General features: G+C 73.0%; 52 protein-coding genes, 3 pseudogenes and 1 riboswitch. Of the genes and pseudogenes, 19 read left to right on the forward strand and 36 right to left on the reverse strand.

Going from position 1 to position 56,039, the window contains the following annotated elements; all coding sequences use genetic code 11:
• From ACLU3S_RS11710 to ACLU3S_RS11725, 4 genes and pseudogenes are all read right to left on the reverse strand, one after another.
• Positions 1–1,109: pseudogene (locus ACLU3S_RS11710) on the reverse strand (hypothetical protein); the annotation flags it as partial.
• Between the two features lie 75 nt (positions 1,110–1,184).
• Positions 1,185–2,063, reverse strand: coding sequence for a hypothetical protein (locus tag ACLU3S_RS11715; RefSeq protein ID WP_413951716.1), 879 nt, complete (start codon positions 2,061–2,063; stop codon positions 1,185–1,187).
• 31 nt (positions 2,064–2,094) lie between these two features.
• Positions 2,095–3,624, reverse strand: a complete 1,530-nt coding sequence (locus tag ACLU3S_RS11720; RefSeq protein ID WP_413951717.1) for a hypothetical protein — start codon at positions 3,622–3,624, stop codon at positions 2,095–2,097.
• Positions 3,625–4,018: 394 nt separating this feature from the next.
• On the reverse strand, positions 4,019–4,720 hold the full coding sequence (locus ACLU3S_RS11725; RefSeq protein WP_413951718.1) for a GntR family transcriptional regulator: 702 nt from the start codon (positions 4,718–4,720) through the stop codon (positions 4,019–4,021).
• A gap of 161 nt (positions 4,721–4,881) precedes the next feature.
• On the opposite strand from ACLU3S_RS11725, the gene ACLU3S_RS11730 reads away from it, so the two are divergent.
• Genes ACLU3S_RS11730 through ACLU3S_RS11750 form a run of 5 tightly spaced genes read left to right on the forward strand, consistent with a single transcriptional unit; the run spans position 4,882 to position 9,387 of the window.
• On the forward strand, positions 4,882–6,201 hold the full coding sequence (locus tag ACLU3S_RS11730) for an MFS transporter (RefSeq protein WP_413951719.1): 1,320 nt from the start codon (positions 4,882–4,884) through the stop codon (positions 6,199–6,201).
• 5 nt (positions 6,202–6,206) lie between these two features.
• Positions 6,207–7,037, forward strand: coding sequence for a putative hydro-lyase (locus tag ACLU3S_RS11735; protein ID WP_413951762.1), 831 nt, complete (start codon positions 6,207–6,209; stop codon positions 7,035–7,037).
• A 52-nt stretch (positions 7,038–7,089) separates the two neighbouring features.
• Positions 7,090–7,848, forward strand: coding sequence for a LamB/YcsF family protein (locus ACLU3S_RS11740; RefSeq protein WP_413951720.1), 759 nt, complete (start codon positions 7,090–7,092; stop codon positions 7,846–7,848).
• Positions 7,845–8,462 (forward strand): 5-oxoprolinase subunit B family protein, encoded by a 618-nt coding sequence (locus ACLU3S_RS11745; RefSeq protein ID WP_413951721.1) that lies wholly within the window; start codon positions 7,845–7,847, stop codon positions 8,460–8,462. Before ACLU3S_RS11740 ends, ACLU3S_RS11745 begins: the two co-directional genes overlap by 4 nt.
• A 55-nt stretch (positions 8,463–8,517) precedes the next feature.
• Complete coding sequence (locus tag ACLU3S_RS11750; RefSeq protein ID WP_413951722.1) at positions 8,518–9,387, forward strand: biotin-dependent carboxyltransferase family protein; 870 nt, start codon at positions 8,518–8,520, stop codon at positions 9,385–9,387.
• Positions 9,388–9,516: 129 nt separating this feature from the next.
• Here the strand turns inward: ACLU3S_RS11750 and ACLU3S_RS11755 are convergent, their stop codons facing one another.
• Both ACLU3S_RS11755 and ACLU3S_RS11760 read right to left on the reverse strand, forming a co-directional pair.
• Complete coding sequence (locus tag ACLU3S_RS11755; RefSeq protein ID WP_413951723.1) at positions 9,517–10,935, reverse strand: HEAT repeat domain-containing protein; 1,419 nt, start codon at positions 10,933–10,935, stop codon at positions 9,517–9,519.
• Between the two features lie 299 nt (positions 10,936–11,234).
• Positions 11,235–11,627, reverse strand: coding sequence for an ankyrin repeat domain-containing protein (locus tag ACLU3S_RS11760; RefSeq protein ID WP_413951724.1), 393 nt, complete (start codon positions 11,625–11,627; stop codon positions 11,235–11,237).
• 266 nt (positions 11,628–11,893) lie between these two features.
• Between ACLU3S_RS11760 and ACLU3S_RS11765 the strand changes: the two genes are divergently transcribed.
• Positions 11,894–12,088, forward strand: a complete 195-nt coding sequence (locus ACLU3S_RS11765; RefSeq protein WP_413951725.1) for a hypothetical protein — start codon at positions 11,894–11,896, stop codon at positions 12,086–12,088.
• Between the two features lie 46 nt (positions 12,089–12,134).
• Positions 12,135–13,751 carry a hypothetical protein gene (locus tag ACLU3S_RS11770; RefSeq protein ID WP_413951726.1) on the forward strand — a complete coding sequence of 539 codons (1,617 nt, stop codon included), beginning with the start codon at positions 12,135–12,137 and terminating at the stop codon, positions 13,749–13,751.
• A 13-nt stretch (positions 13,752–13,764) separates the two neighbouring features.
• Here the strand turns inward: ACLU3S_RS11770 and ACLU3S_RS11775 are convergent, their stop codons facing one another.
• Positions 13,765–15,276: a PLP-dependent aminotransferase family protein gene (locus ACLU3S_RS11775; RefSeq protein ID WP_413951727.1), complete on the reverse strand. Its 1,512-nt coding sequence runs from the start codon at positions 15,274–15,276 to the stop codon at positions 13,765–13,767.
• Positions 15,277–15,378: 102 nt separating this feature from the next.
• On the opposite strand from ACLU3S_RS11775, the gene ACLU3S_RS11780 reads away from it, so the two are divergent.
• The 4 genes from ACLU3S_RS11780 (at position 15,379) to ACLU3S_RS11795 (ending at position 18,859) form a co-directional block, all read left to right on the forward strand.
• Positions 15,379–16,032, forward strand: coding sequence for a YczE/YyaS/YitT family protein (locus tag ACLU3S_RS11780; RefSeq protein ID WP_413951728.1), 654 nt, complete (start codon positions 15,379–15,381; stop codon positions 16,030–16,032).
• Positions 16,033–16,034: 2 nt separating this feature from the next.
• Positions 16,035–16,805, forward strand: a complete 771-nt coding sequence (locus ACLU3S_RS11785; RefSeq protein ID WP_413951763.1) for a glycerophosphodiester phosphodiesterase — start codon at positions 16,035–16,037, stop codon at positions 16,803–16,805.
• 54 nt (positions 16,806–16,859) lie between these two features.
• Positions 16,860–18,206 (forward strand): MFS transporter, encoded by a 1,347-nt coding sequence (locus ACLU3S_RS11790; RefSeq protein ID WP_413951764.1) that lies wholly within the window; start codon positions 16,860–16,862, stop codon positions 18,204–18,206.
• Between the two features lie 278 nt (positions 18,207–18,484).
• On the forward strand, positions 18,485–18,859 hold the full coding sequence (locus tag ACLU3S_RS11795; protein WP_003977404.1) for an RNA polymerase-binding protein RbpA: 375 nt from the start codon (positions 18,485–18,487) through the stop codon (positions 18,857–18,859).
• Between the two features lie 76 nt (positions 18,860–18,935).
• Here the strand turns inward: ACLU3S_RS11795 and fxsA are convergent, their stop codons facing one another.
• From fxsA to ACLU3S_RS11815, 4 genes are all read right to left on the reverse strand, one after another.
• Positions 18,936–19,487, reverse strand: a complete 552-nt coding sequence (fxsA, locus tag ACLU3S_RS11800) for an FxsA family membrane protein (RefSeq protein WP_413951729.1) — start codon at positions 19,485–19,487, stop codon at positions 18,936–18,938.
• Positions 19,488–19,655: 168 nt separating this feature from the next.
• Positions 19,656–20,453: a polyprenol monophosphomannose synthase gene (locus ACLU3S_RS11805; RefSeq protein WP_413951730.1), complete on the reverse strand. Its 798-nt coding sequence runs from the start codon at positions 20,451–20,453 to the stop codon at positions 19,656–19,658.
• 609 nt (positions 20,454–21,062) lie between these two features.
• Positions 21,063–22,670, reverse strand: a complete 1,608-nt coding sequence (locus ACLU3S_RS11810; protein ID WP_413951731.1) for an amidohydrolase — start codon at positions 22,668–22,670, stop codon at positions 21,063–21,065.
• Between the two features lie 56 nt (positions 22,671–22,726).
• Positions 22,727–23,167, reverse strand: coding sequence for an Lrp/AsnC family transcriptional regulator (locus tag ACLU3S_RS11815; protein ID WP_413951732.1), 441 nt, complete (start codon positions 23,165–23,167; stop codon positions 22,727–22,729).
• Positions 23,168–23,412: 245 nt separating this feature from the next.
• On the opposite strand from ACLU3S_RS11815, the gene ACLU3S_RS11820 reads away from it, so the two are divergent.
• Positions 23,413–23,847, forward strand: coding sequence for a hypothetical protein (locus ACLU3S_RS11820; protein WP_413951733.1), 435 nt, complete (start codon positions 23,413–23,415; stop codon positions 23,845–23,847).
• A gap of 679 nt (positions 23,848–24,526) precedes the next feature.
• On the opposite strand, the gene ACLU3S_RS11825 is transcribed toward ACLU3S_RS11820, so the two are convergent.
• From ACLU3S_RS11825 to ACLU3S_RS11850, 6 genes are all read right to left on the reverse strand, one after another.
• Complete coding sequence (locus ACLU3S_RS11825) at positions 24,527–25,699, reverse strand: acyl-CoA dehydrogenase (RefSeq protein ID WP_413951734.1); 1,173 nt, start codon at positions 25,697–25,699, stop codon at positions 24,527–24,529.
• Positions 25,700–26,152: 453 nt separating this feature from the next.
• Positions 26,153–26,806, reverse strand: a complete 654-nt coding sequence (locus ACLU3S_RS11830; RefSeq protein ID WP_413951735.1) for a TetR/AcrR family transcriptional regulator — start codon at positions 26,804–26,806, stop codon at positions 26,153–26,155.
• 98 nt (positions 26,807–26,904) lie between these two features.
• Positions 26,905–27,045 (reverse strand): SCO1431 family membrane protein, encoded by a 141-nt coding sequence (locus ACLU3S_RS11835; protein ID WP_413951736.1) that lies wholly within the window; start codon positions 27,043–27,045, stop codon positions 26,905–26,907.
• A 101-nt stretch (positions 27,046–27,146) separates the two neighbouring features.
• A complete protein-coding gene (locus ACLU3S_RS11840; RefSeq protein ID WP_413951737.1) occupies positions 27,147–28,511 on the reverse strand; it encodes a peptidase C39 family protein in 1,365 nt (454 codons plus the stop codon).
• A 277-nt stretch (positions 28,512–28,788) separates the two neighbouring features.
• Entirely contained in the window at positions 28,789–30,330 is a 1,542-nt protein-coding gene (locus tag ACLU3S_RS11845; protein WP_413951738.1) for an amino acid permease, read from the reverse strand.
• Between the two features lie 49 nt (positions 30,331–30,379).
• Positions 30,380–31,336 carry a hypothetical protein gene (locus tag ACLU3S_RS11850; RefSeq protein WP_413951739.1) on the reverse strand — a complete coding sequence of 319 codons (957 nt, stop codon included), beginning with the start codon at positions 31,334–31,336 and terminating at the stop codon, positions 30,380–30,382.
• A 261-nt stretch (positions 31,337–31,597) separates the two neighbouring features.
• Here ACLU3S_RS11850 and ACLU3S_RS11855 point away from each other — a divergent pair, with 261 nt between their 5' ends.
• On the forward strand, positions 31,598–32,215 hold the full coding sequence (locus ACLU3S_RS11855) for a uridine kinase (protein WP_413951765.1): 618 nt from the start codon (positions 31,598–31,600) through the stop codon (positions 32,213–32,215).
• A 434-nt stretch (positions 32,216–32,649) separates the two neighbouring features.
• Complete coding sequence (locus ACLU3S_RS11860; protein WP_413951740.1) at positions 32,650–34,512, forward strand: AAA family ATPase; 1,863 nt, start codon at positions 32,650–32,652, stop codon at positions 34,510–34,512.
• Between the two features lie 135 nt (positions 34,513–34,647).
• Here the strand turns inward: ACLU3S_RS11860 and ACLU3S_RS11865 are convergent, their stop codons facing one another.
• From ACLU3S_RS11865 to ACLU3S_RS11905, 9 genes are all read right to left on the reverse strand, one after another.
• Positions 34,648–35,736, reverse strand: a complete 1,089-nt coding sequence (locus ACLU3S_RS11865; protein ID WP_413951741.1) for a hemolysin family protein — start codon at positions 35,734–35,736, stop codon at positions 34,648–34,650.
• A complete protein-coding gene (locus tag ACLU3S_RS11870; RefSeq protein ID WP_413951742.1) occupies positions 35,733–37,067 on the reverse strand; it encodes a hemolysin family protein in 1,335 nt (444 codons plus the stop codon). Before ACLU3S_RS11870 ends, ACLU3S_RS11865 begins: the two co-directional genes overlap by 4 nt.
• 203 nt (positions 37,068–37,270) lie before the next feature.
• Positions 37,271–37,735 carry a PH domain-containing protein gene (locus ACLU3S_RS11875; RefSeq protein WP_413951743.1) on the reverse strand — a complete coding sequence of 155 codons (465 nt, stop codon included), beginning with the start codon at positions 37,733–37,735 and terminating at the stop codon, positions 37,271–37,273.
• A gap of 15 nt (positions 37,736–37,750) precedes the next feature.
• Positions 37,751–38,599, reverse strand: a complete 849-nt coding sequence (hisG, locus tag ACLU3S_RS11880; RefSeq protein ID WP_413951744.1) for an ATP phosphoribosyltransferase — start codon at positions 38,597–38,599, stop codon at positions 37,751–37,753.
• A gap of 51 nt (positions 38,600–38,650) precedes the next feature.
• Entirely contained in the window at positions 38,651–38,923 is a 273-nt protein-coding gene (locus ACLU3S_RS11885; protein WP_061930286.1) for a phosphoribosyl-ATP diphosphatase, read from the reverse strand.
• A gap of 34 nt (positions 38,924–38,957) precedes the next feature.
• Positions 38,958–39,443 (reverse strand): 6,7-dimethyl-8-ribityllumazine synthase, encoded by a 486-nt coding sequence (ribH, locus tag ACLU3S_RS11890; protein WP_413951745.1) that lies wholly within the window; start codon positions 39,441–39,443, stop codon positions 38,958–38,960.
• 21 nt (positions 39,444–39,464) lie between these two features.
• Complete coding sequence (locus ACLU3S_RS11895; RefSeq protein WP_413951746.1) at positions 39,465–40,778, reverse strand: bifunctional 3,4-dihydroxy-2-butanone-4-phosphate synthase/GTP cyclohydrolase II; 1,314 nt, start codon at positions 40,776–40,778, stop codon at positions 39,465–39,467.
• Positions 40,775–41,416: a nicotinamide mononucleotide transporter family protein gene (locus ACLU3S_RS11900; RefSeq protein ID WP_413951747.1), complete on the reverse strand. Its 642-nt coding sequence runs from the start codon at positions 41,414–41,416 to the stop codon at positions 40,775–40,777. The genes ACLU3S_RS11895 and ACLU3S_RS11900 overlap by 4 nt, the downstream gene beginning before the upstream one ends.
• Entirely contained in the window at positions 41,413–42,018 is a 606-nt protein-coding gene (locus ACLU3S_RS11905; protein WP_413951748.1) for a riboflavin synthase, read from the reverse strand. Before ACLU3S_RS11905 ends, ACLU3S_RS11900 begins: the two co-directional genes overlap by 4 nt.
• Positions 42,019–42,177: 159 nt before the next feature.
• Positions 42,178–42,308: riboswitch (FMN riboswitch) on the reverse strand.
• Between the two features lie 352 nt (positions 42,309–42,660).
• Here ACLU3S_RS11905 and ACLU3S_RS11910 point away from each other — a divergent pair.
• Positions 42,661–43,416: an SDR family oxidoreductase gene (locus ACLU3S_RS11910; RefSeq protein WP_413951749.1), complete on the forward strand. Its 756-nt coding sequence runs from the start codon at positions 42,661–42,663 to the stop codon at positions 43,414–43,416.
• On the opposite strand, the gene ACLU3S_RS11915 is transcribed toward ACLU3S_RS11910, so the two are convergent.
• Positions 43,413–45,080, reverse strand: coding sequence for an ROK family protein (locus ACLU3S_RS11915; protein ID WP_413951750.1), 1,668 nt, complete (start codon positions 45,078–45,080; stop codon positions 43,413–43,415). The two genes, ACLU3S_RS11910 and ACLU3S_RS11915, sit on opposite strands and share 4 nt — an antisense overlap.
• Before the next feature lie 134 nt (positions 45,081–45,214).
• Here ACLU3S_RS11915 and ACLU3S_RS11920 point away from each other — a divergent pair, with 134 nt between their 5' ends.
• A complete protein-coding gene (locus ACLU3S_RS11920; RefSeq protein WP_413951751.1) occupies positions 45,215–46,429 on the forward strand; it encodes an MFS transporter in 1,215 nt (404 codons plus the stop codon).
• Here the strand turns inward: ACLU3S_RS11920 and ACLU3S_RS11925 are convergent.
• Both ACLU3S_RS11925 and ACLU3S_RS11930 read right to left on the reverse strand, forming a co-directional pair.
• Positions 46,389–46,847, reverse strand: coding sequence for an acyl-CoA thioesterase (locus ACLU3S_RS11925; protein WP_413951752.1), 459 nt, complete (start codon positions 46,845–46,847; stop codon positions 46,389–46,391). The two genes, ACLU3S_RS11920 and ACLU3S_RS11925, sit on opposite strands and share 41 nt — an antisense overlap.
• A 98-nt stretch (positions 46,848–46,945) precedes the next feature.
• Positions 46,946–47,119: pseudogene (locus tag ACLU3S_RS11930) on the reverse strand (alginate lyase); the annotation flags it as partial.
• 121 nt (positions 47,120–47,240) lie between these two features.
• Between ACLU3S_RS11930 and ACLU3S_RS11935 the strand changes: the two are divergent.
• The 3 genes from ACLU3S_RS11935 to ACLU3S_RS11945 all read left to right on the forward strand — a co-directional run bounded on the left by ACLU3S_RS11935 (position 47,241) and on the right by ACLU3S_RS11945 (position 50,513).
• Positions 47,241–48,632, forward strand: a complete 1,392-nt coding sequence (locus ACLU3S_RS11935; RefSeq protein WP_413951753.1) for a uracil-xanthine permease family protein — start codon at positions 47,241–47,243, stop codon at positions 48,630–48,632.
• A gap of 171 nt (positions 48,633–48,803) precedes the next feature.
• Positions 48,804–49,490 carry a DUF5995 family protein gene (locus ACLU3S_RS11940; RefSeq protein WP_413951754.1) on the forward strand — a complete coding sequence of 229 codons (687 nt, stop codon included), beginning with the start codon at positions 48,804–48,806 and terminating at the stop codon, positions 49,488–49,490.
• A gap of 93 nt (positions 49,491–49,583) precedes the next feature.
• Entirely contained in the window at positions 49,584–50,513 is a 930-nt protein-coding gene (locus tag ACLU3S_RS11945) for an LLM class F420-dependent oxidoreductase (RefSeq protein ID WP_413951755.1), read from the forward strand.
• A 45-nt stretch (positions 50,514–50,558) separates the two neighbouring features.
• On the opposite strand, the gene ACLU3S_RS11950 is transcribed toward ACLU3S_RS11945, so the two are convergent.
• From ACLU3S_RS11950 to ACLU3S_RS11980, 7 genes and pseudogenes are all read right to left on the reverse strand, one after another.
• Entirely contained in the window at positions 50,559–51,215 is a 657-nt protein-coding gene (locus tag ACLU3S_RS11950) for a hypothetical protein (RefSeq protein WP_413951756.1), read from the reverse strand.
• 178 nt (positions 51,216–51,393) lie between these two features.
• On the reverse strand, positions 51,394–53,091 hold the full coding sequence (locus ACLU3S_RS11955; RefSeq protein ID WP_413951757.1) for a flavin monoamine oxidase family protein: 1,698 nt from the start codon (positions 53,089–53,091) through the stop codon (positions 51,394–51,396).
• Positions 53,092–53,140: 49 nt separating this feature from the next.
• Positions 53,141–53,929: a carbon-nitrogen hydrolase family protein gene (locus ACLU3S_RS11960; RefSeq protein WP_413951758.1), complete on the reverse strand. Its 789-nt coding sequence runs from the start codon at positions 53,927–53,929 to the stop codon at positions 53,141–53,143.
• Between the two features lie 217 nt (positions 53,930–54,146).
• On the reverse strand, positions 54,147–54,779 hold the full coding sequence (locus ACLU3S_RS11965) for a DUF4232 domain-containing protein (RefSeq protein WP_413951759.1): 633 nt from the start codon (positions 54,777–54,779) through the stop codon (positions 54,147–54,149).
• Positions 54,780–54,881: 102 nt separating this feature from the next.
• Complete coding sequence (locus tag ACLU3S_RS11970; RefSeq protein ID WP_413951760.1) at positions 54,882–55,262, reverse strand: DUF742 domain-containing protein; 381 nt, start codon at positions 55,260–55,262, stop codon at positions 54,882–54,884.
• Between the two features lie 7 nt (positions 55,263–55,269).
• Complete coding sequence (locus ACLU3S_RS11975) at positions 55,270–55,707, reverse strand: roadblock/LC7 domain-containing protein (protein WP_413951761.1); 438 nt, start codon at positions 55,705–55,707, stop codon at positions 55,270–55,272.
• Positions 55,697–56,039: pseudogene (locus ACLU3S_RS11980) on the reverse strand (histidine kinase); the annotation flags it as partial. The pseudogene ACLU3S_RS11980 and the gene ACLU3S_RS11975, both read right to left, overlap by 11 nt.

Raw genomic sequence — 56,039 nt, forward strand, 5'->3', positions numbered from 1 at the left:
GCGGCGATCAGCGCGCTGCGCTCGCGGGCGCCCTCGGAGTGGGTGACGGCGTACGCGGCGGCCGTGACCCGCTGGGCGAGGTCGGCGGCCCGGACCCGCTCCTGCACGGCCCGCGCGGACAGCCGCCGGGCCAGGGCGCGGGTACGGCGCTCGGCGCCCACGTGGATGTCCCGCGCGCGTGAGCGGGCGTCGGCGGCCTCGACGATCCGGCCGAGCAGGTCGACCGAGCCGGCGGTGAAGTCCCGTTCGGCGATCAGTTCGGCCCGTCGGCCGAGCTTGTTGCCGAAGCCGCCGACGAGGTCGGCGAGGCCGTCGGTGTCGCGGGTGTCGGTGACCGCGCGCAGCAGCAGGTCGGTGAAGTCGGAGTCCTTCTTGACCGCGAAGAGACCGGCCGCCTCGCCCTCGTCGGCGTTCATCTCCCGCTGGTAGCGGAAGAGTTCGGGGTCGAGGCCGAGGTCGCCGAGGTGCTCGGTCCAGCGCTCGTGGATCTCCTCCCAGTGCACCTCCAGGTGCGGGTAGGCCTTGCCGGCCTCCGTGAGGGCGTCGCGGAAGCCCTTCATGGTGCGGCGTCGGCCCTGGGCGCCCGAGGTGCCCTCGGCGGGCGGCCGTACGGCGGTGGACTCGGCCACGGGCAGGTTGTCGAGGCTGAGACCGGGCCCGGGGCGGAAGGAGTACCAGGCCTCGGCGAACTTGCGCGGGTCGTTGGACACCTGCCGTCCGCGCCACTCGCTGACCTTGCCGACGACGACGCACTCGCCGGTCTGCACGTGCTGCCACTCCAGGGCCACGTGACCGCAGTCGTCGGCGAGCAGGAACTTGCGCAGCACGCCGGAGCTGGCGCCGCCGAGCGTGTTGCGGTGGCCCGGCAGCATCACCGAGAAGATCAGTTTGAGCAGCACGGACTTGCCGCCGCCGTTCTCCAGGAACAGCACGCCCGCGGGCGCGGGACGGCGCGGCGGGCCGGCGGGCTCCTCCTCGAAGAACTCCGCCTGCGTGGGCGCCGGGTCGGGCACGGGCTCGCCCACGCCCCGCAGGTCGAGCACGGTGTCGGCGTAGCGCGCGCCGGCGGGACCGATGGAGTAGAGGCGGACCCGGGACAGCTCGTACATGGCGGACTCTCGTCGTAAGGCTTCGTATCAGTGCGGAAAGGTACGGAAAGGCAGGGAAAGGTGCGGGGGTTGGGGTCAGGAGTGGAACGGCAGCCCCGCGTCGGCCACCAGTTCCAGGTCGTCGGTGTCCTCGGCGGGCAGCAGGCTGGCCGTGCCGTCGGTCACCGGGACGACGCCCAGTTCCAGCAGTTCGGCCATGGCGGCGCTGCCCGCCATGTCGCGGACCTGGAGCTGGTAGCGGGCCGTGGTGCGGTAGGTGCCGCCGCTGTCGTCGCCGGTGCGCTGCAGGAAGCCCGAGTCGGTGAGGAAGGCCAGGGCCTTCGCCACTATCCCGGTGGTGGAGGAGGCGGGCCGGCGCGCGTCCTTGGTGGCGCCGGTGGCGCTGCGTCTGGCCCAGATCCGCCAGGCGGCCTCCAGGCCCGGCGCGTCGGTCGCCGGGTCGGTGTTCTCCCCCTGCTCCTCGGCGCGCTCCTCCAGACGGCGGCAGGCCTGCCGTACGAAGGCGTCGACGCCGTTGACCGTGACACGGCCGATGTAGGTGTCGTCGGCCAGGTCCTCGGGGCGGGGGAAGGCCAGTGCGGCGACGGCGAGATGGGCGAGTCCGTGCAGGAAGCGGTCGCCGGAGTCGGCGGTGGTGCGACGCGCGTAGTCGCCCATGCGCACGGCGAACACCGAGTCCTCGGCGGCGGTCACGGCCATCCCCGCGCGCGTGGACACCTCCAGCACCACGAGCCCCAGACCGGCGGCGACGGCGTCGGTGAGCCGGGCGAACGCCGGGTCGTCGCGGTGGCGGCGCAGCAGCTCGGTGTACTCCTGGTCGCGTGCGGGCTGCAGCTTGGGCTGCAGGCCGAAGGCGACGAGCCGCGCCGCGTCGGCGGCGTCGGCTGGGGTGACGGCGGCGGATGCCGACGGGGCCGGGGCCTCCGTGTCACTCCACTCGACGTGCTCGCTCACGGTCGGGACTCCTTGTCGCGCTCTCGGTGACTCATGCCGCTTCCGTCCGGTCCGCCGCCATCCCGGCGGCGTCCAGCAGGGCGGTTCCCACGATCAGGTCGGCCCCGCCGAACTCGGGGTCGTCCAGCTCCGTGCCGTCGTCCACGGCGAAGAGCAGCTTCTCCTCGCCCTGCCGGTAGGCGGTGCCGACGGGCGGGCTGGCCGCGTGGACCGCCAACAGGGCGACCAGGTAGGCCAGATCCGGGTCGCCGGTGCGCCGGGCCTCGGCGAGCAGCCCGGACAGTCTGCGCGGGGCGTCGGCGGGCAGGTCGAGCAGCTCCATGGCGGCGGCCAGCTGCTCCTCGCTGAACCGGCTGTCGTCCGGGGTGGCGATCAGGTCGGGCTCGGGCATCTCGGCGCCCAGGTGCTCGCGCTCGACGGGGGGCGTCAGCAGTATGTCGACGAGGTCGGTCACCCGCACGGACACCGGCGTGCGCAGCCCGGTCCCGTTGGCGAAGAACGCGTCCGTGACCCGGGTCGCGTGCTCGGCGGGCAGGGTCAGCACCGGTGCGACCAGGTGGCCGTAGAGGTCCAAGCCCGAGGTCGTCGCCGGGGTGGCGAAGGCCTGCCGGTCCTGTTCCGCGCGGAACAGCGGGCCCGCCTCGAGCAGGCGGGACTGGAGCTGGGTGTGCCGGCGGATGCAGTCCTTGACGATGTCGACCAGCTCGGCGGCGCGGCGCTTGTGCCCGGGCTCCTCGGTCTCGTCGCGGGCCTTGCGGATGTTGGTCAGGATGGCGTTCTCGTGGCGGTAGCGGTCGGCCACGTGGTCCAGGGCCTCGGCGATCATGTCGGGCACGGCGTTGAGCCAGTCGACCGCGCGGACGTTGCGCCGGGTGGCCTCCAAGGCGCGGCGCAGCGTCTCCGAGTACTGCACCGTGCGGTACCGGGCCTGCTCGGCGGCGAGCTGGGCGTCGGCGAGCCGGCCACGGTTGATCAGCACCTCCAGCTTGACCTCGGCGGCGATCTGGGCGCTGGTGACGTCGGTGTCGAGGGCGCCGACCAGGACGTTGACCGCCTCGTCCGTCGTGCGCAGGTACACCGTGCCGCCGGGGCCGGGGACCTCCTCGATCAGCTTGAAGTCGTAGTCACGACGCACATAGGTGCCGTCCGGGCCGAACGTGCCGTACACCGCGCGGAAGCCGCGGTCCACGCTGCCGACGTTGATCAGGTTCTCCAGGACCCAGCGGGCCACCCGCTCGTGCTCGGCCGGGGGCCGGTGGGGGGCCTGGGCGGCGATGCGCGGGATCAGCCGGGCGACGATCTGCTCGTGGTCGGCGCCGGTGTCGAAGTCCATGTTCAGCGTGACGAGGTCGATGGCGGCCAGCGCCACCTCCGCCATGCCGTACACCGAGTACTCGCCGGCCAGGTTGGCCTTGCGCGCGTCCAGGTCGTGCAGCGGCGCGGTGCAGGCGAGCGCGCGCAGCCGACGCGCCAGCCCCTCGTCGGCGGCCGGGCCCTGTGCCGGGCGCGGCCCCGCGCTGAGCTGGGGCGGAACGCGGTCCGTCGATGCAGGCGAAGTCACGGTGCACAGACTAGGTCCTCGGTCTGACATCGACCCAAACGAGAGGGCTCCGCCGGTTTGGCCGGGGCGGGCGTGCGTCGTTTGTCCGGGTGCGGGTCCGGTGCGGCTCGTCGCGCGGTTCCCCGCGCCCCTCGGGATCACTGCCCCTCGGATCGCTGCCCCCTGGCCGCCCCTTCAGATCGCTGGTCCGTCGGGACGCGGCTCCGACGGGGCACTCTTTCGACGGGTCGCTCTTCCGTCGAGACGCCGCTCCGACGGGTCGCTCTTCCGTCGGGTCGGTGCTCCGTCGGGTCACTCGTCTCGGGAGGCGCCTTTCATCCCAGTCGCTCGTCTCAGGAAGCGCCCTTCATCCCACGCTCGTCTCAGGAGGCGCCCGTCATCCCGGTCACCCGTCTCAGGAGGCGCCTTCTTCGCCCACCCGTCGTCGGTACACGTCCACGACGCGCTTCAGGGAGTCCGCCAGGTAGGTCTCCAGGAGCTGCTCCGCCTCAGGCTGGTCCCCCGCCTGCAGCGCCCGCAGGATCTGGCGGTTGCGCGCGAGATACGGCTCGTGCAGCCGGCGCGGGTCGTCGACCACGTGGAAGGCGAGCCGCAGTTCGGCGAAGACGGAGCGCATCAACTCGTCGGTGCGCTCGCTGCCCGCGAGGGCGACCAGCTCCTGGTGGAAGTGGATGTTGGCCGTACCCATCGCTTTCCAGTCATTCTCGACGGCCGCCGTCTCCCCCTCGGCGACCGCTGCGGCCAGCCCCTGCAGCGCGTACGGCGGCTCGCCCAGCCCCCGCACGACGGCGCACTCCACGAGGGACCGGGTGCGGTAGATGTCCTCGACGTCCTCGACGGTCAGCACCCGGACGAAGACGCCCCGGTTCAGCTCGTGGACGAGCAGGCGCTCGTGCGTGAGCAGCCGGAACGCCTCCCGCAGAGTGTTGCGGGAGACGCCGAGCGCCCCGCCGATGCTGTCCTCGGACAGCCGGGTGCCGGGCGGGAAGTACCCGTCGGCAATGCGGCTTCTGAGGATGTCCGAAACGCGCTCCGCCGTGCTCGTGCGCCCCAGGAGGGCGCGGTCGTCGGCCAGTCCCGCCAACTGCTCTGCCATGCCCGGAATTCAATCGCAGACACCAGGACGAGACAACAGGGGTATTGAAGGATCGTTGAACGATCCTCTACGGTGCTTCGCACGGCGCTCGGCCCGTGGCACGACTCCCGCACGGCACTGCTCACGTCCCCGCACCCTCCGTCCCCCTCTGCGAGGTGCCCATGAGCACGACCCCTCCACCGTCGGCCCTCAACTCCGACTCCCTTCCGGGCAAGGGTGAACACGCCGCCGAGGGCGGCGCGTTCGGCTGGCTGCACGCCCTCGGCCCGCGCGGCCGGCGCGCGTTCGCCGGCGCTTTCGGCGGATATGCCCTGGACTCCTACGACTACTTCACGCTGCCGCTGACGATGGTGGCGCTCTCGGCGTACTTCGGCCTGAACAGCGGCCAGACGGGCCTGTTCACCACCGTCACGCTGGTGGTGTCGGCGATCGGCGGCGCGGCGGCCGGCGTGGTCGCGGACCGGCTGGGCCGGGTCCGGGCCCTGATGATCACGGTGATCACCTACGCGGTGTTCACCGTGGCGTGCGGCTTCGCGCCCAACTACGAGGCGCTGCTGGCCTTCCGGGCGCTCCAGGGCCTCGGTTTCGGCGGCGAGTGGGCGGTCGGGGCGATCCTCGTCGCCGAGTACGCGTCCGCGCGGCACCGGGGCCGTACGCTCGGCGCCGTCCAGAGTTCCTGGGCGGTCGGCTGGGCGCTGGCCGCGGCCGTCTACACGCTGGTGTTCTCCTTCGCCGACGAGGACCTGGCCTGGCGGGTGATGTTCTGGACCGGCGCGCTACCCGCGCTGCTCGTGGTGTGGCTGCGCCGCCGGGTGCACGACGCCCCCACGGCCACGGCGGCCCGCGAACGGGACCCCCGTCGCGGTTCGTTCCTGGCCATCTTCCGGCCGGGCCGGGACGGCGTCCCGGGCCTGCTGCGCACGACGGTCTTCGCGAGCCTGCTGTCCACGGGCGTGCAGGGCGGCTACTACACGCTGGCGACCTGGGTGCCGACGTACCTGAAGTCCGAGCGCGGCCTGTCGGTCGTCGGCACCGGCGGCTACCTGACGTTCCTGATCTCCGGAGCCTTCCTCGGCTACCTGACCGGCGGTCACCTCACCGACCGGCTCGGCCGCCGCGCCAACATCTGGCTGTTCGCGCTGCTGTCGGCGGTGTGCGTGCTGGCCTACGCGAACATCCCGCACGGCGCCAACACCCTGCTGCTCGTGCTCGGATTCCCGCTCGGCTTCTGCATGTCGGCCATCTTCAGCGGCTTCGGCTCCTACCTGAGCGAGCTGTACCCGACCGCGGTGCGCGGCACCGGGCAGGGCTTCACGTACAACACGGGCCGCGCGGTCGGCGCCGTGTTCCCGACCCTGGTGGGCTTCCTGGCCGACAGCTGGGGCGTGGGCGGCGCGCTGGTCTTCGGCGCGATCGGCTACGGGCTCGCGGCGCTGGCGCTGCTCGGACTGCCCGAGACGCGCGGAGAGGAGCTGGCGTGAGGGCGGTGCAGCGCACCGCGGACCGGCCCGTCACCACGGCCGACGAGCACGCGCACGCGTGGAGCCCGAAAACCGCGCGGACCCGGTTCCGCGACGGCCTCGCCGGACCCACGGCCGGGGTCGCGGCGGGCCACACACAGGCCAACCTGATCGCGGTGCCCGCCGACTGGGCCTACGACATGCTGCTGTTCTGCCAGCGCAACCCGAGGCCGTGCCCGGTGCTCGACGTCACGGACGCCGGCTCCACGACGACCGTCCTCGCCGAAGGTGCCGATCTGCGCACCGACCTGCCGCGCTACCGGGTGTGGCAGGACGGCGAGCTGGTCGAGGAACCCACGGACGTGCGCGCGCACTGGCGCGCGGACCTGGTGACGTTCCTGCTCGGGTGCAGCTTCACCTTCGAGTGGGCGCTGGCCCGCGCGGGCGTGCCGATCCGGCACGTGGAGCAGGGCCGCAACGTGCCGATGTACGTCACCGCCCGCCAGTGCCGCCCCTCGGGCCGACTGCGCGGCCCGATGGTGGTGTCCATGCGCCCGGTGCCACCGGAGCACCTGCGCACCGCGATCCGCGAGAGCAGCCTGCTGCCGGCCGTGCACGGCGGCCCCGTGCACTGCGGCGATCCGGCGGGGCTCGGCATCGCGGACCTCGGCCGCCCCGACTTCGGCGACCCGGTGGCCGCGCAGGACGGCGACATACCGGTGTTCTGGGCCTGCGGCGTGACCCCGCAGGCCGCGGTGATGGCCTCGCGGCCGCCGTTCGCCATCACCCACGCGCCCGGCCAGATGTTCCTGACCGACGCGCGCGACGAGCAGTACCGGCTGGTCGGCGTCGACTGACGCCGACCGGCCACCGCACCCGACACGCGAACCGGCGGACACGGAAGGGACCATGACCGCGATCGATCTGAACGCCGACCTGGGCGAGGGCTTCGGCCGCTGGCGGCTCACCGAGGACGAGCAGTTGCTGTCCGTCGTCACCAGCGCCAACGTGGCCTGCGGGTTCCACGCCGGGGACGCGGCCACCATGCGCCGGGTCTGCGAGCTGGCGGCCGCGCGCGGCGTGACGATCGGCGCACAGGTCTCCTACCGGGACCTCGCCGGGTTCGGGCGGCGCGCGATGGACGTGCCGCCCGCCGAACTGGCGGCCGAGGTGGCCTACCAGATCGGGGCGTTGGAGGTCTTCGCCCGGGCCGCGGGCGCACGCGTGGCGTACGTCAAGCCGCACGGCGCGCTGTACAACCGGGTCGTCCACGACGAGGAGCAGGCGCGCGCGGTGATCGACGGCGTGCTGCTCGCCGACGCCGCGCTGCCGGTGCTGGGCCTGCCCGGCTCGCGGCTGCTGGAACTGGCCGGGAAGGCGGGCCTGCCGGCCGTCTCGGAGGCGTTCGCGGACCGCGCGTACACCGACGAGGGCACGCTGGTGCCGCGCGGACGGGACGGCGCCGTGGTGACCGACCCGGAGGCCGTCGTCGAGCGCTCGGTCGCGCTGGCGCGTTCCGGCGACGTCACGGCGGAGTCGGGCGCGCGCATCCGGGTGCGCGCCCGCTCGCTGTGTCTGCACGGTGACACGCCCGGCGCGGTGGAGCTGGCCCGGCGCGTGCGCGAGCGGCTGGTGGCGGCGGGCGTGCGGGTGGAGGCCTTCGCGTGAGGACGTTGCCCGTCGGGGACGAGGCCCTGCTCGTCGAGCTGGCCTCGGTCGAGGAGGCGCAGGCGCTGCACGCCGAGCTGCTGCGGCGCCGCGCGGAGGGCTGGCTCGCCGTCCGCGAGATCGTGCCGGCGGCGCGCACGGTCCTGCTCGACGGGCTGCCCGACCCGGCCCGCGTCGCAGCCGAGCTGACCTCTGCCGCGATACCGCCGCCTCCCCCGCGCGCGCGTGCCCTCGTCGAGCTCCCGGTGCGCTACGACGGCCCCGACCTGGCCGCGGTCGCCGCGCACTGGAAGGTGCCCGAGCACGAGGTGGCCCGCATTCACGCGAGCACCGAATTCACGGTGGCCTTCTGCGGGTTCGCGCCCGGCTTCGGCTATCTCACCGGGCTCCCGCCCCGCTACGACGTACCGCGCCGGGCCACTCCGCGCACCGCGGTACCGGCCGGTGCCGTGGCGCTCGCGGGGTCGTACACGGGCGTGTACCCGCGATCCTCGCCGGGCGGCTGGCAGCTCATCGGCTCGACCGACGCGGTGCTGTGGGACCACGCGCGCGTACCGGCCGCGCTGCTCTCGCCGGGCGCCCGGGTGCGGTTCGTGCCGGTGGGGGACGCATGACCGACCACCCCCGCGCGCGCACCGCCAGCGGGGCCGCCGTGCCAGTGGAGGACGCATGACCGACCGCGCGCTCGTCGTCGTGCGCTCGGGCGCGCTGACCACCGTGCAGGACCGCGGGCGACCCGGGTACGCCCACCTCGGCGTGCCACGCTCCGGTGCGCTGGACGCGCCCGCGGCGGCGCTCGTCAACCGGCTGGTCGGCAATGCGCCGGACGCCGCCGTCCTGGAGACGACGCTCAACGGCTGCGCGGTGCGCCCCCGTTCCACGGTGACCGTCGCGGTCGGCGGAGCGCCCTGCCCGCTGCTGGTCGGCGGCCGGCCGGCCGCGTGGGGCGCGCCCGTCGTGGTGCGGGCGGGTGAACTGCTGGAGGTGGGTGCCGCGGTGGCCGGTGTGCGCAGCTACGTGGCCGTCTCCGGCGGCATCGCCGTGGAGCCGGTGCTCGGCAGCCGCGCCACGGACCTGCTGTCCGGCCTCGGCCCGCCGCCGCTCGCCGACGGAACGGTGCTCCCCCTCGGCGGCCCGGCCGGACCGCCCGCGCGCGTCGACGTCGCCCCGCAGGCCCGTCCGCCGGACGAACTCGTGCTCCGGGTCACCCTGGGCCCGCGCGACGACTGGTTCACGGCGCGCGCGGTCCGCGACCTGACCACGCGCACGTACCGGGTGTCCTCGGCGAGCAACCGCATCGGGCTGCGCACCGAGGGGCCGGCCCTGGAGCGGGCCCGTGCCGGTGAACTGCCGAGCGAGGGCATGGTGCTCGGCGCGGTCCAGGTACCGCCGGACGGCCGCCCGGTGGTCTTCCTCGCGGACCATCCCACCACCGGCGGCTATCCGGTGATCGCGGTGGTGCGCGCCGCCGACCTCCCGGCGGCCGCGCAGGCGGTGCCGGGCACCCCGGTCCGGTTCGTGGCGGTACGCCGCCGCTGACCGGGCTCAGCACCGCACCCCCTGCGGCCGCTCCGCCTCGATCCGGGCCGCGAGCACGTGCGGCGGCTTCGTCGCCCGGTGTTCATGCGGCGGGGCGTCGGCCCCTCCGCGCTGTGCGCGGGCGCGGGGTCAGCCGGCCGAGAGGTCCGGTCCGAAGCGGCTGCGCACCGCGGTCTGTACCTCGTCCTCCTCGGCCGGATCGACGGCCAGGCGGCGCAGTCGCTCCACGACCCGGGCGTCGCCGGTCTCGGCGTGCCGGGCGGCGAGTTCGCGGGTGGTCTCCTCGCAGTCCCACAGGCATTCGACGGCGAAGCCGGTGGCGAAGGAGGGGTCGGTGGCGGCCAGGGCGCGGGCGGCGCGGCCGCGGAGATGCGAGGAGGCCGTCTCGCGGTAGATGTGGCGCAGCACGGGGGCCGCGCAGGAGATGCCGAGGCGACCGGCGCCGTCGACCAGGGTCAACAGGGTGGGCGCGTCGGGGCCGTCGCCGCGCACGGCCTCGCGGAGGGCGGCGAGGACGAGGGCGCTGTCCTGTGCGCCGCCGCGGCAGGCGAGCATGCGTCCGGCGGCGGCGCCGAGCGCGTCGGGGCGCTGGGCCCAGCCGCGCGCGCGGTCCACGGCGGCGACGCTGCGCATCCGTTCGAAGGCGTCGACGGCGGCCTCCACGACGACGGCCGTGCCGTCGGCCACCGCGGCCTCGATCAGGTCGGGGGCGTCGGGATCATTGCTGTCGGCGAGGTAGCGCAGTGCGGTGCACCGGGCTCCGTCGCCGCCGCTCCTGGCGGCCTGCAGGATCTCGGGCCGGTCCTCCGGGCCGGCCACGGCGACCAGGCAGCGGGCGGCCGGGACGTGGAGGGCGGCGCCGCGCTCCATGCCCTGCTGAGCCCATTCGAAGACGGCACGCACGCTCCAGCCCGGTCGGGGCCCGGTCGGCCGCAGCTGACGCTGCCAGCGGTCGAAGCAGCCGGCCTCCTGCGCGGCACGCACGCGGGTGGCGATCGATTCGCGCGGATCCTCGGCCCACAGCCGCCAGGGCCGCGGCTCGAAGGCGTCGCGCACGGCTGCGGCCAGTTCGGCCTCGCCCTCGGGGTCGGCGGGGAAGCGGGCCAGGACGGGTGCGGCGAGGGCGCGCAGGCCCGCGTCGTCGTCCCTCAGGGCCAGCTCGTCGAGCGCCCAGGCCCAGTTGGAGCCGTGGGCGGCGTACCGGCGCAGCAGTTCGAGCGCGTCCCGCCGGCCGTAGGAGGCGAGGTGCCCGAGCACGGCCAGGGCCAGGCCGGTGCGGGACTCGTCGGTGTCGAGCACGTCCTCGGGGTCGAACAGGTGCGCCTCGACCGCGTCCAGCTCGCCGTTCAGGTCGAGGTAGAGCCGGGCGTAGTACAGGGAGCGGTTCTCCAGCTGCCAGTCGTGGCGGGGATCGCGCAGCACACAGTGGTTCAAGGCCGCGAGCGCCTCCGCGCGGGGGGCGGTGAGCGCGTGCAGTGTGCCGTCGCCGCGGCCGCGCTGGAGCAGGCCGAGCAGCGTACCGCTGGGCGCTATGACCGGATCGAACATGGGAAACAGCCTCACATCAAGCGTCGACGCAACCGGGGAACACGCACTACCTGGCCGCGTGACACAACGTCGGAGCGCCCGCCGTCTCTTGCTTGCTGTAGACCATCTCTCTCTGCCTCTCGTCGGTGGCCCATGCGGACCGATCACGGTCCGCGCGGTGCGGCAACACCTGCCCAGCCATCGCGTCCGTGAATCACGACGTCATGATGACCCGCGGTGTGTGCTGCCGCGACCGTATTTCCGGCGGCCCCGTACCGCCTCCCCCGTTTTCCGTGTCGTATCGGGTCCGGACGTTCGGGTCAGTGGACGCCGAACAGTTCCAGGACCTCCGCCTTGCCGAACATCCGGGCCGCGTCGACGGCCGACGGCGTCCCCGCGCAGGGGTCGGCCCCGCCCTCCAGGAGGGCCTCGATCACGTCCGTCTCGCCCTTGAAGACCGCCCCCGCGAGCGGGGTCTGACCTCGGTCGTTGACCTCGTTCGCCGCCGCGCCACGGGCGAGCAGCGCGCGCACCGCGTCCGCGTGGCCGTGGTAGGCGGCGAGCATCACCAGGGAGTCGCCGCGGTCGTTGGTGAGGTTGGCCGGAACGCCCGCGTCCACGTACGCCATGAGCGCCTCGGTCTGCCCCTGCCGCGCCAGATCGAAGATCTTGGTGGCCAGCTCCACGACCTCGGGGTCGGGGGCTTCACTCATCGGCCGGACCGCCTCTCATGACAACCGTTCAGGTGAATCGCAAGGGTACTGGCTCGCGCCTCACATGACCCGCTGTGCCCGAGGCAAAGATCACTGCGGGCTCCGCCGGACGCACGTCCCCTGCCCGACCGGCCCAGGATCCGCTGGACCAATCGAGCGAAAAGTAACGAAATTCACCCGGTTGCACCTTTTATCGTATGGATACATCCTGTGATGCTGGAAGTACTCATGGTGACTGTCCCCTCTTCAACGCCAGGAGGCCCCCAATGATCCTCTCGATGTCAGGCGTCGTCCTGCTCGGCACCGTCGTGTTCCTCTTCTTCCGCAAGGACGGGCTCAAGGGCTCGCACGCGTGCGTCTCGGCCCTGTTCGGCTTCTACCTCTCGAACACGGCCATCGCCCCGAGCATCAAGGCCGGCGGAGAGAGCCTGGCAAGCCTCCTCGGCGGCATCAAGTTCTGACGCCGACCGCTCACGTCCCACCCGTACGCACCCACAGGAGACAGCAGTGGCCCGGCGCCCTCTCCCCCGCATTCTGAGCAAGGAAAACGCCCAGATCGCCCGGGCGCAGATCGCCCGGAGCCGGGAGCTGGCCCGGACGGCGGCCGACAGCGCCACCGACGTCCTCCACCCGCTGATCACCGTCTCGCGCGGGCTGCGCCTGCTCGCCTCGGCCGGGCGGCGCAAGTGGGCCGACACCCCCAAGGACAAGCGCGGGCCGCTGCTGTTCCTGGTGGCCTCCGTGGTCCTGGTCGTGGCGCTGGTGCCGTACGGGCCGCTGCTCGCCGTCATCACCCTGATGGCGGCGGCGGCCTGGCAGGGCCGCGACCGCACCCCGTCGGCCCCCGAGGGGCCCGACGCGTCCCAGGCCGAGCGGCTCCAGGCTCTCTACGAGGCCCTGGTGCCCTATTTCTCCGCTCCCGCGGACCCCGCACCGCTGTACGCGCACGGCGGGGAGTGGGACAAGGCGTTCCCCGGGCACGAGTTCGACGACACCGGACGCCTGCGCCACCTCCTCGTCCGCTATCCCCCCTACTTCCCGGACGGCGAGCCCGACGCGCGTGTGCGGATCGAGCAGCTGCTGACCGCGAAGGCCGGGCGCAGCCGCGAGTACCACTTCGCCTGGGACGAGGCGGGCAACCAGCTCACCGTGACCGTCCTGCCCCCGCTGCCCACCGACATCGGCGCCCAGCGTTTCGTCACCGCACCCGGCGAGACCGTCCTCGGCTTCACCGACCCGAGCGAGGTGCAGCGCACCCTCCCCCTCGACTACGGCGAGGAACGGCGCGACGTGCCGCCGGTCGTCTGGCGCACCGGCATCCGCTCCACCGAGCCGCACCTGCTCGCCATGGGACACCCGGGCAGCGGCACCTCGACCCTGCTGCGCTCCATCGCGCTGCAGGCCCTCCAGTACGGGGACGTCCTGATCGTCGACGGCGGCGGCACCGGCGAGTACGCGTGCCTGACCGGCCGGGACGGCGTCCTGGCCGTGGAGTGCGCCCTCCCCGGCGCGCTGGCGAGCCTGGAGTGGGTGGCGCAGGAGACCGAGCGGCGGCTCATCGCGATCAACCTGGCCCGACAGGCGGGCGACCCGCCCCCCGAGGACACCAGGCGCCCGCTGTGGATCCTCCTGGACCGCCCGGGCGTCTTCGCGCACCTCGCGGCGGCCGACGGCCGCAAGGACCCGCAGACCCTGCTCCAGGTGCCGCTGCGGCACGGACGCGCGGCCAACGTGACCGTGGTCGTGGCAGAGCAGTTCGACAGCGCGGAGGCGCTGAGCGACGCGGTACGGCAGCACACGCGCGCGCGTGTCGTGCTCGGGCCCGCGACACCCCAGCAGGTCGCTGCCGTCCTGGGGGGCGCGCCGCACACGCCGCCGGCCCATGTGCCGCCGGGTCGGGGGTACGCCCGCCTGGGGACCGGCCCGGTGCACCGCCTTCAGGTGCCGCGCACGCCCGACCCGTACGACGACGCGACCGGCGACGCCGACCGCCAGGCGGTGCTGGCGCTGCTGCCGCCCCGCTCCGCGCAGGGGACCGGCGAGCCGGCGGAGCGCGCGGAGCCGATGGATCTCACCAAGCCGGTGGCCGAGACGGCACCGGTGGGCGCGGCGGAGAGCTCCTGAGGCGCGGTACCTGCTACGCCACGAACGTGCGGGGAGCCTCCGCCGTGGCACCGGTGCCTCCCGTCTCGACCAGCCGTGCCGCTGCCGCGAGGCGTGCGGCGGCCTCGTCGGCCACCGCTCCGCCGACGGTGAAGGGGAGGCGCACATATCCCTCGAAGGCGCCGTCGACGCCGAAGCGGGGGCCGGAGGGGACACGGACGCCGACGCGTTCACCGGCCTCCGCGAGGCGGGACCCGGACAGGCCGCCGGCGCGGACCCAGAGGGTCAGGCCCCCCTGCGGGACCTCGAACTCCCAGGCCGGCAGCTCGCGGCGGATCGCCGCCACGAGGGCGTCCCGGTTCTCCCGGGCCTGGGCGCGGCGCAGCTCCACCGCCTGCTCCCAACCACCGGTGCTGAACAGCCAGTTGACGGCCAGTTGCTCCAGGACCGGGGTGCCGAGGTCGGCGTAGGCCCGGGCGGCGACGAGGCTGCGGATGACGTCGGGGGCGGCGCGCACCCAGCCGATGCGCATGCCGGCCCAGAAGGCCTTGCTGGCCGATCCTACCGTGATCACCGTGGAGCCGGCGGGGTCGAAGGCGCACACCGGGCGCGGCATCGCCCCGTCCCCGAGCTCCTCCTCCAGCCACAGCTCGGACATCGTCTCGTCGGCGACGAGCACCGTGCCGGCCGAGCGGGCCGCGTCCACCAGGCGGCGCCGCTGGTCCGCGTCCGCCAGCGCGCCGGTGGGATTGTGGAAGTCGGCGACCACGTAGGCGAGGCGCGGCGCGGCCTCCCGCAGAACCTGTCGCCAGCGGTCCAGGTCCCAGCCGGACAGCCCCTCGGCCATGGCGACCGGCACGAGCCGGGCCCCGGCCTCCCGCATGAGCTGAAGGATGTTGGCGTAGGAGGGTGACTCCACGGCGATGCGCTCGCCTCGGCCCGCGAAGAGGTGGCAGATCGCGTCGATGGCGCCCATCGCGCCGGTGGTCACCATGATCTGCTCGGGCATGGTGGGGATGCCGCGCGCGGTGTAGCGCTCGGCGATCATCGCGCGCAGGGCGGGCAGCCCGGCGGGATAGTCGCCGTGCGTGTGGGCGTAGGGCGGCAGTTCCTCCAGGGCGCCCTGCACGGCCCGGGTGAGCCACGGCTCGGGCGCGGGGAGCGATGCGCAGCCCAGGTCGATCACCGAACCCAGGGCCTCCGGGGGCAGGGGTTCCAGGCCACGCGCGGGCAGCGGGTTGCCCGCCGGTACGGCGGTCCAGCTGCCCGCCCCGCGCCGGGACTCCAGGAAACCCTCGCTGCGCAGCGCCTCGTACGCCGCCGCCACCGTGGTCCGGCTGACGGAGAGGGCGAGGGCCAGCTCGCGTTCGGCGGGCAGGCGTGCGGCGACCGGTACCCGCCCCTCCAGCACCAGCAGCCGGATGCCGTCGGCCAGCGCCCGGTAGGCGGGCGGACGGCGGGTGCCGGGGCCGGCCGGCCGCTCCTGCTGCGAGGTGAGGAGCCGGGCCAGCTGAGCCGCTCCCATCGCCGAGGTCCACTGCGCCATGACAATCAGTCCACCTTCCCTGGATTGGCCATGGATGGCGTTACATCCCAAGCCACAGAGTGTCACGCATCAGGCCACCGCCACCACTCAGGGGGGTATGTCGTGTCCACTCGTGGCCGTCTCGCACGGCGACTGGTCCAGCTGTACACCGGGCTCGCGCTCTACGGCGCGAGTTCCGCGCTGCTCGTGGCGTCCGGCCTCGGCCTGGAGCCCTGGAACGTGCTGCACCAGGGGCTCGCGAAGCTGACGGGGCTCACCATCGGCGTGGTGTCGATCGTCGTGGGTGCGGCGGTGCTGCTGCTGTGGATTCCGCTGCGCCAGCGCCCCGGGCTCGGCACGGTCTCCAACGTCTTCGTCGTCGGCCTCGCCATGGACGGCACGCTCGCCCTGGTCCCGGACACGCACGCCCTCACCGTGCGCGTTCCGCTCCTGCTCGCCGGGATCGTGCTCAACGGCGCGGCGACCGGCCTGTACATCTCGGCGAGCTTCGGGCCGGGTCCGCGCGACGGGCTGATGACCGGGCTGCACCGGCGCACCGGCCGCTCGATCCGGCTGATGCGCACGGTGGTGGAGGTGACGGTGGTGGTCACCGGGTTCGCGCTGGGCGGCACCATCGGGGTGGGCACCGTGCTGTACGCCGTGTCCATCGGCCCCCTGGCCCAAGTGTTCCTGAGGCGGTTCGCCATCCCCGCGGCAGCGCCTGGCAGCGCGGTCGCTTCCGCCGCGACACCGGCGGGGGCGATACTGCGTCCGTGACCCTGACCAGACCATCCACACGCCACCCGTACCTGGACCACTGCGGTCCGATCGCCTTCGCCCACCGGGGCGGGGCCGCCGACGGGGTGGAGAACACCGTGGCGCAGTTCCGCCGCGCGGTCGGGACGGGCTACCGCTACATCGAGACCGACGTGCACGCCACGGCGGACGGCCGGCTCGTCGCCTTCCACGACGCGACCCTCGACCGGGTCACCGACGGGGCCGGCCGGATCGCCGACCTGCCGTGGGAGGAGGTGCGGCAGGCGCGGGTGGGGGGCCGTGAACCGGTGCCGCTGTTCGAGGAGCTGCTGGAGACCTTCCCCGAGGTCCGCTGGAACATCGACGTCAAGGCGGAGCCCGCGCTGCGGCCCCTGCTGGAGCTGATCGAGAGCACGAACGCCTGGGACCGGGTCTGTCTGGGCTCCTTCTCGGAGGCGCGGGTGCTGCGCGCCCAGCGGCTGGCCGGACCCAGGCTGGCCACCTCGTTCGGCACGCGCGGGGTGCTCAGCCTGCGGCTGCGCTCCTGGGGGCTGCCGGCCGCGGTGCGCCGCTCCGCCGTCGCCGCGCAGGTGCCCGAGGCCCAGTCGGGCGTCCCGGTGGTCGACCACCGCTTCGTCCGCGCCGCCCACGCGCGCGGGCTCCAGGTGCACGTGTGGACGGTCAACGAACCCCAGCGGATGCACCGGCTGCTGGACCTCGGCGTGGATGGCATCATGACCGATCACATCGACACGTTGCGCAAGGTCATGGAGGAGCGCGGCGTCTGGGTCTGACGCCGGGCGCCGCGACCGGAGCCTTCGCAGTTGAACGGGGAAGCGAGGGCACGGGTGGGCATGGACACCCTGCGCACGCAGGCGGCGGAGGACACCGCGGGCCTGCGGCGCGAGCAGCGCGGCTGGTACTTCTACGACTGGGCGTGCTCGGTCTACTCGACGAGCGTCCTGACCGTGTTCCTCGGCCCCTACCTCACGGCGGTGGCCGAGAAGGCGGCGGACGCCGACGGCTTTGTGCACCCGCTGGGCGTCCCGGTCCGGGCGGGCTCCTTCTTCGCGTACTCGGTGTCCCTGTCGGTGATCGTGGCCGTCGTGGCGATGCCCCTCGTGGGCAGTGCGGCCGACCGCACGGGGCGCAAGAAGCCGCTGCTCGCGGCAGCGGCGTACACCGGCGCCGCGGCGACCACGGGCCTGTTCTTCCTCGACGGCGACCGGTATCTGCTCGGCGGGGTGCTGCTCGTCGTGGCCAATGCGGCGCAGTCGGTCGGGATGATGCTCTACAACTCCTACCTGCCGCAGATCGCCGCGCCGGAGGAACGCGACGCGGTCTCCTCGCGGGGCTGGGCCTTCGGTTACGCGGCGGGTTCCACGGTGCTGGTCGCCAACCTGGTGCTGTACTCGGCGCACGGCTCCTTCGGCCTGTCCGAGACGGCCGCCGTCCGCATCTGCCTGGCGTCGGCGGGCCTGTGGTGGGGCGCCTTCACGCTCGTGCCGCTGCGCAGGCTGCGCGACCGCCGCGCGCGCGTCGAGCGTGCGACGGCGCCGGGGCTGCGGCAGCTGGCGGCGACGGTGCGGGACATGCGCGGGCATCCGCTGACGCTGGCCTTCCTGCTGGCGTACCTCATCTACAACGACGGCATCCAGACGGTGATCTCGCAGGCCTCGGTCTACGGCTCCCAGGAGCTGCGGCTCGGGCAGTCGACGCTCATCGTGGCCGTGCTGCTGGTGCAGGTGCTGGCCGTGGCGGGGGCGCTGGCGATGGGGCGGCTGGCCCGGGTCTACGGCGCCCAGCGGACGGTTCTCGGCTCCCTGGTGGCCTGGACGCTCACGCTGGCCGCCGGCTACTTCCTGCCCGCGAGGGCACCGGTGTTCTTCTTCGTGCTGGCCGCGGGGATCGGCCTGGTCCTCGGCGGCAGCCAGGCGCTGTCCCGGTCGCTGTTCTCCCATCTCGTGCCGCCGGGCAAGGAGGCCGAGTACTTCTCGGCGTACGAGATGAGCGACCGCGGGATGAGCTGGCTCGGACCGCTGCTGTTCGGCGTCACGTACCAGCTGACCGGCAGCTACCGTTCCGCGATCATCTCGCTGGTGGCGTTCTTCGTCGTCGGGTTCGCCCTGCTCGCCCGGGTCCCGGTGCGGCGGGCGATCGCCGCGGCCGGAAACCCGGTGCCGGAAAGGATCTAGCGCCGATTTAGCGTTCAACACGAAAGGGCGGTAGTGTACGCGTTTGGCCTGCCAGGCGTACCGTTACTGCGCGTCAAAGACGCCGAAACACTGGGTGACATCTGCTAGCAGATGTGACAAACCGGGCGCCTGTGGGTAGAACAAGGGGCGGCTACGACGGCGACGCATGACCCGGAACGGGACTCGGAACGGGAATCTTTACCGCCGACCGGACGTTGACCGGATGACGACGACAGCGACACCTGTCCTGTGGGCGACAAGCCCGGGAGGCACGATTCATGAGTGAGCGAGCTCTTCGCGGTACGCGCCTCGTGGTGACCAGCTACGAGACGGACCGCGGTATCGACCTGGCCCCGCGCCAGGCCGTGGAGTACGCATGTGAGAAGGGGCACCGGTTCGAGATGCCCTTCTCGGTCGAGGCGGAGATCCCGCCGGAGTGGGAGTGCAAGGTCTGCGGGGCCCAGGCACTTCTGGTTGACGGCGACGGCCCGGAAGAGAAGAAGGCCAAGCCCGCGCGTACCCATTGGGACATGCTGATGGAGCGGCGCACCCGTGAGGAGCTCGAAGAGGTCCTCGAGGAGCGCCTGGCGGTTCTGCGCTCGGGGGCGATGAACATCGCGGTTCATCCCCGGGACAGCCGCAAGTCGGCCTAGCGGGAAGCCGCAAGCACATACAACAACCGCGGGCGCCGTACGACTCGTACGGCGCCCGCGGTTGTGCTGTGCCCGCCTAGCGCGTCAGCGGAGGCCGCTGCTCGCCGGCGTCGGGGCGGTCCTCCCGGATGACCTCACCTTGCACCACCTTGCCGTCGGGACGGTGGATGCGGGCCTGCTGGAAGGCGTCGCCCAGGCTGCCCGGGGCGGCCCTGCGCAGCCGCTTGTCCAGGGCGCTCTCCGTGAAGCGGCCGACGGCCTTCTGCACCGGCGGGACGAGCAGGAGCAGGCCCGCCACGTCGGACAGCAGTCCCGGGATCATCAGCAGCAGGCCGCCGAGCATCATCAGGCCGTTGCCGCCGCCACGCTCCGGCGAACCGCCCCGCTGCAACGCCTCGTTGAGGCTCTGGAAGGCACGGCGGCCCGCCCGCTTGATCACCACGGAGCCCGCCACGAGGCCCGCCACGATGAGCAGGAACACGGCGAGCCCGCCCGCGGCGCCCGCGACCAGGGTCAGCAGCCAGATCTCCAGCACCAGCCACGCGGCGATCCCCAGCGGCAGATACCTGCGCAGCCGGGAGCGCCGGGGCCGGGCGGTGTAGGGAGAGGTCGGAGCGCCAGTCGTCATGCTCCCAGTGTGCCTGGGCGTGGCTCAGCGCAGAATAAGGGGGGTGATCGAACGGCTCCGGGGCGAGCCGGCCGGGCCCGGGGTGACTAGGACGGCTCCGGGGTCCGCGGGCCGGGCCGGGCGGGACCGCACCCGCTCCGGGGAGGGCGGATCGCGCCCGCGGGGGACTTACGACGTGCGCTTCTTCTTGCCGGTGAGGCGGGAGATCCGCTCCCCCGCGCCCCAGGCGGTGACCCGCCACAACGCCTCGACCAGGATGTCCTTGCTCATCTTGGAGTCGCCGAGCTCGCGCTCCACGAAGGTGATCGGGACCTCGACCACGTGGAATCCGGCCTTGACCGCGCGCCGCGCGAGGTCGACCTGGAAGCAGTAGCCCTGCGAGGCGACCTCCTCCAGGCCCAGACCCTCCAGGGTCTCTCGACGGAAGGCGCGATAGCCGCCGGTGATGTCGCGCAGCGGCAGTTCGAGGGCGAGACGGGAGTAGAGACTGCCGCCGCGGGAGATGAACTCGCGGGACTTCGGCCAGTTGACCACCCGGCCGCCGGGCACCCAGCGGGACCCGAGCACCAGGTCGGCACCCTTCAGGGCGGTGAGCAGCCGGGGCAGTTCCTCGGGCTGGTGCGAGCCGTCGGCGTCCATCTCGATCAGCACGCCGTAGCCGCGCTCCAGGCCCCAGCGGAAGCCCGCGAGGTAGGCGGCGCCGAGGCCCTCCTTGTCCTTGCGGTGCATGACCTGGACGTTCTCGTCGTCGGCGGCCAGCTCGTCGGCCAGCTTGCCGGTGCCGTCCGGGCTGTTGTCATCCGCGATCAGCACGTGCGCCTCGGGGACGGCCTTGCGCACCCGGCCGACGATGGTCTTGATGTTCTCCGCCTCGTTGTAGGTCGGGATGATCACCAAGGCCGTGCCGAGCGGACCGAACTGCCTCCCCTGGGCCTTCGCCGCGCGGGTCCCGTCGCCGTCGTTCACTGCTGCCCCTTCTGGTCGTACGCAGGCGTCCACCATAGTGGCCGCCGCCTGGGAAGACGTGACGGCTCGTTCGTATGGTGGTGTCGATTCCACAAGAGTGGGGTAAGAATGCGTTTTTCGGCATCTTCCCGCCGGGTTCCGGCCACGTTCATGCGCGTTGCGACTCTGTGCGCGGCATGTTCGGGCCGCGGTTCACTGCCTGCGCTCCGCGGCGGATGGGGGCCCGGCGCCCTTCGGGCCGACCTGGGACCCGCTGGCTGCGGATCGACCGAAAGCCGTTGTCTACTGAGCCCGGGCCCCACCCGGGTCACACCTGGCCGACCGGCGGGAACGCCATCTCGTCGGCGCGGGCGCTGAGCCTGGCTCCCAGCGACGGTGCCCCGGTGCGGCACACCGTCCCTGACCCAGCGGCGCTGCGACAAGTTGCGCGAACGCTCTCCGGTCGGGCGTCCGGTGGTGGACTCGGCCGAACCTACCGGCCCGCTGCCGCCGACTGTCAACAACCCCCTGACCTGCACAGACGCCGAGGTGCCGGCGCACAGCCCGGAGGATGCGCAGGTCGTGGGAGGCGGCGGTGGCGGCCGACGGCCGGCACGCCACCCCGGGAGATCACTCGCCCGGCCGTACGAACACCGTCCGCCCGCCCACCACGGTGCGCAGGCAGACCGGCAGGTCACGGCCCGGCGTGAGGTCGGGCAGGCCAGGAGTGCCGGAGCGGGGGTCGGTCGACCAGCGGGCCACCCTGTCGTCGGGCGCCTGGACGACCAGCTCGCCGGTGCGCCAGACGGCATAGTCGGCGGGCGCGCCCGGCACCAGGACGCCCGCGTCGTCGCGGCCGATCGCCCGCCAGCCGCCGCGCGTGTGCGCCGTGAAGGCGGCCCGCACGGAGACCCGGTGTTCGGGGGTGTGGTGGAAGGCGGCGGCGCGGACCGTGCCCCAGGGGTCGAGCGGGGTGACGGGGCTGTCGGAGCCGAAGGCGAGCGGCACGCCGGAGCGCAGCAGCGCGGCGAACGGGTTGAGGGTGCGGGCCCGGTCGACGCCGAGCCGCCGGGCGTACATGCCGTCCTCACCGCCCCACAGGGCGTCGAACGCGGGCTGCACGGAGGCGATCAGGCCCAGCTCGGCGAAGCCGGCGACGGTCTCGGGGGTGAGCATCTCGGCGTGCTCGACGCGGTGCCGGGCGGCGCGGATCCGGGCGAGGCCGATCTTCTCGGCGGCGGCGCGCACACCCGTCACGACGGCGCTGACGGCGGCGTCGCCGATGGCGTGGAAGCCCGCCTGCAGACCGGCCTCGGTGCAGGCGACGACGTGGGCGGCGACGGCGTCGGCGTCCAGGTAGGCGGTGCCGGCGTGGCCCGCGTCGGCGTACGGCTCGTGCAGGCAGGCGGTGTGCGAGCCGAGGGCGCCGTCGGCGAAGAGGTCGCCCGCGGCGCCCACGGCACCCAGCTCCCGGGCCCTGTCCACGTTCTGCTCGGCCCAGTAGCCGACGACCCGGGGGCCGGGCACCTCGGCGGCGAGCCGCAGCAGGCCGGTGAAGTCGTCCTCCGAGGAGATCTGCGGACCGCCGCACTCGTGCACCGAGCCGATGCCGAGGGAGGCCGCGCGGGCCAGCGCGGCGCGCTGTGCCTCGGCGCGCTGGGCAGGGGTGACCGCGCCGAGGGCGGCCTCGCGCACGGCGTGATGGGCGTCCCCGGTGAGCGGGGCGTCCGCGCGGTCGAGGTCGCCCGGCACCAGGTCCAGCATGGCGGTGGTGACGACGGCCGAGTGCACGTCGATGCGGGTGAGGTACAGGGGGCGGCCGCCGGTGGCCTCGTCGAGTTCGGCGCGGGTCGGCGGGCGGCCGCCGGGCCAGCGTGCGGCGTCCCAGCCGTGGCCGAGCAGGACCCGGTCACCGGGGCGGGCGGCGGCGAACTCGCGGACCAGGGCGAGGGCCGCCTCCAGGGAGGGCGCGGCGGTCAGGTCGAGGCCGGTCAGGGCGAGGCCCGTGGCGGTGGTGTGCACATGGGCGTCGGTGAAGGCGGGCGTGACCAGGGCGCCGTCGAGGTCGATCACCTCGTCGACGCCGTCGGCGAAGGCGTCGGCGGCGCCCTCGGAGCCGACCCAGGCGACTTGTCCCGCCTCGACGACCATCGCCGTCGCGAAGGGGTCGGCGGGGCTGTGCACCTCGCCGCGGCGCAGAAGGACGGTCTTGGGGGGCTCGGCGGTGCGCTCACTCATAGCCCACAGTCTCTCCTGCCGGCCCGGGACCGCCGCATCAGGGGCGCCCGAAGAGCTCAGATCCGCGGCGGGCGCGACTCGTACGGGGTCGACAGGACCACCGTCGTGCGCGTCGACACCCCCGCCAGGCTGCGCACGCGGGCCAGGAGCTCCTCCAGCTCGTGCGGGGTGGCCACGCGGACCTTGAGGATGTAGTTCTCGTCGCCGGCGACGCTGTGGCAGGCCTCGATCTCGGGGACCCCGGCCAGGCGGTCCGCGATGTCGTCGGGCGCGCTGGGGTCGAACGGCTTCACCGAGATGAACGCGGTGAGCGGCAGCCCGACGGCCTCGGGGTCGACGACCGCGGCGTAGCCGCGGATGACGCCACGCTGTTCGAGCCGGCGCACCCGCTGGTGCACGGCCGACGTGGACAGGCCCGTGGCCTTGCCCAGGTCTGTGTAGCTCATCCGCCCGTCCTTGACGAGCAGCTGCACGATCTGACGGTCCAGCTCCTCCATGGCGCCAAAACCTACAGTGCGGTTGATCTCCTCGGATAGCCGAGAGCGCAGGTCATGGCCGGTTCGAGACAAAAGGCACCGGCGGCGGGCCGCGTGTGGGCACCTGTGCGCGGCATGTGACGAACGCCACACGGTTCGAACAGGCTCCGTGATGGTCCCGTGATTACCGCCGAGGCGGGACGGGAAGTGCTTGCTGTGGTCGAGGCCGCAGCGCCGTAACGGCCCAGCCTTAGGGGGAGAATCCCATGCAGAGTGTCAAGCGCCCTGGTCGATCCGCGTCCAAGCGGCAGCAGCCGGTGATCGAGCCCGAGCCGGAGGGCGTCGAACCCGACGCCCTGGAGGAGGAGCTCGACGCCTACGACACATTGGAGATGTACCGGGTCGTCTGCCCGGACTGCGCGCAGCCGATCGCACTGCTGGCGGACGAGGAGGTCCTGCCGGAGCACGCGCTGTGCGCCTCGCCGTGGAACCCGTTCGGGCTCACGGTCTGTGCGGGCACGGGCCGCTCGGCGGCCGACGCACGCCCCGCGGACGAGTCCTTCGCGCCGCAGGAGCAGGACACCGCCCTGCTGCTGACGCTCCCCCAGGGTCTGAACTGGCGGACGCAGCCCTTCTCGCACGTCGGCGGCCCGGGCTCGCGCCCGATGCGCGTGCCGGTGATGCGCCGCCAGGCCGCCTGAGCCCTCCGGGCCGCGCCCGGCTCAACCCCGGTGACGTCCCTGCACCACGGCGTGCGCAGTGTCGTGGTGCGGGATCAGGGTGTCCGGGTCCGCGCCGCGAGGACGGCGATCCGGTCGGAGCACGCCCGGCGGTGGGCGAGGTGCAGCACCGACGAGCGCGTGCGGCAGGGTGGTCTCCCGGGTCGGGGACGGCGGCAGGCTCGGCGCGCCCGGTGGGCCGCCACCTGCCGGCGCACCGCGTCTCCCCCGCCCGCCGGGGCGAGGAACCGGGCGTCGGCGGCTGGGACCCGGTCGCACAGCCGGACGAACAGGCGCACAGGTGCCCGCCGCTCCTGCTCGGCCTCGTTCGCCGCGCGCAGCCGCCCGCCCTCGTCAGACGGCGGGAGCGGGGTGGAGCGGGACGCGGACGTTCATGAACTCACGCTCGAATCCGCCGGGCGGTGACTTGTCCCGCCTGCGCCGCGTTCTCCAAACATGACCCCCCTGTACTCGACCACCGGGCGTCAGCGCCGCATCTTCGTCCCCCGCCCCGCAGAATCGGTTCCGCCTCCCGTGCCGCAGGACCCGCCCATCTACCGCGACCTCATGCGGGTCTGGGCCGACCGGGGCCGCACCCTGCCGGGCCGCCACGATCCGGAGTGGGTCAGGCTGGCGGCCCCGACGGTACGGACGGGGCAGTTCAGCGACCTTCGGGTCCCGCCACGTGACGGGCGATGACCATCCGCTGGATCTGGTTGGTGCCCTCGACGATCTGCAGGACCTTTGCCTCGCGCATGTAGCGCTCGGCCGGGAAGTCGGCGGTGTAGCCGTAGCCGCCGAGTATCTGCACGGCGTCCGTGGTGACCTTCATGGCCGTGTCGGTGCAGTGCAGCTTGGCCATCGCGGCCTGCTTGGCGAACGGCCTGCCCGTGTCGCGCAGCCGGGCCGCCGCCAGGTAGAGCGCACGGCCGGCCTCGATCTGTGTGGCCATGTCGGCGATCATGAAGCGCAACCCCTGGAAGTCGGCTATGGGGTGGCCGAACTGCCGCCGCTGGGTGGCGTAGGCGACCGCCTCGTCCAGTGCGGCCTGGGCGAGGCCGATGGCGCAGGCGGCGATGCCGAGCCGGCCGGAGTCGAGGGCGGACAGGGCGATGGCGAAGCCCTGTCCCTCCTCGCCGATGCGCCGCTCGTCGGGGATGCGGACGTCGTCGAGGTGGACCTGGGCGGTGGGCGAGCCCTTCATGCCCATCTTCTTCTCGGGTGCCGCCGCGCTCAGGCCGGGCGCGTCGCCGGGCACCAGGAAGGCGGTGATCCCGCGCGGGCCGTCCTCGCCGGTGCGGGCCATCACGGTGTAGAAGTCGGCGACGCCACCGTGCGTGATCCAGGCCTTGGTGCCGTTGATCACCCACTCGTCGCCGTCACGCACGGCCCTGGTGCGCAGCGAGGCCGCGTCGGAGCCGGAGGACGGCTCGGAGAGGCAGTACGCGCCGAGCAGGCCGCCGCCGAGCATGGCGGGCAGGTGCTCGACCTGCTGCTGCTTGGTGCCGTGGGCGGCGAGCGCGTAGGAGGCGAGCGTGTGCACGCTGACGCCGAGGCCGACCGTGAGGCGGGCCGCGGCGAGCTCCTCCAGGACCTGGAGGTAGACCTCGTAGGGCTGGTCACCGCCGCCGTACTCGGAGTCGTACGGCAGGCCGAGCAGGCCGGACTCGGAGAGCAGGGTGAAGACCTCGCGCGGGAAGCGCCCCGCGTCCTCCTCCTGGGCGGCCTTCGGCGCGATCTCGCGCTGGGCGATCTCCCGGACGAGTGCGAGCAGGTCACGCGCCTCTTCCGTCGGCAGTTGACGCTCCACCGGCTGCGGGTCGCGGTCGGACATGGCGTCGGTCTCCTCCCTTGTTCGGGCACCGGCGGTCTGGCCCGTCGGGTGGGGGCGGCTCCGCCTGGTCGTTCCATCGGCCACCGGCGCTCGCTCCCGGGTCTCGGAAGCTGCTGACCAGCGGCTGTGCGCTGTGAGTATGCCCGATCAGCGACCTCCCGTCACCAGTTAACGACCGCTTACTTCAAGATTCCAGTCGAGCGGTCCGCAGGCCGTGCGCACGGGCCCGCACCGTGGACCCACCGGTCCAGTCCTCCCACTGTGCGCGCCATTCGGCGCGCACACACCCGGCGGCCGTCGCCGCGAAGAGGACGTACGAGAACCAGCGCAGGGCCTCGGGGGCGCCTTCTTCCGGGAGCCGAGCGGGGACCCCGCGAACGGTGAGCGGATCAAGCAGCCCCCGTCCGGGGGGAGCCGGGAGGGGAGGACCGCGAGCCTCCGCTCCCTCGTGGTTCAGGCGTCGCGGCGGGCGGGCTGCGGCGCGGGGTGGGCCGGGTCCAGCTCCTCGATGGCGCGCAGGGCCCCGCCGAGCGTCTTCACCAGCAGTTCGCGCATGGTGTCGCGGGACAGCCCGGGTCGGTCGATCCAGTCCAGAGTGGCGCCCTCCACGCTGCACACCCAGGACAGCAGGCCCATGCGGACCAGCGGAGTGATCTCGCCGCGGCCGTAGGCCCCTTCGGCGATGGTGGTGACGATCGCCTCGCGCACGCCGTCCCGGATCGCGTGCACCTCGGCGTCGAAGCCCACTCCGCCGCTGACGATGGCGCGGTAGGCGGCCTGGTGGTGCTCGGCGTAGCGCAGGTAGCTGTCGATGGTCCGGTGGACACGGTCCACGGCGGGCAGTTCGAGGGCGCTCGACGCGCAGGTGACCAGGCCGGCGACGGAGTCCTGGATGATCGCCAGGTAGTAGCCGCGCTTGGACCCGAAGTAGTAGTAGATCAGCCCCTTGGCGACGTGCGCCTGGCGGGCTATGTCGTCCATGGACAGCGCGTCGTACGACGTGTCGGCGAACAACTTGCGCCCGATGGCGATGAGTTCGGCGCGACGGGCCAGGGAGCGCTCGGTGCCGCGGCCATGGGGGCGGACGGCGGCACGCTGCTGACGCATGTTCAACTTCGACCCTGTTCCAGGCGGTCGGCGGGACATCAGCAGTATGTCAGAACATGTGCGCGGCAGGCGCCGGATCGAGCCGCCTCACCGACCGGTCAGAGCAGGCCCAGCTGCGTGACCAACATCGCGATCACCACGACGAGAACCCAGCCCATGACGTGCTCGGCGATCTTCGGGCCGTCTTCCTCGGGGCCGCCGGTGCGGACGCGGGTGGCGGTGGCCGGGTGTGCGGTCATGCTGGCACTCACAAAGGTCGGACGTACAGAGCGGTCCCCCCACCCATTTGTCCACCTTGCCACCCGCGACGGCGTTTGCGGCGATGAGGTTGGTCACACGGTCAGCGCACACCCACCGCGGCCAGGGCCTTGCGCTGGCGTGGGGTCGGGTGGGCCGGGAAGTACAGGTAGCAGACGCCGCCGGTGCCGGAGGAGACGCCACCGGAGGCGTTGTACCGCTTGGTCCTGAGCCAGATGTTCTCGAACTCCCGGCGCAGGTACACCCGTCGTACGGCGTCGTCGCTCGGCGAGGCCGGGTCGTTGGCGATCACGTCGCCGTCCGCCGTGAAGCCGATCACGGTCATCAGGTGGCCGGAGGTGCCGTAGCCGGCGCCGGTCAGCTCGGTCTTCAGGAAGGACTGGGACGTTATGGCCGGGATGCCGGCGGCGACCAGGGTCTCCAGATCGGTGAGCGAGGCGAGGCGGGTGACCACGCCCTGGAGATCCTTGTAGGTCGCCGCGTAGGCGGCGTTGAACGGCCAGTTGCCGCAGCCCTCGTACTGGTAGTCGTACGTGAACCGGGCCGCGTGGTCGACCTGCGGGTCGGCGTAGGTGGGATCGACCCAGGACAGCTGCTCGGGGGTGAGCCGGCCGCCCCAGTACTCGATGATCATCTGCGAGGAGGTGGGGCTGCACCAGGCCTCGCCGCCGTTGTCGAACTGCGGGTACTGGCCCTTGTGGATCTCCTGCGAGAAGCGCGGCACGGCCAGCTCCTGGGCGAGGCCGGGCGTGGAGGCGGGGACGGTGAAGCGGTCGGGGATGTCGGAGCCCATCGCGCCGAGCCGCCAGACGGTCGGGGTCAGCCGGGTGCCGGGCTTGCGGTACAGCGTGAGGCGCAGCCGGTACGACACGAGCCGCAGCCCGCTCGCGGCGTCGTCGATGGCGAACGTGTCGGTCCAGATGCTGCTCTTGCCGTCGCTCTGGTCGTCCACCGAGGTGCGCTTGATGTCCTGGTCGCCGGCCGCCCAGCGGCCCATCACGTACCAGGGGGTGTCGGTGCCGTCCGAGTACGTGCCCTGCAGCTCGACCTGGATCCAGGTGCCGTCGGGGGTGTGCGCGTTCCAGGAGGAGATGACCTCGGTGGCCGGGACGGCGAGCCGGTGGACCGGGGAGGTCCAGGTGGCGTACTCCCAGGTGGCGGTGGTGCCGGTGTGCGGGTCGGTGTAGTCGGTGCGGCCGGCGGGGGCGCCGATCTCGACGCCGGGGCGATGGCCGGAGACGGCGCGGACACCCTGGGCGGCGCCGCAGCGCCAGTCCCGGTACGTGGTCCAGGCGTGGTAGTCGATCGGGCGGGCCTGCGCCTGACCGGCGCCGGCGGCGGTCCGCTGCGCGGTGGCGGCGGCAGCGGGCGCGGTACCCCCGGCCACGGCCGCGGCGACCGCGGCGGCGAGGACGGTTCTGCGGGACGGCTGTTGGGCTCTGCTCATGGGCGCGCTTACCCCCAGGTGTCCGGGTCGTGGCTGATTCCTTGCACGTGCGTGCGCCAACTATGAATCAGCCGCCATGCCCCTGCCAGCACTTCTGCACATGCCGCGCCAAGAATATTGGTCTCGACCAGTGGAGCTGAGTTTGGTGGGAGCGGGTGCACCAGCCGGGCCGGGGCGGCGGTGCCGGCCTCCTGCGCGGCCCCCGGTCGCTCCGGTGACCGCGGCCCCGGTGCCCGGCGGATGCCGGGTGCCGGGGCCGCGGGGGCGGGGGCTGCGGTCAGATGAGGTCCATCGCGGCGACCTCGTCGGGGCGGCCGTAGCTGACGGGGCCCTGGAAGCGGCGGCGGGCCGTGGCGAACCACCAGATCGTGGCGACGAGGAGCACCACGGCGAGGGCGAGGGGTGCGTAGTTGAAGGAGTCGGCGGTGATCGGGGAGGCCTGCGGCAGCATGAACAGGACGCTGCTGAGGACGATCCAGGTCACCGCCAGCCAGCCGATCGGCCGGCCCCAGCGGCCCAGGTGCCACGGTCCGGGCTCGAAGCCGTCGCCGAGCCGCAGCCGCAGGAAGATCGGCACGGCGTAGGCGAGGAACAGGCCGACGACGTTGACGCTGACGATCGCGGTGAAGGCCGTGTGCGACCACCAGCCGGGGGCGACGAGGGCGAGGGAGCAGCCCACCGCGAGCCAGACCGCCTTCACCGGCGTACGCGTGCGCAGCGACACCGAGTGCCACCAGCGGGAGCCGGGCATCGCGCCGTCCCGGGAGAAGGCGAAGATCTGCCGGGTGTTGCTGGTGAGGTTGGCCAGGCCGCAGAAGAGCATCGCGCCGATGACGATCAGCAGCATCACCTTGGCGGTGCCCATGCCGAGGCCGTCGATGAGGATCTGCACGGGAGGCGCGGCCGAACCGGCCTCCTTGGCGTAGTCACTAATGCTGTAGACCAGTGCGAGCATCAGGATCAGGCCGGTGATCGCCGAATAGCCGATGGAACGGGTGATCCCCTTCGGCGCGTTGACGGTGGCGTGGACCGTTTCCTCGGACATGTGGAAGCTGCCGTCGAACCCGGTGAACGTCCAGCTGGTGACCAGCAGCCCGAGCATGCCGCCGTAAAGTCCGCTCGTGAAGCCGGTGTTGTTCTCGAAATGCGTCACGAACGACGCCGACTGATGGTGATCGGGCATCACGATGAGTGCACCGACGATCACGACGAGTCCGATCAGCAGCCACCACACGGAAATGCGGTTCAGCACCGCGACGAGCTGCACGGTGTAGGTGTTGGCGAGCCCCTGCAGGACGATGATCACCGCCGTGATCATGACCGTCTGGTGCACGGTCGGCTGGTAGGAGGGCCACTGCAGCTGCACGAAGGCCTGGATGAAGGTGGCGGCCGCATAGCCGGTGGCGGCCGTGCCGCCGATCTGGCCCACGAAATTCAGCCAGCCCGTGTACCAGGACCAGGCACCCTTGTGCCGCTTGGCGAGTTTACCGGCGGAGAAATACAGGGCACCGCTCGTCGGATACGCGGAGGCAACCTCCGCCATGGCCGCTCCGATGAGCAGCACCATCAGAGAAACCCCGATCCAGCCGAACACGAGAATGCGGGGGCCGCCCGCATTCATGCCGAATCCGAAGGACGAGAAAATACCCGAGAGGATATTGATGATGGTGAAGGAGATCGCGAAGTTGTCGAACGCCTGGAAGCGTCGCGTGAGTTTTCGCGGATAACCCATCGCATGCAGGGTCGCGTCGTCGTCGAGCACGACCGCGTCTTCGCCCGCACGGGCCTTCGCCCGTGGAGTCGACATCCGTTCGGACACAGATCGGCCTTTCTCTCGATGGCTCGGTGGGGAGCAGGGGACGAGCAGGTCAGACGGGCCCCGGGACGGGCAGGCCGCAGGCACGGCGCGCCCTGGAGAGCTGCTCGGCGGGGTCGCCGAAGGCGCTCCAGGGCATGCGCGAGGCGTACGGGCCCATCGCCGTGAACACCGCCCGGGCCTCGAACTCGCGCTGGGCCATGACCAGCGCGTGCGCGAGGTAGGCCAGGTCGAGCACCGGGGTGAAGCGGTAACCGGCCACCGCGGGCAGCCAGTTGTGGTAGATCGCCAGCGCGGTGGAGCGCCACTGGGGCTGTTCCCAGACGCGGTCGGCGAGCAGCTGGGTCGGGTTGTAGCTCTCCACCAGCGCCACCAGGGGCAGCAGCCGCAGGGCGGAGTCGGCGGGCGCCCGCTGGCTGAGGAAGGCGGCCACGTCCCAGGCCGCGTTCACCGAGCCGCCGTGGCGCGTGAAGAAGGACGACAGGAAGCGGTGGTGGGCCTCGCGGTGCCACGGGTCGAGGGAGAGGATGTGCGCGAACAGCCGCCAGGGCCCCGGTGGCGCGGTGAGCAGGCCGTGCGGGGCCGGGTCGCGCAACCGGTGCAGCCGGGCCATGGCCAGCTTGGCGACCCAGGGCGTGGGGTCCTCGGGGTTCAGGGCGGCGGCGCGGTCGCAGGCGGTGAGCGCTATCCGTTCCAGCGCCTCGGCGCGGTCGTCGTGGGCGTCGGCGGCCCTGAGTGCGCGCTGCACCGCGACCCGGGCCCACATCAGCGCCGCCTCGGGCGACGGCTCCTCCGCGAGCCACCGTTCGACCAGGTCGGTGCCGGCCGCCTCGGAGGCGAGGACCAGCGAGCGGTGCGCCCGCAGGGCGAAGTCGGACCGGGTCTCGCTCAGCGCCTCGTACGCGGATCGATAACGTCCCGCGCGGACATCGACGCAAACGCTTGCCAGGACACGGTCGTCGGCCGCCGGATGCCATACATAGTGCCCCTCGAATAACTCCGCGGCCATCTCCCCTGCCTGTCCCCGTACGGCGCATCGCAGTTGCGCAGGAGGCACCTTACTCAGCGGCGAGCACACCCGGAACGCCGAATTCGACATATCGGTCAGTGGATTTCGCGAATGTTTATCGGAGACATTGACTGGCCGCCAGCCGATGGTTCAAACCGCGACTTTCCCGGGGCCGGACGGTCCAGTGGTCCAGTCACTATGGGCCGCTACTAGAATGTTTCCGGAAAACCTCCCACACCGCATCACACCTGGGGAATCGCCATCCACGATCTCGCCGCCCGGCTGCGCGGGCTCCCCACGTCCCTCGGCCCCGTCCGGCTGATCGGCGTCGACGGGCACGCGGGCTCCGGAAAGTCCACCTTCGCCGGGCGGCTGGCCGCCGCGCTGGGCGGGGCCCCGGTGCTCCACCTCGACGACATCGCCGACCACGAGCGCCTCTTCGCGTGGACCGACCGGCTCCTGACCCAGGTGATCCGGCCCCTCTCGCGCGGCGAAAGCGCCTCCTACACGCCCTACGACTGGCGCGCGCGCACGTTCGGCCCGCCCCGCCCGCTGCCTCCCGCGCCCGTGGTCCTGATCGAGGGCGTCGGGGCCGGCCGCCGGGAGCTGCGGCCGCATCTGGCGCGGCTGCTGTGGATGGAGCTCCCCCGTGCGGAGTCCTGGGCGCGCGGCAGGCGGCGGGACGGGGAGGAGCAGCGGGACTTCTGGGACGGCTGGGTCGCGGCGGAACGCGCGCACTTCGCGGCCGACCCCTCGCGCCCCCATGCCGACCTGCTGGTGGTGCAGAAACGGGAGGGGTACGAGGTGCTGCCGGGACCCCAGTCGCCCCCTGGACCGGACCAAATTGTCACCGACAGTGAGGGATCGTCCCCGGTGTGATGAATGGGTGAAGAACCCCCGTCGGACAACTTCTCCGAGTGGCTCAACTCCGCTTGACCCGGGGGCCGTACAGGACTTACGTTCTCAATGAGCGGCCATGGGAGGCCGCCGACAGACGCGAAGCCCCCGGTTGTTCCCCCGTGATCGGGGGCTTCGTTCTGCCCGCGGGCCGGTCTCGCGGCGCCACGGCGCACCGATCCGATCACCCTCGGTCACCGCGCCGCGTGCGCCCCGTCTGCTCCCACCTCGTCGAACGGCCCGTGCGGCACCCTTCGGCACGCGGTCGTACCGCGGGTACGATGCCCTCGGTGCGACCTTCGAGTAGCCGCCTCGCGCACCTGCAACTCCGGTCCGCGGGACGGTGGTTCGACCGCGGCGACCGCCGGGCGCGCGTCCGGCGGTGAACCACGGGGGCACGGTCTGTGGGGGGACTGATGGACTTCGGCACGCAGGGCCCCGAGGCCCCGGCCGACCTCGCCTGGCTGCGGGGCGTGGACGCCTACACGATGGGCGCCTACCCGCAGGCGGAGGAGGAGTTCCGGGCCGCGGTGCGGACGGACCCGGGCATGGCGGACGCCTGGCTCGGGCTGCACGCGCTGCGGATCGACACCACGACCGCGCTGCTGCGGATGTTCCGGCACCGGGAGCGCTTCGGGGAACAGCGCACCCGGCACCGCCGGCCCCTGAACTCCTGGTACTGGCTGGGCTGGTGGGTGCAGCCGGTGCTGGAGAGCCCGCGGGACCTGCTGCTGGCGCACGCCTCGCACTGGCTGGACGGCCGGCACGTGCCCGAGCTGGACCGGGCGCTGGCCGGGCTGCCCCCGGTCGACACCGACCCGCAGGTGCGCTTCCTGCACGCCTGCCGCGCCTACCTGGTCAAGGACTGGGAGCAGCTGGTACGGCACACCGACCCGCTCCTGGACGATCCCATGCTCGGCATCGAGGCCGGGCTGTTCGGCGGCATGGCCCGGGTCCGGCTGGAGATGTACGGCCAGGCCGAACCGCTGCTGGCGGCGGCGCTGATGCGGTGCCGCAGCGAGCAGCCGCAGCGCAAGGAGCTGCGCTACTGGCTGGCCCGGGCCCACGAGGGCACCGGCCGCTCCGCCGCCGCGCTTCCGCTGTACCGGGCGGTGCACCGGGTCGATCCCGCCTTCATGGACACCTCGGCACGGCTCGCGGCGATCGCCGAGGGCGACGGGTACGACGACCCGGCCGACTTCGCCGCGATCGCCCTGGCCGGCGCGGGACAGGACGCGGTGGACGGGCCGGACGGGTTCGATCCGGTGTTCGGCACGGAGGGGAGGGATCTGCGGCTGCCGGAGCCGGATCTGCCGACCGGGCCGCTGCCCTCGGTGACCGATCCGGCGGTGCGGGCCAGGACCGGTGTCTCCGCCTCCCCCCTTCCGGCGGGGCCGACCGATCCCGCACTGCTCGAGGAGGCGCTCGCCGAACTGGAGCGCATGGTGGGGCTCGAGCCGGTCAAGCGCCAGGTGAAGGCGTTGTCCGCGCAGTTGAACATGGCCCGGCTGCGGGCCGGGCAGGGCCTGCCGGTGCAGCCGCCGAAGCGGCACTTCGTCTTCTCCGGACCGTCGGGCACCGGGAAGACCACCGTGGCCCGGATCCTCGGCCGGGTCTTCTACGCCCTCGGGCTGCTCGGCGGGGACCACCTGGTGGAGGCTCAGCGGGCCGATCTGGTCGGCGAGTACCTCGGGCAGACCGCCGTGAAGGCCAACGAACTGATCGACTCCGCGATCGGCGGGGTCCTGTTCGTGGACGAGGCGTACTCGCTGTCCAACTCGGGGTACGGCAAGGGCGACGCGTACGGCGACGAGGCGCTGCAGGTGCTGCTGAAGCGGGCCGAGGACAACCGGGACCACCTGGTGGTGATCCTGGCCGGCTACCCGGAGGGGATGGACCGCCTCCTCGCGGCCAACCCCGGGCTGTCCTCCCGCTTCACCACCCGCGTCGACTTCCCCTCCTACCGGCCGCAGGAACTCACCGAGATCGGCAAGGTGCTGGCCGCCGAGAACGGCGACCTGTGGGACGAGGAGGCGCTGGAGGAGCTGCGCTCCATCGCGGGACACGTCGTCGACCAGGGCTGGATCGACGAGCTGGGCAACGGGCGGTTCCTGCGGACGCTGTACGAGAAGAGCTGCGCGTACCGGGATCTGCGGCTGTCGACGTACGCCGGTTCGCTGTCCCGGGACGACCTGGCGACGCTGCGGCTGCCCGACCTGATGCAGGCGTACGGGGAGGTCCTGTCGGGGCGGGGACCGCACGACCCGCCGGGCGTGTAGGTCTCCGGCGCCGGCTCCCGTCGCGTCGAGGACGGGGCCGACCGGGCCTCGGCAGGACGATGCCGACGCCCGGTCGTGACACGCGCCATGGCCCGTCGTGCCGTACCTGCGGCACGGCGAGCGCGAGCGGGACCGTCAGCCCGTCAGCGCCCCCTCCGGTTCCCCGCTCGCCCTCGGCTCCGTCAGCCGCACGTCCCGGGTCTGCCGGTGCGCGGGATCGCGGACCTCGCCGACCAGCATCTCCAGCACGTCCTCCAGCGCCACCAGGCCGAGCACCTTTCCGGAGGCGTCCGCCACCTGGGCCAGATGCGTGGCGGCCCGGCGCATCACGGTCAGCGCGTCGTCCAGGGGGACCTCGGCGCGCAGGGTCGCCATCGGGCGCCACACGTGCTGCGGCACCGCACGGTCGGAGTCCTCCAGGTCGAGGACGTCCTTCACATGGACGTACCCCATGAAGGCGCCCTCCCCGGGGGCGGCGACCGGGAAGCGGGAGTACCCCGTCCGGGCGGTCAGCGCCACGATCTCGCCCGGCGTGACCGCGGGCGTCACCGTGACCAGGGTCTCGCGCCGCAGCAGCACGTCCGTCACCGGGCGGGAGCCCAGCTCCAGGGCGTCCTCCAGGCGCTCCCGCTCCTCCGGGTCGAGCAGGCCCGCCTGGCCTGAGTCCTCCAGCAGGCGGTTGAGCTGCTCGCTGGTGACGACGGCCTCGACCTCGTCCTTGGGCTCCACGCGGAACAGCCGCAGGACCCCCTGGGCACAGGCGCCGAGGGACACCGTGATCGGCTTGCACAGGCGGGCGAAGCAGACCAGGCCGGGGCTGAGCCACAGGGCCGCCTTCTCGGGGGCCGCCATGGCGAGGTTCTTCGGCACCATCTCGCCGATGACCAGGTGGAAGAAGACCACCCCGGCCAGCGCGATGACGTAGCCGAGGGGGTGGATCACGCCGTCCGGGAGGTGGACGGCCTCGAACAGCGGTTCAAGCAGCCGGGCCACCGTCGGCTCGGCGACCGCGCCGAGCGTGAGCGAGCAGACGGTGATGCCGAACTGCGCGGCGGCCATCATCTGCGGCAGCCGCTCCAGTCCGTACAGCACCTGGCGGGCCCGGGCGGTGCCGAGCGGTTCGATCTGGCTGCGGCGGACCGAGACGAGCGCGAACTCGGCGCCGACGAAGAAGCCGTTGACGAGCACGAGCAGCGCGGCGAAGACCAGTTGGAGGACGCTCATCGGGCGGCCTCCACGGCGCTGCCCGCCGGGGCCGTCCTGACCAGGCGGACCCGTTCGGCGCGGTAGTGGCCGACCTGGCGGACCGAGAGCCGCCAGCCGGGCAGCTCGGCCCTGTCACCGGGGGCCGGGATCCGGCCCAGCAGGTCGGCGACCAGGCCGGCGACGGTCTCGTACGGCCCCTCGGGCACGTCGAGGCCTATGCGCTGCAGGATGTCGACGCGGCAGCTGCCGTCCACGTCCCAGGCGGGCCGCCCGTCCTCGGGCGGGGCCGCGGCCAGCTCGGGCACGTCCTTGGCGTCGTGTTCGTCGCGGACCTCGCCGATGAGCTCCTCGACGATGTCCTCCAGGGTGACCACGCCGGCGGTGCCGCCGTACTCGTCCACGACGACCGCGATCGGCTGCTCGCTGCGCAGCCGGGCCAGGAGGGGCTGGACGGGCAGGGTCTCGGGGACCAGCAGCGCCGGGCGGGCGATGCGGCCCACGGGGGTGCGCAGGCGGTCGTGCACCGGAACCGCGAGGGCGTCCTTGAGGTGGGCCATGCCGACGATCTCGTCGATCTTCTCCCGGTAGACGGGGAAGCGGGACAGCCCGGTGGCCCGGGTGAGGTTGACGACGTCCTCGGCGGTGGCCGAGTCCTGCAGCGCGCTGACCTTCACGCGCGGCGTCATCACGTGCTGCGCGGTCAGCTCGCCGAGGGAGAGGGTGCGCACGAACAGGTCGGCCGTGTCCTGCTCCAGGGCGCCGGCCTGCGCGGAGTGCCGGGCCAGGGAGACCAGCTCGCCCGGGGTGCGGGCGGAGGCCAGCTCTTCGGCGGGCTCGACGCCGAGGGCGCGCACGAGCCGGTTGGAGACCGTGTTGAGCACGGCGATCACCGGCCGGAACAGGCGGGAGAAGCGGGCCTGCGGGCCCGCGACGAAGCGGGCGACCTGCATCGGCCGGGACACCGCCCAGTTCTTGGGCACGAGTTCGCCGATCACCATCTGGATCGCGGAGGCCAGCAGCATGCCGACGACCACGGCGACGCCGGAGACGGCGCCCTGGGGGATGCCGATCGCGGTGACCGGTCCGCGCAGGAGCCGGGCCAGGGCCGGTTCGGCGAGCATGCCGACGACCAGGGAGGTGATGGTGATGCCGAGCTGGGTGCCGGAGAGCTGGAAGGACAGCTCCTTCAGCGACTCCACGACCGTGCCGGCGCGTCCGTCGCCGTCCGCGGCGGCCTTCTCGGCGTCCGGGCGCTCGACCGTCACCAGGCCGAACTCGGCCGCCACGAAGAAGCCGTTGGCGAGGATCAGCAGGACAGCGGCTCCGAGGAGCAACAAGGGGGTGGTCACGATGCCGCCGCCTCCCCGGTATGTCGGGAGGGGGCGGCGCAGGTACTACAGGACGATCCGTCCATCGCCGGAGGGTGTCACTCCTCGGGTAGCAGGAACCCCTGTGCGCCGGGCGGCACGCAGGGGCGGAGGCGCAGCGAAAGGGCCTCCGTCACCAGATTAATCAAGACACGGCCCGTGCGGGCAGGGTGGTCGGCCACGAGTCAGCCCTGATCTTCCGCCGGGTGGGCGGTCGAGCGGGCCTCGGCGAGCGCCCGCAGGGCCGCCGCGTCCGCGATGGCCCGCTGCTTGGCGAGGCCGGGCTGGATGCCGAGCGCGGGCAGGCTGGTGCCGTCGCTGAGGTTGAGGAACACCCAGGGATCGCCCGGACGGAGGTTCACCTGAAGGATCTCCGCCCACTCCAGGCGCCGGCTGCTCGTGATGTTCACCACCGTGACGCCGTCGTCGTCGGCGACGACCCTCACCCGGGCCAGCTGGGCCAGCACCGCGAAGATCAGTGCTCCGGTGACGACGAAGCTGAGCCGCTCGCCGGGTCCGAGCTGCTCCAGAAGCAGCGCGATCGTCGTGATGGTCAGGAAGATCGCCACGCCGGCGGTGAGCAGGATGGCCCGGGTGTGGCCCGGCCGGAAGGTGACGGGGAGAGAGGGAAGGGGGGTCGGGTCGGACATCGGTTCGCTTGTCCCCTACAGGCGGCAGGCGTGAATGGCCGTGGTCAGGATGGCGCGGGCGCCGATGGCGTAGAGGTCGTCCATGATCCGCTGCGCCTCCTTGGCGGGGACCATGGCGCGGACCGCGACCCAGCCCTCGTTGTGCAGCGGGGAGACGGTGGGGGACTCGAGGCCGGGGGTGAGCGCGACGGCCTTCTCCAGCTGCTCGACGCGGCAGTCGTAGTCCATCATCACGTACGTCCGGGCGACCAGGACGCCCTGGAGGCGGCGCAGGAACTGCTGGACCTTGGGCTCCTCGCCGTCGGCGCCGGTGCGCCGGATGACGATGGCCTCAGAGGTCATGATCGGCTCGCCGAAGACCTCCAGGCCCGCGTTGCGCAGGCTGGTCCCGGTCTCCACGACATCGGCGATGACCTCGGCGACGCCCAGCTCGATCGCGGTCTCCACGGCGCCGTCCAGGTGGACGACGGAGGCGTCGACCCCGCTGTCGGCGAGGTGCCCCGCGACGATGCCCTCGTAGGAGGTGGCGACCGTCCTGCCCTTGAGGTCCTCGATGCCATCTGCCGTACCCGGCTTGGCGGCGAAGCGGAAGGTGGAGCGGGCGAAGCCCAGCGGCAGGATCTCCTCGGCGCCGGCGCCGGAGTCGACCAGCAGGTCGCGGCCGGTGATGCCCAGGTCGAGGCGGCCGGAGGCGACGTAGATCGCGATGTCGCGGGGGCGGAGGTAGAAGAACTCGACCTCGTTCTGCGGGTCGACGACCCGCAGTTCCTTGGACTCCCGGCGCTGCTGGTAGCCGGCCTCATGCAGCATGTCCCCCGCAGGGCCGGACAGGGAACCCTTGTTGGGGACGGCGATGCGCAGCATGAGGTCGGCTTCCTTCGTTCGTTCTCTGGGGGCTCGGGGTACGGGCTCGGCTTACAGGTGGGCGTAGACGTCGTCCAGGGAGATCCCGCGGGCGACCATCATCACCTGGACGTGGTACAGCAACTGGGAGATCTCCTCGGCGGCCGCCTCCCTGCCCTCGTACTCGGCGGCCATCCAGACCTCGGCGGCCTCTTCGACGACCTTCTTGCCGATGGCATGGACGCCCTTGCCGACCAGTTCTGCGGTGCGGGAGGTGGCGGGATCGCCGTGGGCGGCCTTGTGCTGGAGCTCGGTGAAGAGCTCCTCGAACGTCTTCTTGGACATGGTGGTCCTTACCCTACGCGCTTCGGCCGGTACCTCAGTGCCAGGGTTCGGATACTGAGCGAAGTGTGGCCGCGGTCGCGACCGCCGCGGTCACCGCCTCGTGTCCCTTGTCCTCGTTGGAGCCCTCCAGGCCGGCCCGGTCCAGGGCCTGTTCCTCGGTGTCGCAGGTGAGCACGCCGAAGCCGACGGGCACGCCCGTCTCGACGGACACCTGGGTGAGGCCCTGGGTGACGCCCTGGCAGACGTAGTCGAAGTGGGGGGTGCCGCCGCGGATGACGACCCCGAGGGCGACCACCGCGTCGTAGCCGCGCCCGGCCAGGACCTTGGCGGCGACCGGGAGCTCGAAGCTGCCCGGAACCCGGATCAGGGTCGGCTCGTCGATCCCCAGTTCGTGCAGGGCGCGCAGGGCGCCGTTCACCAGACCGTCCATCACCTTGTCGTGCCACTGCGCCGCGATGACGGCGACCCTGAGGTCGCTCGCATTGCGTACGGACAGTTCCGGTGCACCCTTGCCGCTCACGTCTCTCCTAAGTGCTTTCTCTTACTGGTTGCCGCAGGTGGACGCCGCCGCGGCCGCGGAGGCAGCGGCGGCAGGCGTGTCCAGCCAGGGCAGGTCGTGCCCCATCCGGTCCCGCTTGGTGCGCAGGTAACGGAGGTTGTGCTCGCCCGCCTGGACGGGCATCGACACGCGGCCGGTGACCTTCAGGCCGTGGCGCAGCAGCGCGTCGGTCTTGTCGGGATTGTTGGTCATCAGGCGGACGCTGCGCACGCCGAGGTCGGCGAGGATCTGCGCGCCGGCGCCGTAGTCGCGGGCATCCGCGGGCAGGCCGAGCTCGAGGTTGGCGTCGAGGGTGTCGCGGCCCTGTTCCTGGAGTTGGTAGGCGCGCAGCTTGGACAGCAGGCCGATGCCGCGCCCCTCGTGTCCGCGCAGGTAGACGACCACGCCCCGGCCCTCCTCCTGGATGCGCCGCAGGGCGCCGTCCAGCTGGGGGCCGCAGTCGCAGCGCAGGGAGGCGAAGACGTCTCCGGTGAGGCACTCGGAGTGGACGCGGACCAGGACGTCCTCGCCGTCGCCGATGTCTCCGTGGACGAGGGCGACGTGTTCGACGCCGTCGGCGGCGGAGCGGTAGCCGTAGGCGGTGAACGTGCCGTGCCGGGTGGGCAGGCGGGTCTCGGCCTCGCGATGGACGGTGGGCTCGCTGCCGCGGCGGTAGGCGATCAGGTCCTCGATGGAGATGATCGTCAGGCCGTGCTTGCGGGCGAACGGGATCAGCTCGGGCAGGCGCAGCATGCGGCCGTCCTCGCCGGCGATCTCGACGATGGCGCCGGCCGGGCGGAGCCCGGCGAGCCGGGCGAGGTCGACGGCCGCCTCGGTGTGCCCGTTGCGCACGAGCACGCCGCCGGGCCTGGCGCGCAGCGGGAAGACGTGGCCGGGCCGGACGAAGGCGGCTGGCTCCGCCGTACCGCTCGCCAGCAGCTGCAGCGTGGTCGCGCGGTCGGCGGCCGAGATGCCGGTGCTCACGCCGTGAGCGGCGCCTGCGTCCACGGAGATGGTGAACGCGGTCTTCATCGACTCGGTGTTGTCCTCGACCATCTGCGGCAGCCGCAGCCGGTCCAGTTCCTCGCCCTCCATGGGGGCGCAGATCAGGCCCCGGCACTCGCTCATCATGAAGGCGACGATCTCGGGGGTCGCCTTCTCGGCGGCGATGACGAGGTCGCCCTCGTTCTCCCGGTCCTCGTCGTCCACGACCACGACCGGGCGGCCGGCCGCGATGTCGGCGATGGCCTGCTCGACCGGGTCGAGCCCGAAGTCCGCGATGTCGTCGGTGTCGTACAGCAGAGGGGCCGAGGTCATGCCGGCGCTCCTTCCAGGACGGGCCGCGGGCTCCTGCGGGAGCGCAGCCACCAGTCGCGCATGCCCCACAGGACGAGTGCGCCGTAGATGACGTAGACGAAGCCGGAGAAGGCGTAGCCATTGGCGAAGTTGAGGGGGACGCCGACCAGGTCGACGAGCAGCCAGGCGAACCAGAACTCCACCATCCCCTTCGCCTGGGCGTACATGGCGACCACGGTGCCGACGAAGATGTAGGCGTCCGGCCAGGGGTCCCAGGACAGCTTCGGGAACGCGGTGAAGAGCAGGGCGACGACGACCGTGCCGACGGCCGCGGCGCCGACGAGGGCGGCCCGCTCGCGCCACGTGGCGAACCTCGGGGCGATGTGGCCGTCACCGTCCTCGCCGCGGCCACGGTTCCACTGCCAGAAGCCGTAGGCGGCGACGGCCATGACGACGGCCTGCTTGCCGGCGCTGCCGGTGAGGTGGCCGTAGAAGGCCGCGAAGAGGACCAGCCCGGACACGAACTGCACCGGCCAGGTCCACAGCGAGCGCCGCCAGCCGAGGGCGAGGGCTGCCAGGCCGAAGATGTTGCCGATCATGTCGGACCACAGGATGTGCTGTCCGAAGAGGGTGAAGGCCTCGGAGTTGAGCGAGTTCACCGCCCGGCCCCCTGACCGGGCGCCAGCAGCCGCTCCACGTACTTGGCGATGACGTCCACCTCGAGGTTGACCGGGTCGCCGGGCTGCTTCACGCCGAGCGTGGTCAGGCCGAGGGTGGTCGGGATGAGGCTGACGCTGAAGTGGTCGGGGCCGGCCTCCACGACCGTGAGGCTGATGCCGTCCACGGTGATGGAGCCCTTCTCGACGACGTAGCGGGAGAGCTCCGCCGGGAGCGAGATCCTGACGATCTCCCAGTTCTCGGAGGGCTTGCGCTCCAGCACCTCGCCGGTGCCGTCGACGTGGCCCTGCACGATGTGCCCGCCGAGGCGCGCGCCCACGGCGGTGGGGCGCTCCAGGTTCACGCGGGAGCCGACGGTGAGCGCGCCCAGGCTGGAGCGGTTCAGCGTCTCGGCCATGACGTCGGCGGTGAACTCGTCGCCCTCGTGGTCGACGACGGTGAGACACACCCCGTTCACGGCGATGGAGTCGCCGTGCTGCGCGCCCTCGGTCACGACGGGGCCGCGGAGCCGGAAGCGGGAGGCGTCGCCGAGGTTCTCGACGGCGGTGACTTCACCCAGCTCTTCGACGATTCCGGTGAACACTTCCCGGGTCCTCCTGCCTCTTGGGGCACGGACTCCGGGGCCTGTCGATGACGACAGAATCAACGGGCGAGGACACATCGCGGGCGTCGCCGAGAAGGACCCGTCCACACGGGACGAGCCCAGATACGGCGGCGCGCACACTCAACGCGTGCCCACCCGCCGCGCACTGCCTCCCATCCGGACTTTAACCGTCGGTCCAGGAATTTCACCTGGTCAACCGGTCGCTGGAAGCGACCGGGTCGCGGACTGTAACCGCCGGTTCGGAGTTTCACCGACCCCGGAGTGCGCTGCTTCTGGTACACGGCAAGTGTGCCATGCCCGGAGCGCACCCAGACAGGGACAGCGTGTGGGTTCGCTCACACTGTGTGCCGCTGGACTTGCGCGACGGAGTCGGCCCGGTCAACTCCCGTCCCGGAGGGGCGCGTTGAGCTGGTCCGGACCCATTGACCGTACTGGTCTAGTCCTTTTAGGGTGCGGGCAGGGCCCGGCGGCGGTGACGACGGCCCTTGCCCGCCGCCGGGCCGCCCACGGCGTCTCCGGCCCGGCGCACCGGCGCATGTCACGTTTCCGGGCGCCGTCGCGGTCTCATCGGAGAAGGGCGTCCCGACCGGGGGCGTCCGGGTCCGGAGGGACGGGAACAGCATGACCACCATCCTGGTGACCGGCGGCACCGGCACGCTCGGCCGGCACGTCACCGAGCGGCTGCGGACGGACGGGCACGAGGTGCGGGTGCTCAGCCGGCGCGCTCAGCCGTACGCCGTCGATCTGCGCGCGGGCGGGGCGGGGCTGGACGCCGCCCTCGCGGGCGTGCGGACGGTGGTGCACTGCGCGAGCAGTCCGCGGGGCGGCGACGAGAAGGCTGCGGGCCACCTCATCGAGGCCGCCCGGCGGGCCGGGGTGCGCCACCTGGTCCAGATCTCCATCGTCGGCGTCGACCGGGTCCCGCTGGGGTACTACCGCTCCAAGCTGGCGGTGGAGCGGCAGATCGAGCGGTCGGGGCTCGACTGGACGATCCTGCGCGCGACCCAGTTCCACGACCTGCTGGTGACGCTGTTCCAGCAGCTGGGCAGGCCCCCCGTGATGCTGCTGCCCGCCGGGGTCTGCGACCAGCCGGTGGAGGTGACCGAAGTCGCCGACCGCCTGGCCGAGTTGGCGCTCGCCGCGCCGGCCGGACGGGTGCCGGACATGGGCGGGCCCGAGGTCCGTACGCTCGACTCGCTGGCCCGCGCGTACCTGGGGGCGACCGGCAGGCGCCGGGCCATCGCGCACCTGCCCCTGCTCGGCAGGACCTATCGCGCCTTCCGGGACGGCGGGCATCTGACACCCGAGCAGGCGGTGGGCAAGGGGACGTTCGAGGACTACCTGGCGCGGCGGTTCGGGCGGCCGACGAGCCGTTAGCGCTCCGGCGGCGCGAACAGCTCGTCCTGCGCCCGGTCCCGGGCCGTCAGCAGCGCTCCGCGCAGCACGGCGGCCCCGCCGAGGCTGCTCGCCCGCACCTCGGTGGCCAGCGGCGACATGCGCCGCAGCCGCTCCTCGACCATTCCGGCGAGCACCGCTCCCCCGGCCTGGCCGACCTCACCGCCGAGCACCACACACCCCGGATCCAGGATGGCGGCGACGGAGGCGGCCCCCACGGCGACCCGGTCGGCAAGGGCCTCGAGAAAGCGAACGGCGGGGGCTGCCGCGCACGTGGCTCCGCCGGCGCCCGGGCCTGTCCCGCCGCCCTCGAACCCTGCGGGGCCGGCATCTGCGGAGCCCGCCACGCGCCCGGGCCCGCCGGCACCCGGGCCCACGGGTGCGTACGTGCCGTCGGGCGCGCCGGCACGCCGGTCTGCCGTGGCACCCCCGACAGCCCCAAGATCCGCGGAACCGGACACGGGCCCCACCCCACCGGCACCCGAAACTGCCGTGGCGGCCACGCCCCTCGCCATGCCACCGCCCGGGTCCGCCGGGGAAGCCGTGTCCGCGGGGGTTCCGCCAGCGGGACGGGCGGGGGGACCCACGCCGCCGGCCCCACCGGTGTCCAGGTCCGCGCGGGCGGTCACGTCCTCGGTGCCGGCGGCTGCCTCCGCTGGTTCTGCCGTCAGGTGCGAGCTCCCCGCCTTCGCGCCGGTGCGCTCCCCGCCCGCGTGCACGACGGCAGGCACCGTGCCGCGCGCGGCCGCCTCCTGCACCGCGGCCCGTACGACCTCTGCCGCGCCGGGACCCCCCGGGGGGCCGGGCACCGGCAGCCCGAAGTCCGCGGCGAGGGCCCCGATCGCCGCCGCTCCCACCAGCGAGTGGAAGCCTCCGCCGCAGTCCGTGGCCGAGGGCAGGGTGCGCGTGCCCGGGACCGGCAGGAAGCCGATCTCGCCGGTGCCGCCCGAGGCGCCCCGGCGCAGGGTGCCGTCGAGGACGACGGCGGCGCCGACTCCGTGGCCGAGCCACAGCAGGACGAAGGTGTCACGGTCCCGGGCGGCGCCCTCGCGCTGTTCGGCCAGGGCGGCCAGATTGGTCTCGTTCTCCACGGTGACGCGGGCGCCCCGCAGCCGTTCCTGCAACGCGGCGGCAAGGCTCCGGTGCCAGGCGGGCAGCCCGGCGGAGTCCCGGAGGTCGCCGGTGGCCGGGTCGACCAGGCCCGGTGCGCCGATGCCGACGGTGTGCAGCGGGTCCGCACCGGCCTCCTTGGCGGTCCGCTCGACCGCGGCCACCGCCTGCTCCACGGCGGGCCCGGTCCCGCTGTCCCCGCCGATCGGCACGGACGCCTCGGCGAGCACGCGCCCCACCAGGTCGGAGATGAGCACGAGCACACCCCCGGTACGCACGTCCAGCGCGGCCAGATGGGCGCGGTCGGCGACGATGCCGTAGAGCCGCGCGTTCGGGCCCCGACGGACCTCGCCGGACTCGCCGACGACGGTGATCAGCCCGGAGGCGGTGAGCCGTTCGACGAGGTCGGCGACCGTCGGCCGGGACAGCCCCGTCAGCTGCTTCAACTGCCCTGCCGTGAGCGGGCCTTCCTGCTGCAGCAGCCGCAGGGCAAGCCGGTCGTTGATGGCCCGGGCAGTGCTGGGTGATGCGGGCATGACGGGAATCCTCCCAGATCGACGGACCGGGTCACCTGTCGCAGAACTCGCTATCTATCAGGCAGGGACCCTGATAGTTTACCGGCGACGTGCGGCAGGGACGCGCCGGGGAACCCCGGAGGAGGAGCTGGGACATGAGTGACGTGGGGTACGCGCGGGGCGAGGTCAGGCGCGCCCGGTACGCCGTGGCGGCCGTGTTCGCCGTGCACGGAGCCGTGACCGGCTCCTTCGCGACCCGCGTCCCCTGGATCCAGGACCACGCCTCGCTGAGCGCGGGCCAGTTGGGGTTCGCGCTGGCCTTCACGGCGTTCGGCGCGTCGTGCGCGATGCCGCTGGCGGGCCGGATCAGCCACCGCTTCGGCAGCCGTACGGCGCTGCGCGGCCTGCTGGCGCTGTGGACGCTGTCGCTGGCGCTGCCGTCCCTCGCGCCGAACCTGTACACGCTGTGCCTGGCGATGTTCACCTACGGCGCGAGCGCGGGCATGGCCGACGTCGCGATGAACGCGCTCGGCGTCGAGATAGAGCGACTGCTGGGCAAATCCGTCATGTCCGGGCTGCACGGCATGTGGAGCGCGGGCGCGCTGGTCGGCTCGGCGGCCGGCACGCTCGCCGCGCACCTCGGCTCGGACGCGCGCGTGCACTTCCTGCTCACCGCCGCCGTCCTGACCGCGCTCGGCCTGCTGGTCTGCTCCTGGGTGCTGGACCTGCAGCCCGCCGAGGACGAGGAGCCGCCGCCGCGGTTCGCGCTGCCGCCGCGCTCGGCCCTGCTGATCGGCACGGTCGGCTTCTGCGCGGTGTTCGCGGAGGGCGCGAGCCTCGACTGGTCGGCGGTGTTCCTGCGGGACCGGCTGGACAGCTCGGCGGGCCTGGCGGCGGCGTCGACCACCGGGTTCATGCTGACGATGGCCGTGGCGCGGATCGCCGGGGACGCCGTGGTGAACCGATTCGGCGCGGTCCGCACCGTGCGGGCCGGCGGGTTCCTGGCCGTGCTCGGCGGGCTGCTGATCGTCACCTCGGGGCACCGGGCTCCGGTGATGTGCGGGTTCGGCCTCATGGGGCTCGGCATCGCGGTCGTCGTCCCGCTGTGCTTCGCCGCTGCCGGGCACGCGGGCCCCAATCCGAGCCAGGCCATCGCGGGCGTGGCGACCATCACCTACACCTCGGGGCTGATCGCGCCGAGCCTGATCGGCGGGGTGGCCCAGGCGACCAGCCTCGTGGTCTCGTTCTGCGTGGTGACCGCGCTGGCGTGCGGGCTCGCGCTGTTCGCGGGGGTGCTGCGCACCGCCGAGCGCGGCGGCCGGAAGGAGATCAGTCCGCAGGCCGCAGCAGTTCCCGACCCGCGGCCCTGAAGGCGTCGCTCCACGGCGCGGGGCGCAGCGTCGAGGCGTCCAGCCGGACCAGCACCCGGGTGCCCCGGGCGTAGGTCTCGGTCCCGTCGGCCGAGCAGAAGCGGAAGCCGTAGGTCAGGCCGGTGGTGCCGAGCCGCTCCAGCCAGAGGTGCACGGCGTAGGTGCCGGGGCGGGTGACCGGCGCCTCGTAGCCGATGCGCAGCTCGCGGACGGCGTTGCAGGCGTCGCCCGCCGCCTGCCAGTCGCCGTCGAAGCGGACGCCGTGCTCGTTCCACAGCTGGGTCCAGGCGCGCTCGACCATCAGCGGGTAGCGGGCGTTGTGCAGGAGCCCGAGCGCGTCGAGGTCGTCGAAGTGGACGGTGACGGGGACCAGCCGGCCGTAGGAGACGAAGGGGGCGGTCGGGGCTTCGGCGGTCACGGTCGGGGCCTCCTGGGCATCGCTGGCGGGGTGCGGACACCCCCGGGCGCTCCCCATACTAAGCGACCGCTCAGCAACCTCGGCCGGGAAGGGCCTGCTCAGCCCGCCGTCGAGCCCGGCTGCTCGGCGACGGGGCGCGGCGCCCACAGGTCTCCGCCGGGCGGCGCCCGCGGCTTCGGCACGGCCGCCCACGCCGCCGCGTGCACGGCGTCGGTGGCCGCGTACCGCAGGAACTCGAGGTCCGGGCGCGGCCGGGCGGCGGCCCCGGTCGCGCCGGAGCAGATTCACATCCATATATCTGATTCATGAACAGGACCGGGTGGGCGTAGAGCCGCCAGGTACCCCTGACAATGGTTCGGAACGTCTTCACGTACACAGAAAGCGAAACCCACCATGGACCTCGGCGTGCGCTGGAAGCTGCACGGTGACGGGCGCACGCCCGAGCCCGGAGCGGTCGTGCGACCCGACGAACGGCTCTCCTGGCCCCGGACCGTGGGCCTTGGCGCCCAGCACGTGGTCGCGATGTTCGGCGCCTCCTTCGTGGCCCCCGTGCTCATGGGCCTGGACCCGAACCTCGCGATCATGATGTCGGGCGTGGCGACCGTGATCTTCCTGCTCGCCACCCGCGGCCGGGTGCCGAGCTACCTCGGATGCTCCCTGTCCTTCGTGGGCGTGGCCGCCGTGATCCGCGCCCAGGGCGGTACGAGCGCCACCGTGACCGGTGCGGTGTTCGTGGTCGGCGCCGTGCTCTTCCTGGCGGGGCTCGCCGTGCAGCGGTTCGGCGCGCGGATCATCCACGCGGCCATGCCGCCGATCGTCACCGGCGCGGTCGTCATGCTGATCGGCTTCAACCTGGCCCCGGTCACCGCCTCCACCTACTGGCCGCAGGACCAGTGGACCGCCCTGCTGGTGATGCTGTTCACCGGGCTGGCCGTGGTGTGCCTGCGCGGGTTCTGGTCCCGCATCGCGATCTTCCTGGGCCTGGTGTTCGGCTACGCCGTCTCCTGGGCCTTCGACCGGGTCTTCGGCAGGATTCACTCGACGAGCGCGAGCGGCAAGGTCACCGATCACTGGCGGCTGGACCTCTCCGGCGTCTCCAAGGCCGACTGGATCGGGCTGCCGCACTTCCACGGGCCGTCCTTCCAGTGGTCGGCGGTCCTGGTCGCGCTGCCCGTCGTGATCGCCCTGGTCGCGGAGAACGCGGGCCACGTCAAGGCGGTCGGCGAGATGACCGGCGACCCGCTGGACGACAAGCTGGGCACGGCGATCTCGGCGGACGGAGTCGCCTCCATGCTGTCCACCGCGGTCGGCGGCCCGCCGAACACCACCTACTCCGAGAACATCGGCGTGATGGCCGCCACCCGCGTCTACTCCACCGCCGCCTACTGGGCCGCCGCCGGCTTCGCCCTGCTCTTCGGTCTGTGCCCGAAGTTCGGCGCGGTCGTCGCCGCCGTCCCGGGCGGTGTCCTCGGCGGCATCACCGTGATCCTCTACGGCATGATCGGCCTGCTCGGCGCCCAGATCTGGCTCAACGCCAAGGTCGACCTGCGCAACCCGCTGAACCTGGTCCCGGCCGCGGCGGGCATCATCATCGGCGTCGGCAACGTCAGCATGAAGTTCACCGACACCTTCTCCCTCAGCGGTATCGCGCTCGGCACGCTCGTCGTGATCACCGGCTACCACGCGCTGCGCCTCTTCGCCCCCGCCCACCTGAAGAAGCAGGAGCCGCTGCTGGACGAGGGCACCTCCAGCTACGACCCCCAGTCGCCGCGCGCCACGTCGTAGCCCCGGGGTGGTCGCGGTCACCGCCGGCGCCGCCCCGGAGCGCGGCCCGGCACCGGGCATCCGGGACCGGCCGCCGCCTCTCACCGGTGCCGCGGTCGTCCGTTCCCCCGTTCCGGGGAAGCGCCGGGCCGGTCGGCGCGCCGGCCGGCCCAGGGCTGCGACGCTTCCCCCATGACTGTGCTGGAACACGTCACCAGGCCCGTCGACGCGGTGGTCTCCCGGATGCGCGCCCTCGACGCGGCCCTGCCCGCCCGGGACGGCGTCGCCGTGTTCAACCGGGTCTACCTCACCGTCACCGAGGAGGTCGACCGGCGACTGCACGGCGGGGAGTTCCCGGACCCGCGGGCGGCGACGGCGCTCGACGTGCGGTTCGCACAGCGGTATCTGGCGGCGGTCGACGCGGCGGCCGCGGACCGTCGCCCGCCCGCCTGCTGGCGGCCGCTGTTCCAGTTCCGCCGCCATCCCGGCGTACGGCCGCTGCAGTTCGCGCTGGCGGGCGTCAACGCGCACATCGGGCACGACCTGGCGCTCGCCGTGGTCGACAGCTGCCACGCGCTCGGCTGCGAACCGGCCGATCTGGAGGACGAGTTCGACCGCGTGGGCGAACTCCTCGTGGCACTGGAGGAGCGCGTCCGCGAGGAGGTGATGCCGGGCCCCGACCTGCTCCAGATCGCCGATCCGCTCACCCATCTCCTGGGCGCCTGGAGCCTGGAGCGGGCCCGCGACGCCGCCTGGGCCGCGGCACGGGCGCTGTGGGCGCTGCGCCACTGCCGTGACGTCGCCGAGGAGTTCGCCGAACGCCTGGACGCGGCCGTGGGGTTCGCGGGGCGGATGCTGCTCACCCCGCTGCCCGGCTGAGCCGGCTCGGTCCGCGGCCCCGCGCGCCTTCGCCGGAACCCGTCCCTGATCCCGGACGTTGACGGCACGTACCCGATGGCAGAGGAGCAACGCATGGCGATCAGGCTCGGTCTCGGCCTTCCCCAGATGCAGCAGTTCACGATCGGCAGGGACGTCCCCGACGTGGCCCGCGCCGCCGAGGACATCGGCTACGACAGTCTGTGGGTCTTCGAGCGGGCCCTCTTCCCCGAGCCGGCCACCCAGGGCCTGTACGGCATCCCGGGCCTGCCCTGGCCCGACGAGTACCGGAACGTGGCCGACCCGCTGGTCACCCTGGCGCTGGCGACCGCGGCCACCGAACGGGCGGAGCTGGGCACGAGCGTCCTGGTGGCTCCGCTGCACCTGCCGTTCCAGCTCGCCAAGGCCCTCGCCACGCTGGACGCGGCCGGCGGCGGCCGGTTGATCGCGGGATTCGGCACCGGCTGGTCGCTGGACGAGTACGCGGCCTCGGGCGTACGGCCGTTCGAGGAGCGCGGCCGGGTGCTGGACGAGATCATCGCGGTGTGCCGTGCGGTGTGGGGCCCGGACCCGGTCGTCCACGACGGCCCCGTCAGCCGGATCACGTCGGCTGTCGTCGGGCCCAAGCCCGCCCGGCCCATCCCGATCCTGCTGGCCGCGAGCACCCGCAAGGCGCGGGAGCGGCTCGTCGAGCACGCCGACGGCTGGCTGCCGACGGCCATGGGCGTCGAGCAGGTCGCGGGTCAGTGGGACGCGTTGCGGGACCTGGCCGCCGAGCGCGGCCGGCGGCAGCCGATCAGGACGGTGCTCCGGGTGAACGCGCGCTACTCGGCCGGGGCCGGCGAGGCCGCGGGCCGGCGCCCGTTCCACGGCAGCGTGGACCAGATCGTCGAGGACCTTCTCGCGTACGAGCGGATCGGGCTGGAGGAGATCCTGGTCGACCTGCAGAGCGGCGTGCGGGACGCCGAGGAGCTGAAGGACGTCGCCGCGGAGGTGTACGAGAAGGTCAGGGCGGCCGGGGTGTGATCTCGGCCGCCCAGGCCTTCGGAGGCCGGCCGGGTGCCTTCGTTCTCACAGGCTCCGGGTGGTGAGGCGCTTGCCGTCCCGGGCCACGAGGATGAGGTTCCAGGCGGTGGCGTTGTCGCCGTCGTCGCCGTCCCACCAGGTCGCGAACGTGTCGGCCAACCGTTTCACGTCGGTCTTCGCACTCCTGTCGGTGTAGCCGGTGGTGAGTTCGACGTCGTAGTCGCGGTCGCCGAGGTGGACGAGAACCGCCTCGGCGGCCCGCCGCGCGGACTGCTCCGCTCCGATCTCTGCGGCCCAGGAGCGGAAACGGGCCAGCAGGTCCGGGTCGGGCCGGCGGCGCGTCACCGGCCCTGCGGGCGGACGACGCTCCGCTCCCGTCCCCACCGCGTGCTTGCAGCCCATCACCCAGGCCCCGCGGTCCCTCTCCACCACGCTCTGCGGCTGAGCCGTGAGGGACCGGCGGGCACAGCCGCCCCACACCACCTCGCGGACCGCGGCGCCCTTGCCGCCGTCCGCGAAGAGCCGTCTGCCGGTGCTCCATCCGGCGTCGTAGGCCGCCTCGTAGCCGTGCTCGACGGCGACACGGGACGCGGCCGCCCGCGGCGTCGCGCCGCTGCCGCCGTCACATGACACGGCGGCCACTCCCACGAGGGCAGCCGCCATCGGCAGCCCGACCCGCCGCGCCAGTGTGGATGAGCGCATGCCCCGTCTCCCCTCTCGGTGCCCTTGACGGCCATCACGTCAGAGCCCCGATACGAGGACCCGGTTGCTTCGTGGCATCGCCTTCACGCCCGGGACGGGGTGGGGGCGGGGCATGATCTCCGCGCGGCACGGAGCGGAGGACGCGGACCGGCAGGTGGAGCCGGTTCGAACGAGCGGTCTAGTCCTCGGGGAGCTCCACGGGCGCGATCTCGTCGTACACGTCGCCGGGGCCGGGGTTGGCCGCGTCGGTCGAGCCCCCGAAGTGGTGCATGACGCCCCAGACGGCGTTCAGCGCGGTCTGCACGGCGCCCTCGGCCCATCCGGCGGTCCAGGAGATGTCGTCGCCGGCGAGGAAGATGCCCCGCTTGTCCTCCGGCAGCCGGTCCTGCATGAAGTGCGTGAACAGGCGCCGCTGGTAGCGGTAGTGGCCGGGCAGGTTGGCCTTGAACGCGCCCATGAAGTAGGGCTCGTTCTCCCAGGAGACGGTCACCGGGCCGCCGATGATGTGCTTCCTGATGTCGACCTTCGGGTAGATCTCGCCCAGCGACTTCAGCATGACCTCCATCCGCTCGTTCGCGGACAGGGGCAGCCACTTCAGGCTGTCGTCGCACCAGGTGTAGGAGAGGCAGATGACGGCGGGCCGGTCGGGACCGTTGTCGAGCAGGTACGTGCCGCGGGTCATGCGGTCCGTCAGCGTCATCGACATCACGTCCCGGCCGGTCTCCTCGTCCTTGTCCAGCCAGAACGGCCGGTCGACCGGGACGAAGAGCTTGGAGGACTCCATGTAGTGGGTGCGCTCGATCGCGGTCCAGTGGTCGATCGGGAACAGCTCGTCGTCGCACTGGATCTTGGACAGCAGCATCCAGGACTGGGCGGTGAAGATCGCCGCCTTGTAGGTGCGGATGTCGCCGTTCGCGTCCGTCACCGTGATCTGGTTGCCGGCGGTGCGGTGCAGCCGGGTCACGGCCGGGCGCGGCTCGCCGTTCACGTGCAGGGACTTCAGCGAGGTGCCGTACGGCCAGTGGACGATCTTCTCCGGCTCGCGCTCCCACAGGCGCAGCGGCAGTTGCTGCGAGCCGTCGACGATGCCGCGGTGGTGGTCGTCGGCCTCGGTGTAGACGACGCGCAGGATCTCCAGGATGGAGTTGGGGAAGTCGGTGTCCCAGCCGCCGGTGCCGAAGCCGACCTGGCCGAAGATCTCGCGGTGCCGGAAGGACCTGAAGGCCTCGGAGTCGCACAGGAAGCCGTAGAAGGTCTGGTTGTCCAGCTTCTCCACCAGCCGGGCCCAGATCTCGCGGATGCGCGGGACGTCACGCTCGCGCATGGCGCGGTTCATGTCGGAGAAGTCGGCGCCCTCTTCGAGGCACTTGTTCCAGGCGTCCGCGACGTCCCGGTAGACCTGCGGCAGGTCGTCGACGGTCTCGGCGTAGTGCGACTCGCCCTTGAGGTCCACGACGGTGGAGGGGGTGGCCTCGGCCAGCGGGTTCGGGAAGGGCCTGGTCTCCAGGCCGACCAGGTCGATGTAGTGCTGGAGGGCGGTGGAGGACGGCGGGAAGCGCATCGCGCCCATCTCGGCGGTCAGCGACTCGTCGCAGCCCTCGAAGCCTACGGTGCGCAGCCGGCCGCCGATCCGGTCGGCCTCGTAGACGACGGGCTTGAGGCCCATCTTCATCAGCTCGTAGGCGGCGACGATGCCGGACAGGCCGCCGCCGATGATCGCGACCTCGGTGCCGTGCTCGGTCGCGGGTACCTGGCCCAGGCCCGCCGGGTGGGCGAGGTAGTCGTCGTAGGCGTAGGGGAAGTCCGGGCCGAACATGGTGATCGGCGGCTGCTGCGCGTCGGTGTGCTCGACGGCGTTGGGCACCGTGGACGTCATGGGGTACGGACTCCTTGCACGGGGTGGTACGGGGAGGGCTTGGAGGGGTTCAGACGAGAGAGCCGTACAGACCGGGGCGGCGGTCCTTCAGGTACGGGTTGGCCTCGCGGGAGGCGGCCAGGAAGGCGGGGTCGACGTCGGCGACCACCAGTTCCTCGCCGCGGCCGGCGCGCGTGCGGGCGATGCCGTCGGGGCCGGCGAGGGCGGAGAGCCCGAAGAACTCGAACTCGCCCTCGGGGCCGACCCGGTTGACGTACGCGACGTACATCTGGTTCTCCCAGGCACGCACCGGCACCATCGACTCGGCGACGAACTGGAACGGGTGCATGTTCGCCGTCGGCACGACGAGCAGGTCGGTGCCGGCCAGGGCGTGGGCGCGCGCGTTCTCCGGGAACTCGACGTCGTAGCAGATCATGATGCCGACGGTCAGGCCGCCCAGCCGGGCCTGGACGAGCGACTGCTCGCCCGGGGTGAAGTGGTCGCGCTCGGCGCAGCCGAAGAGGTGGGTCTTGCGGTAGTTCGCGAGCCGCGCCCCGTCGGCGGAGATCAGCTGTGCGGAGTTGTAGACGGTCTCGCCGTCGCGCTCCGGGTAGCCGTAGACGATCGCCAGGCCGTGCCGGGCGGCGGTCTCGGCGACCGCGTCGGCGGAGCCGCCGTCGGCGGGCTCGGCGAGGCGGGCGATGTCGTCGCCAATCGCGTACCCGGTGAGGAACATCTCCGGCGCGGCCAGCAGCGCGGCGCCCGCGGCGGCGGCACGGCCCGCGGCCGCGTCGAGGACCTCGAGGTTCTCGGCGACGGAGCCCGGGCGGCCGGAGCTCTGGAGCAGGGCGGTGCGCATGGGTCTTCCTCACCGGTACGGGACGTTCGGGGTCACCTAGAAGGTACGGTCGCCGCGCCGGGCCGGACAAGGAGGAGCCGTTGCGCGCCGATGCGCGCTTCGTTGCGTGCGGCGCGGGTTCGGCGGCGATTCGTTGCGGGCTGCGCCCGGACCACCGCCGGCGGGGCCGGGCCGGCGGTGGTCCCGGGGGGCATGCCGCCGTCCCGGCCGGGGGCGGCTACTTCCCGGTGCCGACCGGATCGACGGTGATGGCGGTGCCGGAACCGTCGGTGACGGGAACGGTGATGCGCACGGGCAGGGTGTGGGAGTGGGTCTCGCCGGGCGGGGTGACGACGAGGCTGGTGAAGGTCTCGCCGCTGCCGCCGGAGTTGTTCGGCGGGTAGTGCAGGGTGAACCGGGTCTCCTCCCCCGGCTTGAGGGCGGCCAAAGGCGCCGCGAGCCTGCTGCGGCCGGCGCTGACGGTGCCGTCCTTGCTCTTCAGGTCGGCGCCGGGGAAGCCCTTGAGGGTGCAGGTGGCCGGGCCGGTGTTCTTCAGGTTCACGATGAGCGTGCCCTCGGCCATGCCGCCGGAGGTGCCGAACGCCAGCTGGGAGGTCTTGCAGGCGCCGGACGCGCCGCCCGCGGCCGAGGCGCCGCCGGCGCCCGAGTGCCCGGTGCCAGTGCTCGCCCCGGCGGACGCGTTGCCGCCGCCGGTGCCCGGGGAGGCCGAGGCCGGCTGCCGGGAGCCGGAGCCCGGGGTCGAGGAGCCGGTCGGGCCGGCGGCCTTGTCGTCACCGCTGCCCTGGCAGGCGGTGAGCGACAGGCCCGCGACGACGGCGACGGCGAGCAGCGAGAGCTTGTGGACGCGCATGGTTCCCCCTCGGTGGTCGGGTGACTTTCCGTTTCCTGAGAGCCCGGCGGCAGGGGTCGCGTTCCGGTCGGCACCGTTCTCGTACGGGGCTGTGACACGGCACTAGATCTCGCGCAGCCGCTCCACGATCTCCCGCAGCAGCCCGGGCTCGGCGGCCGGGCCGGTGACCGGCAGGCGGCGGGGCGCGTCGATGCGGATCAGGCCGGCCTCGGCGAGGTCGCCGAGCAGCACGCGGACCACCGTGAGGGGCAGGTCGGCGTCCGCGGCCAGCTCCACGACCGGGCGGGGGCCGCGCCGGATCAGTTCGAGGAGGGCGGTGCGGGCGTGGTCGATGCCGGCGCCGGGCGGGTCCGCCTCCAGCGCGGTGACACGGGACATCAGGTCGATGGCGTGCCGCTCCGACGGCCGGGTGCGGCCCCTGGTCACCGTGTAGGGACGCACCATCGGCCCGGTCTCGTCCTCATACCAGTGCTCGTCGCTCACGGCGGCGTCACGGGGTGGTGCGGGCGGCGGCGTCCAGGTGGCGGCCGAGGCGGCGGACGAGCAGGGCCATCTCGTGGGCGAGCTGCCCGACGTCGGTCCGGGCCTCGCTGAGGACGGCGAGGCGGCTGCCGTGTCCGGCCGGGGTGATGAACAGATAGGCGTCGTCGAGCATCACCATGGTCTGGCGCACCTCGCCCGCCCCGAACCGCTCCCCCGCCGACCGGGCGAGGCCGTGGAAGCCGGAGCAGACGGCGGCCAGGTGCTCGATGTCGCGCCGGCGCATGCCGTCCGAGGTGCTGAGCGGGAGGCCGTCGGCGGTGAGCAGCACGGCCTGCCGGACGTGGTCGGTGCGCGCCACGAGGTCGTCCAGCAGCCAGCCGAGGTCCGTGCCGGGCGCTCCGGCGGGTACGGCGGACTGCTCCGGGTTCTGGTCCTCAGCGTGCATCGTCGGTGTCCGTCCCTTCGTCGACGTGGGTGTGCGCGGGCAGCCCCCTACGGCCACGGTCGAGTCCGCGCTGGAAGGCGCCGAAGATCGTCCGCATCTCCTCGGCGTCGGGCTCCCGCCCGTCCTCGCTCCGCGTCGGCGGCTCCCTCGGCTCCCGCACGAGCGGGGCCTGGCGGACCCGGGTGGGCAGGGCGGGGACGGCCCGGACGTCCCGGTCGTCGGCGGTGAACGAGTGCACCGCCGACGCGTCCCGCCCCGTCTCCGGTTCCCGCCGGACCGGGCCTTCGCCCGCAGCCGTGACCGCCTCCTGGGGTGCGGCACCGGGCGCCGGG

The sequence above is a fragment of the Streptomyces sp. AF1A genome (assembly GCF_047340315.1).
Classification (GTDB): domain Bacteria; phylum Actinomycetota; class Actinomycetes; order Streptomycetales; family Streptomycetaceae; genus Streptomyces.

Coding starts and splice junctions, on each gene's coding strand:
- ACLU3S_RS11815 (WP_413951732.1), bottom strand. CDS start 23,167: ATGGAGGAGCTGGACCGTCAGATCGTGCAGCTGCTCGTCAAGGACGGG.
- ACLU3S_RS11755 (WP_413951723.1), bottom strand. CDS start 10,935: ATGTTCGATCCGGTCATAGCGCCCAGCGGTACGCTGCTCGGCCTGCTC.
- ACLU3S_RS11945 (WP_413951755.1), top strand. CDS start 49,584: ATGGCGATCAGGCTCGGTCTCGGCCTTCCCCAGATGCAGCAGTTCACG.
- ACLU3S_RS11730 (WP_413951719.1), top strand. CDS start 4,882: ATGAGCACGACCCCTCCACCGTCGGCCCTCAACTCCGACTCCCTTCCG.
- ACLU3S_RS11915 (WP_413951750.1), bottom strand. CDS start 45,080: ATGCCCGCATCACCCAGCACTGCCCGGGCCATCAACGACCGGCTTGCC.
- ACLU3S_RS11750 (WP_413951722.1), top strand. CDS start 8,518: ATGACCGACCGCGCGCTCGTCGTCGTGCGCTCGGGCGCGCTGACCACC.
- fxsA (WP_413951729.1), bottom strand. CDS start 19,487: ATGACGACTGGCGCTCCGACCTCTCCCTACACCGCCCGGCCCCGGCGC.
- ACLU3S_RS11920 (WP_413951751.1), top strand. CDS start 45,215: ATGAGTGACGTGGGGTACGCGCGGGGCGAGGTCAGGCGCGCCCGGTAC.
- ACLU3S_RS11885 (WP_061930286.1), bottom strand. CDS start 38,923: ATGTCCAAGAAGACGTTCGAGGAGCTCTTCACCGAGCTCCAGCACAAG.
- ACLU3S_RS11965 (WP_413951759.1), bottom strand. CDS start 54,779: ATGCGCGTCCACAAGCTCTCGCTGCTCGCCGTCGCCGTCGTCGCGGGC.
- ACLU3S_RS11940 (WP_413951754.1), top strand. CDS start 48,804: ATGACTGTGCTGGAACACGTCACCAGGCCCGTCGACGCGGTGGTCTCC.
- ACLU3S_RS11955 (WP_413951757.1), bottom strand. CDS start 53,091: ATGACGTCCACGGTGCCCAACGCCGTCGAGCACACCGACGCGCAGCAG.
- ACLU3S_RS11865 (WP_413951741.1), bottom strand. CDS start 35,736: ATGAGCGTCCTCCAACTGGTCTTCGCCGCGCTGCTCGTGCTCGTCAAC.
- ACLU3S_RS11830 (WP_413951735.1), bottom strand. CDS start 26,806: ATGCGTCAGCAGCGTGCCGCCGTCCGCCCCCATGGCCGCGGCACCGAG.
- ACLU3S_RS11850 (WP_413951739.1), bottom strand. CDS start 31,336: ATGGCCGCGGAGTTATTCGAGGGGCACTATGTATGGCATCCGGCGGCC.
- ACLU3S_RS11825 (WP_413951734.1), bottom strand. CDS start 25,699: ATGTCCGACCGCGACCCGCAGCCGGTGGAGCGTCAACTGCCGACGGAA.
- ACLU3S_RS11875 (WP_413951743.1), bottom strand. CDS start 37,735: ATGTCCGACCCGACCCCCCTTCCCTCTCTCCCCGTCACCTTCCGGCCG.
- ACLU3S_RS11820 (WP_413951733.1), top strand. CDS start 23,413: ATGCAGAGTGTCAAGCGCCCTGGTCGATCCGCGTCCAAGCGGCAGCAG.
- ACLU3S_RS11740 (WP_413951720.1), top strand. CDS start 7,090: ATGACCGCGATCGATCTGAACGCCGACCTGGGCGAGGGCTTCGGCCGC.
- ACLU3S_RS11765 (WP_413951725.1), top strand. CDS start 11,894: ATGATCCTCTCGATGTCAGGCGTCGTCCTGCTCGGCACCGTCGTGTTC.
- ACLU3S_RS11810 (WP_413951731.1), bottom strand. CDS start 22,670: ATGAGTGAGCGCACCGCCGAGCCCCCCAAGACCGTCCTTCTGCGCCGC.
- ACLU3S_RS11835 (WP_413951736.1), bottom strand. CDS start 27,045: ATGACCGCACACCCGGCCACCGCCACCCGCGTCCGCACCGGCGGCCCC.
- ACLU3S_RS11935 (WP_413951753.1), top strand. CDS start 47,241: ATGGACCTCGGCGTGCGCTGGAAGCTGCACGGTGACGGGCGCACGCCC.
- ACLU3S_RS11760 (WP_413951724.1), bottom strand. CDS start 11,627: ATGAGTGAAGCCCCCGACCCCGAGGTCGTGGAGCTGGCCACCAAGATC.
- ACLU3S_RS11910 (WP_413951749.1), top strand. CDS start 42,661: ATGACCACCATCCTGGTGACCGGCGGCACCGGCACGCTCGGCCGGCAC.
- ACLU3S_RS11895 (WP_413951746.1), bottom strand. CDS start 40,778: ATGACCTCGGCCCCTCTGCTGTACGACACCGACGACATCGCGGACTTC.
- ACLU3S_RS11795 (WP_003977404.1), top strand. CDS start 18,485: ATGAGTGAGCGAGCTCTTCGCGGTACGCGCCTCGTGGTGACCAGCTAC.
- ACLU3S_RS11960 (WP_413951758.1), bottom strand. CDS start 53,929: ATGCGCACCGCCCTGCTCCAGAGCTCCGGCCGCCCGGGCTCCGTCGCC.
- ACLU3S_RS11950 (WP_413951756.1), bottom strand. CDS start 51,215: ATGCGCTCATCCACACTGGCGCGGCGGGTCGGGCTGCCGATGGCGGCT.
- ACLU3S_RS11860 (WP_413951740.1), top strand. CDS start 32,650: ATGGACTTCGGCACGCAGGGCCCCGAGGCCCCGGCCGACCTCGCCTGG.
- ACLU3S_RS11775 (WP_413951727.1), bottom strand. CDS start 15,276: ATGGCGCAGTGGACCTCGGCGATGGGAGCGGCTCAGCTGGCCCGGCTC.
- hisG (WP_413951744.1), bottom strand. CDS start 38,599: ATGCTGCGCATCGCCGTCCCCAACAAGGGTTCCCTGTCCGGCCCTGCG.
- ACLU3S_RS11975 (WP_413951761.1), bottom strand. CDS start 55,707: ATGCACGCTGAGGACCAGAACCCGGAGCAGTCCGCCGTACCCGCCGGA.
- ACLU3S_RS11725 (WP_413951718.1), bottom strand. CDS start 4,720: ATGGCAGAGCAGTTGGCGGGACTGGCCGACGACCGCGCCCTCCTGGGG.
- ACLU3S_RS11840 (WP_413951737.1), bottom strand. CDS start 28,511: ATGAGCAGAGCCCAACAGCCGTCCCGCAGAACCGTCCTCGCCGCCGCG.